Source organism: Nocardioides albertanoniae (assembly GCF_006716315.1).
GTDB lineage: Bacteria > Actinomycetota > Actinomycetes > Propionibacteriales > Nocardioidaceae > Nocardioides > Nocardioides albertanoniae.
Genome location: NZ_VFOV01000001.1, coordinates 4,638,681 through 4,694,793, shown reverse-complemented (window position 1 = coordinate 4,694,793; position 56,113 = coordinate 4,638,681). Strand labels below are relative to the sequence as shown.

At 70.4% G+C, this 56,113-nt stretch carries 53 protein-coding genes and 1 tRNA gene (2 of these 54 only partly in view); 40 read left to right on the top strand and 14 right to left on the bottom strand.

Annotated elements, in window-relative coordinates; genetic code table 11:
• The 7 genes from nuoN to FB381_RS22470 all read left to right on the top strand — a co-directional run.
• Window positions 1-1,437, top strand: the 3' portion of a protein-coding gene (gene nuoN, locus FB381_RS22500) for an NADH-quinone oxidoreductase subunit NuoN (protein ID WP_141782938.1). Its footprint begins 111 nt before the window's first position; 1,437 of the gene's 1,548 nt are visible here — the last part of the coding sequence; the start codon falls outside the window, past its left edge; it ends in the stop codon at window positions 1,435-1,437.
• Window positions 1,434-2,456 (top strand): polyprenyl synthetase family protein, encoded by a 1,023-nt coding sequence (locus FB381_RS22495; RefSeq protein ID WP_141782302.1) that lies wholly within the window; start codon window positions 1,434-1,436, stop codon window positions 2,454-2,456. The genes nuoN and FB381_RS22495 overlap by 4 nt, the downstream gene beginning before the upstream one ends.
• 333 nt (window positions 2,457-2,789) lie before the next feature.
• Window positions 2,790-3,710, top strand: coding sequence for an EamA family transporter RarD (gene rarD, locus FB381_RS22490; protein ID WP_211352513.1), 921 nt, complete (start codon window positions 2,790-2,792; stop codon window positions 3,708-3,710).
• 153 nt (window positions 3,711-3,863) lie between these two features.
• Window positions 3,864-4,937, top strand: a complete 1,074-nt coding sequence (locus FB381_RS22485) for an extracellular solute-binding protein (protein ID WP_141782301.1) — start codon at window positions 3,864-3,866, stop codon at window positions 4,935-4,937.
• 7 nt (window positions 4,938-4,944) lie between these two features.
• Window positions 4,945-5,787, top strand: a complete 843-nt coding sequence (gene cysT, locus FB381_RS22480; RefSeq protein ID WP_141782300.1) for a sulfate ABC transporter permease subunit CysT — start codon at window positions 4,945-4,947, stop codon at window positions 5,785-5,787.
• Entirely contained in the window at window positions 5,780-6,622 is an 843-nt protein-coding gene (locus tag FB381_RS22475; RefSeq protein ID WP_141782299.1) for a sulfate ABC transporter permease, read from the top strand. Before cysT ends, FB381_RS22475 begins: the two co-directional genes overlap by 8 nt.
• Before the next feature lie 13 nt (window positions 6,623-6,635).
• The gene (locus FB381_RS22470) at window positions 6,636-7,613 is read left to right on the top strand and encodes a sulfate/molybdate ABC transporter ATP-binding protein (RefSeq protein WP_141782298.1); all 978 of its coding nucleotides are present in this window, start codon (window positions 6,636-6,638) and stop codon (window positions 7,611-7,613) included.
• A gap of 112 nt (window positions 7,614-7,725) precedes the next feature.
• On the opposite strand, the gene FB381_RS22465 is transcribed toward FB381_RS22470, so the two are convergent.
• Together FB381_RS22465 and FB381_RS22460 are read right to left on the bottom strand one after the other, a co-directional pair.
• On the bottom strand, window positions 7,726-8,184 hold the full coding sequence (locus tag FB381_RS22465) for an RrF2 family transcriptional regulator (RefSeq protein ID WP_141782297.1): 459 nt from the start codon (window positions 8,182-8,184) through the stop codon (window positions 7,726-7,728).
• Window positions 8,185-8,223: 39 nt separating this feature from the next.
• A complete protein-coding gene (locus FB381_RS22460; RefSeq protein WP_141782296.1) occupies window positions 8,224-8,718 on the bottom strand; it encodes an SRPBCC domain-containing protein in 495 nt (164 codons plus the stop codon).
• Between the two features lie 93 nt (window positions 8,719-8,811).
• Between FB381_RS22460 and FB381_RS22455 the strand changes: the two genes are divergently transcribed.
• The 3 genes from FB381_RS22455 to FB381_RS22445 are packed head-to-tail and all read left to right on the top strand — an operon-like array spanning window position 8,812 to window position 11,510.
• A complete protein-coding gene (locus FB381_RS22455; protein ID WP_141782295.1) occupies window positions 8,812-9,597 on the top strand; it encodes a hypothetical protein in 786 nt (261 codons plus the stop codon).
• 27 nt (window positions 9,598-9,624) lie between these two features.
• Window positions 9,625-10,788 carry a sensor histidine kinase gene (locus tag FB381_RS22450; protein WP_141782294.1) on the top strand — a complete coding sequence of 388 codons (1,164 nt, stop codon included), beginning with the start codon at window positions 9,625-9,627 and terminating at the stop codon, window positions 10,786-10,788.
• Window positions 10,785-11,510, top strand: coding sequence for a response regulator (locus FB381_RS22445; protein WP_141782293.1), 726 nt, complete (start codon window positions 10,785-10,787; stop codon window positions 11,508-11,510). Before FB381_RS22450 ends, FB381_RS22445 begins: the two co-directional genes overlap by 4 nt.
• Here the strand turns inward: FB381_RS22445 and FB381_RS22440 are convergent.
• On the bottom strand, window positions 11,501-11,992 hold the full coding sequence (locus tag FB381_RS22440) for a YajQ family cyclic di-GMP-binding protein (protein WP_141782292.1): 492 nt from the start codon (window positions 11,990-11,992) through the stop codon (window positions 11,501-11,503). The genes FB381_RS22445 and FB381_RS22440 overlap by 10 nt on opposite strands.
• A 140-nt stretch (window positions 11,993-12,132) precedes the next feature.
• Here FB381_RS22440 and FB381_RS22435 point away from each other — a divergent pair.
• A tRNA-Tyr gene (locus FB381_RS22435) sits at window positions 12,133-12,214 on the top strand.
• A 66-nt stretch (window positions 12,215-12,280) separates the two neighbouring features.
• Here FB381_RS22435 and FB381_RS22430 read toward each other — a convergent pair.
• Together FB381_RS22430 and FB381_RS22425 are read right to left on the bottom strand one after the other, a co-directional pair.
• Window positions 12,281-13,303, bottom strand: a complete 1,023-nt coding sequence (locus tag FB381_RS22430) for an NADP-dependent oxidoreductase (protein WP_141782291.1) — start codon at window positions 13,301-13,303, stop codon at window positions 12,281-12,283.
• On the bottom strand, window positions 13,300-13,920 hold the full coding sequence (locus FB381_RS22425) for a TetR/AcrR family transcriptional regulator (RefSeq protein WP_141782290.1): 621 nt from the start codon (window positions 13,918-13,920) through the stop codon (window positions 13,300-13,302). Before FB381_RS22425 ends, FB381_RS22430 begins: the two co-directional genes overlap by 4 nt.
• Window positions 13,921-14,061: 141 nt before the next feature.
• Between FB381_RS22425 and FB381_RS22420 the strand changes: the two genes are divergently transcribed.
• The 11 genes from FB381_RS22420 to FB381_RS22370 all read left to right on the top strand — a co-directional run bounded on the left by FB381_RS22420 (window position 14,062) and on the right by FB381_RS22370 (window position 24,543).
• Window positions 14,062-14,709, top strand: a complete 648-nt coding sequence (locus FB381_RS22420; protein WP_281285066.1) for a PPOX class F420-dependent oxidoreductase — start codon at window positions 14,062-14,064, stop codon at window positions 14,707-14,709.
• Window positions 14,710-14,821: 112 nt separating this feature from the next.
• Window positions 14,822-16,081, top strand: a complete 1,260-nt coding sequence (locus tag FB381_RS22415; protein WP_170225277.1) for an ABC transporter substrate-binding protein — start codon at window positions 14,822-14,824, stop codon at window positions 16,079-16,081.
• 26 nt (window positions 16,082-16,107) lie between these two features.
• On the top strand, window positions 16,108-17,016 hold the full coding sequence (locus tag FB381_RS22410; protein WP_170225276.1) for a carbohydrate ABC transporter permease: 909 nt from the start codon (window positions 16,108-16,110) through the stop codon (window positions 17,014-17,016).
• Entirely contained in the window at window positions 17,013-17,843 is an 831-nt protein-coding gene (locus FB381_RS22405) for a carbohydrate ABC transporter permease (RefSeq protein WP_141782287.1), read from the top strand. Before FB381_RS22410 ends, FB381_RS22405 begins: the two co-directional genes overlap by 4 nt.
• The gene (locus FB381_RS22400) at window positions 17,840-18,760 is read left to right on the top strand and encodes a dihydrodipicolinate synthase family protein (RefSeq protein WP_170225275.1); all 921 of its coding nucleotides are present in this window, start codon (window positions 17,840-17,842) and stop codon (window positions 18,758-18,760) included. The genes FB381_RS22405 and FB381_RS22400 overlap by 4 nt, the downstream gene beginning before the upstream one ends.
• Window positions 18,757-19,443, top strand: a complete 687-nt coding sequence (locus FB381_RS22395; RefSeq protein WP_170225274.1) for a FadR/GntR family transcriptional regulator — start codon at window positions 18,757-18,759, stop codon at window positions 19,441-19,443. Before FB381_RS22400 ends, FB381_RS22395 begins: the two co-directional genes overlap by 4 nt.
• Before the next feature lie 84 nt (window positions 19,444-19,527).
• Window positions 19,528-20,739 (top strand): sialidase family protein, encoded by a 1,212-nt coding sequence (locus FB381_RS22390; RefSeq protein WP_141782284.1) that lies wholly within the window; start codon window positions 19,528-19,530, stop codon window positions 20,737-20,739.
• The gene (locus FB381_RS22385) at window positions 20,736-21,944 is read left to right on the top strand and encodes a galactose oxidase (RefSeq protein WP_141782283.1); all 1,209 of its coding nucleotides are present in this window, start codon (window positions 20,736-20,738) and stop codon (window positions 21,942-21,944) included. The genes FB381_RS22390 and FB381_RS22385 overlap by 4 nt, the downstream gene beginning before the upstream one ends.
• Window positions 21,945-21,973: 29 nt before the next feature.
• Entirely contained in the window at window positions 21,974-22,942 is a 969-nt protein-coding gene (locus FB381_RS22380; RefSeq protein ID WP_141782282.1) for a dihydrodipicolinate synthase family protein, read from the top strand.
• A gap of 2 nt (window positions 22,943-22,944) precedes the next feature.
• Complete coding sequence (locus FB381_RS22375; protein WP_141782935.1) at window positions 22,945-24,144, top strand: AGE family epimerase/isomerase; 1,200 nt, start codon at window positions 22,945-22,947, stop codon at window positions 24,142-24,144.
• 21 nt (window positions 24,145-24,165) lie between these two features.
• A complete protein-coding gene (locus tag FB381_RS22370) occupies window positions 24,166-24,543 on the top strand; it encodes a VOC family protein (protein ID WP_141782281.1) in 378 nt (125 codons plus the stop codon).
• Between the two features lie 9 nt (window positions 24,544-24,552).
• Here the strand turns inward: FB381_RS22370 and FB381_RS22365 are convergent, their stop codons facing one another.
• Window positions 24,553-25,320 (bottom strand): IclR family transcriptional regulator, encoded by a 768-nt coding sequence (locus FB381_RS22365; protein WP_141782280.1) that lies wholly within the window; start codon window positions 25,318-25,320, stop codon window positions 24,553-24,555.
• Between the two features lie 196 nt (window positions 25,321-25,516).
• Between FB381_RS22365 and FB381_RS22360 the strand changes: the two genes are divergently transcribed.
• From FB381_RS22360 to FB381_RS22335, 6 genes are all read left to right on the top strand, one after another.
• On the top strand, window positions 25,517-26,767 hold the full coding sequence (locus tag FB381_RS22360; RefSeq protein ID WP_141782279.1) for a DUF6986 family protein: 1,251 nt from the start codon (window positions 25,517-25,519) through the stop codon (window positions 26,765-26,767).
• 45 nt (window positions 26,768-26,812) lie between these two features.
• Entirely contained in the window at window positions 26,813-27,280 is a 468-nt protein-coding gene (locus FB381_RS22355) for a helix-turn-helix domain-containing protein (RefSeq protein WP_141782278.1), read from the top strand.
• A gap of 127 nt (window positions 27,281-27,407) precedes the next feature.
• The gene (uraD, locus tag FB381_RS22350; RefSeq protein WP_141782277.1) at window positions 27,408-27,917 is read left to right on the top strand and encodes a 2-oxo-4-hydroxy-4-carboxy-5-ureidoimidazoline decarboxylase; all 510 of its coding nucleotides are present in this window, start codon (window positions 27,408-27,410) and stop codon (window positions 27,915-27,917) included.
• A complete protein-coding gene (gene uraH / locus FB381_RS22345; protein WP_141782276.1) occupies window positions 27,914-28,261 on the top strand; it encodes a hydroxyisourate hydrolase in 348 nt (115 codons plus the stop codon). The genes uraD (FB381_RS22350) and uraH overlap by 4 nt, the downstream gene beginning before the upstream one ends.
• 1 nt (window position 28,262) lies before the next feature.
• A complete protein-coding gene (gene pucL / locus FB381_RS22340; RefSeq protein WP_141782275.1) occupies window positions 28,263-29,192 on the top strand; it encodes a factor-independent urate hydroxylase in 930 nt (309 codons plus the stop codon).
• Between the two features lie 9 nt (window positions 29,193-29,201).
• Window positions 29,202-30,617: a nucleobase:cation symporter-2 family protein gene (locus FB381_RS22335; RefSeq protein WP_141782274.1), complete on the top strand. Its 1,416-nt coding sequence runs from the start codon at window positions 29,202-29,204 to the stop codon at window positions 30,615-30,617.
• Window positions 30,618-30,781: 164 nt separating this feature from the next.
• Here the strand turns inward: FB381_RS22335 and FB381_RS22330 are convergent, their stop codons facing one another.
• The 6 genes from FB381_RS22330 to FB381_RS22305 form a co-directional block, all read right to left on the bottom strand.
• Window positions 30,782-32,083: a guanine deaminase gene (locus FB381_RS22330; protein WP_141782273.1), complete on the bottom strand. Its 1,302-nt coding sequence runs from the start codon at window positions 32,081-32,083 to the stop codon at window positions 30,782-30,784.
• 5 nt (window positions 32,084-32,088) lie between these two features.
• Window positions 32,089-32,949: a xanthine dehydrogenase accessory protein XdhC gene (gene xdhC / locus FB381_RS22325; RefSeq protein ID WP_141782272.1), complete on the bottom strand. Its 861-nt coding sequence runs from the start codon at window positions 32,947-32,949 to the stop codon at window positions 32,089-32,091.
• A gap of 5 nt (window positions 32,950-32,954) precedes the next feature.
• Window positions 32,955-35,342 carry a xanthine dehydrogenase molybdopterin binding subunit gene (xdhB, locus tag FB381_RS22320; RefSeq protein ID WP_141782271.1) on the bottom strand — a complete coding sequence of 796 codons (2,388 nt, stop codon included), beginning with the start codon at window positions 35,340-35,342 and terminating at the stop codon, window positions 32,955-32,957.
• Window positions 35,343-35,460: 118 nt separating this feature from the next.
• Window positions 35,461-36,963: a xanthine dehydrogenase small subunit gene (locus FB381_RS22315; protein WP_141782270.1), complete on the bottom strand. Its 1,503-nt coding sequence runs from the start codon at window positions 36,961-36,963 to the stop codon at window positions 35,461-35,463.
• Window positions 36,960-38,915 (bottom strand): 2-oxo-4-hydroxy-4-carboxy-5-ureidoimidazoline decarboxylase, encoded by a 1,956-nt coding sequence (uraD, locus tag FB381_RS22310; protein WP_141782269.1) that lies wholly within the window; start codon window positions 38,913-38,915, stop codon window positions 36,960-36,962. Before uraD (FB381_RS22310) ends, FB381_RS22315 begins: the two co-directional genes overlap by 4 nt.
• 260 nt (window positions 38,916-39,175) lie before the next feature.
• Window positions 39,176-40,702: a PucR family transcriptional regulator gene (locus tag FB381_RS22305; protein WP_170225272.1), complete on the bottom strand. Its 1,527-nt coding sequence runs from the start codon at window positions 40,700-40,702 to the stop codon at window positions 39,176-39,178.
• A gap of 199 nt (window positions 40,703-40,901) precedes the next feature.
• Here FB381_RS22305 and FB381_RS22300 point away from each other — a divergent pair, with 199 nt between their 5' ends.
• From FB381_RS22300 to FB381_RS22280, 5 genes are read left to right on the top strand one after another with little or no spacing between them, the layout of a single operon-like run.
• Window positions 40,902-41,723 carry a hydroxypyruvate isomerase family protein gene (locus FB381_RS22300; protein WP_141782267.1) on the top strand — a complete coding sequence of 274 codons (822 nt, stop codon included), beginning with the start codon at window positions 40,902-40,904 and terminating at the stop codon, window positions 41,721-41,723.
• A 33-nt stretch (window positions 41,724-41,756) separates the two neighbouring features.
• Complete coding sequence (locus tag FB381_RS22295; protein WP_141782266.1) at window positions 41,757-42,650, top strand: 2-hydroxy-3-oxopropionate reductase; 894 nt, start codon at window positions 41,757-41,759, stop codon at window positions 42,648-42,650.
• A gap of 1 nt (window position 42,651) precedes the next feature.
• Window positions 42,652-44,427 carry a glyoxylate carboligase gene (gcl, locus tag FB381_RS22290; protein ID WP_141782265.1) on the top strand — a complete coding sequence of 592 codons (1,776 nt, stop codon included), beginning with the start codon at window positions 42,652-42,654 and terminating at the stop codon, window positions 44,425-44,427.
• Between the two features lie 10 nt (window positions 44,428-44,437).
• On the top strand, window positions 44,438-45,664 hold the full coding sequence (locus FB381_RS22285) for a glycerate kinase (protein WP_141782264.1): 1,227 nt from the start codon (window positions 44,438-44,440) through the stop codon (window positions 45,662-45,664).
• Entirely contained in the window at window positions 45,661-46,527 is an 867-nt protein-coding gene (locus FB381_RS22280) for a fumarylacetoacetate hydrolase family protein (protein ID WP_141782263.1), read from the top strand. The genes FB381_RS22285 and FB381_RS22280 overlap by 4 nt, the downstream gene beginning before the upstream one ends.
• Window positions 46,528-46,553: 26 nt before the next feature.
• Here FB381_RS22280 and FB381_RS22275 read toward each other — a convergent pair whose 3' ends face one another.
• Window positions 46,554-47,264: a sulfite exporter TauE/SafE family protein gene (locus tag FB381_RS22275; protein ID WP_141782262.1), complete on the bottom strand. Its 711-nt coding sequence runs from the start codon at window positions 47,262-47,264 to the stop codon at window positions 46,554-46,556.
• Between the two features lie 179 nt (window positions 47,265-47,443).
• On the opposite strand from FB381_RS22275, the gene allB reads away from it, so the two are divergent.
• The 7 genes from allB to FB381_RS22240 all read left to right on the top strand — a co-directional run bounded on the left by allB (window position 47,444) and on the right by FB381_RS22240 (window position 55,968).
• Window positions 47,444-48,817, top strand: a complete 1,374-nt coding sequence (gene allB / locus FB381_RS22270; RefSeq protein ID WP_141782261.1) for an allantoinase AllB — start codon at window positions 47,444-47,446, stop codon at window positions 48,815-48,817.
• Window positions 48,814-49,662 (top strand): bifunctional allantoicase/(S)-ureidoglycine aminohydrolase, encoded by an 849-nt coding sequence (locus FB381_RS22265; protein ID WP_141782260.1) that lies wholly within the window; start codon window positions 48,814-48,816, stop codon window positions 49,660-49,662. The genes allB and FB381_RS22265 overlap by 4 nt, the downstream gene beginning before the upstream one ends.
• A complete protein-coding gene (locus FB381_RS22260) occupies window positions 49,662-50,396 on the top strand; it encodes an SDR family oxidoreductase (RefSeq protein WP_141782259.1) in 735 nt (244 codons plus the stop codon). The genes FB381_RS22265 and FB381_RS22260 overlap by 1 nt, the downstream gene beginning before the upstream one ends.
• Before the next feature lie 126 nt (window positions 50,397-50,522).
• Window positions 50,523-52,544, top strand: a complete 2,022-nt coding sequence (locus tag FB381_RS22255; protein WP_141782258.1) for an FAD-dependent oxidoreductase — start codon at window positions 50,523-50,525, stop codon at window positions 52,542-52,544.
• Window positions 52,541-53,776 carry an SAM-dependent methyltransferase gene (locus tag FB381_RS22250; protein ID WP_141782257.1) on the top strand — a complete coding sequence of 412 codons (1,236 nt, stop codon included), beginning with the start codon at window positions 52,541-52,543 and terminating at the stop codon, window positions 53,774-53,776. The genes FB381_RS22255 and FB381_RS22250 overlap by 4 nt, the downstream gene beginning before the upstream one ends.
• Complete coding sequence (locus FB381_RS22245) at window positions 53,773-54,570, top strand: DUF1295 domain-containing protein (RefSeq protein ID WP_246088268.1); 798 nt, start codon at window positions 53,773-53,775, stop codon at window positions 54,568-54,570. Before FB381_RS22250 ends, FB381_RS22245 begins: the two co-directional genes overlap by 4 nt.
• A 27-nt stretch (window positions 54,571-54,597) precedes the next feature.
• Window positions 54,598-55,968 (top strand): cryptochrome/photolyase family protein, encoded by a 1,371-nt coding sequence (locus FB381_RS22240; RefSeq protein ID WP_141782256.1) that lies wholly within the window; start codon window positions 54,598-54,600, stop codon window positions 55,966-55,968.
• Window positions 55,969-56,037: 69 nt separating this feature from the next.
• Here the strand turns inward: FB381_RS22240 and FB381_RS22235 are convergent, their stop codons facing one another.
• Window positions 56,038-56,113 carry the 3' portion of an ankyrin repeat domain-containing protein gene (locus tag FB381_RS22235; protein WP_246088267.1) on the bottom strand. It continues 1,241 nt past the right edge of the window, so 76 of the gene's 1,317 nt are visible here — the last part of the coding sequence; its start codon lies beyond the right edge, outside the window — the gene reads right to left on this strand; the stop codon is at window positions 56,038-56,040.

Below are 56,113 nucleotides of genomic sequence, written 5' to 3'. Positions count from 1 at the left end.
TTCAACGCCCAGGTCTCGCTCGCGTCCGCCGGGCTGGTCGCCGCGCTCGCCGGCACGGTTGCCGTCGGCGCGGGCTCCGGGCTCGGCTCCTCGACCGGCGAGGGCGCTCTCGTCATCGACGGCCCCGGCGTCTTCTCCCAGGGGCTGGTGCTGCTGGTCTCCCTGGGCGGTGTGGCCCTCTTCGCCGAGCGACGTCTCGACAACGGGGTCAGCGTCTTCGCAGGTCAGGCTGCTGCGCTGCCCGGCACGCCGGCTGAGCGCACCGCCTCGCAGCGCGGGCTGGAGCACACCGAGGTCTACCCGCTGATGATGTTCGCGGTCGGCGGGATGATGCTCTTCTGCATCTCCGGCGACCTGCTGATGCTCTTCGTGGCTCTCGAGGTGCTCTCGCTGCCGCTCTACCTGCTGACCGGGTTGGCGCGGCGTCGGCGGCTGCTCTCTCAGGAGGCGGCGCTGAAGTACTTCCTCCTCGGCGCGTTCTCGTCGGGCATCTTCCTCTACGGTCTCGCGCTGGTCTACGGCTTCGCCGGCACGATGTCGCTGGCCGAGATCGGTGCGGCGGCGGAGAACGACGGCTCCAGCCCGCTGCTGCTGCTCGGCATCGGTCTGATGGCGGTCGGGCTGCTGTTCAAGACCGGCGCGGTGCCGTTCCACTCCTGGACCCCCGACGTCTACCAGGGCGCTCCGACGCCGGTGACCGCGTGGATGTCGGCTGCCACGAAGATCGCCGCCTTCGCCGCGATGCTGCGGCTGTTCTACGTCGCCTTCGGCTCCGAGGGTGACATCTGGCGACCGGCCATCGGCGTCGTCGCCGTGCTGACGATGCTGCTGGGTGCTTCCTTCGCGATCGTGCAGACCGATGTGAAACGTATGCTCGGCTACTCCGCCGTCGCCCACACCGGCTTCCTGCTCACCGGACTCCTCGGCGCCGTGCGTGACGACGCCTTCGGCTCGACCCAGGCGGTGCTCTTCTACCTGACCGCCTACGGGTTCGCGACGCTCGGCGCCTTCGCGATCGTGTCTCTGCTGCGCGGGCCCAACGGCGAGGTCGGGTCTCTCGACCGCTGGGCCGGGCTGGGCCGCACCAACCCGTGGGTCGCGGGCGCCTTCGCCGTCTTCCTGCTCTCGATGGCGGGCCTTCCGCTCACCGCCGGGTTCATCGGCAAGTGGGGCGTCTTCGCCGCCGCGCTCTCAGCCGGGCAGTGGCCCGTCGTCGGGGTCGCGATCGTCTCGAGCATCATCGCGATCTTCTTCTACGTGCGGATGATCATGCTCATGTTCTTCAACGACCCGAGCGACGACGCGGCCACGGTCGTCGCACCGTCCTATGCGACCACCGCAGTGATCGCCGTGAGCGCTTTCGCGACCGTTCTGTTGGGCGTAATTCCGGGCCCTGTGCTCAACCTGTTGATGGATGCGGGAGGATTCATCGGGTGAGCACCAGCGCACCTACCGACCGAGTCCCTGACCTCGCCCTCCCGATCACCGATCCCGAGCTCGAGCAGCGGCTGCTTGCTCGGATGGCGGTCGTGGAGGAGAAGCTGGCGGGCTATGCCCGCAGCAGCAGCTCTCCGTTCGTCGCGGAGGCCGCCTCGCATCTGCTGGAGGCCGGCGGCAAACGGTTCCGCCCGCTGCTCGTGCTGCTGGCTGCCGAGTGCGGGCCCGACACGCTCGCCGACGAGGTCGTCACGGCCGCCTGCGTCGTCGAGCTCACCCACCAGGCCTCGCTCTACCATGACGACGTCATGGACGAGGCGCTGCTGCGCCGCGGCGAAGACACCGCCAACGCTCGCTTCGACAACCACGTCGCCATCCTGACCGGCGACTTCCTCTTCGCCCGCTCCTCCGAGCTCACCGCCGAGCTGGGCCCGGAGGCCGTACGCATCCAGGCGACCACCTTCGCCAAGCTCGTCGAGGGCCAGATCCTCGAGGGTGTCGAGCCGTCCGAAGGCGTCGACCCGGTGGGTCACCACCTCGAGGTGCTGGCCGGCAAGACCGGCGTGCTGATCGCCACCTCGGCTCTCTACGGTGCGCTCTTCGCCGGCGCCGACAAGAAGATCCAGGATGCTCTGGTCGCCTACGGCGACATCGTCGGCGTCGCCTTCCAGCTCTCCGACGACATCCTCGACATCGCTTCCGACTCCGACGAGTCCGGCAAGACCCCGGGCACCGACCTGCGCGAGGGTGTGCCGACGCTGCCCGTGCTGCTGGCCCGGCGCTCCACGGAGGCCGGCGACGTACGCCTCCTCGAGCTGCTCGACTCCGACCTCACCGACGACGAAGCTCTCGCCGAGTGCGTCGCCCTCCTCCGCGCCCACCCGGCCCTCGCCGAGGCCCGGTCCTACGTCAAGGCACGCGCCGAGGAGGCCAAGGCCGCCCTCGCCCCGCTCCCCGAAGGCCCCGTACGCGCCGCCCTCGAGTCCTTCGCCGACATCGTCGCCGTACGCTCCGCCTGACCTCTCCCCGCGCCGAGAAGTCACGTCTGCAGGCCGAGAGGTCACGTAGGCCGGCCGAGAAGTCACGTCTGCAGGCCGAGTGGTCACCCGCGCAGGGTGAGAAGTCAGTCCTGCAGGGTGAGAAGTCAGTCCTGCAGGTCGAGTGGGCATCGAGATGCCCACTCGACCTGCAGACGTGACGCTTCGACCTGCAGACGTGACGCTTCGACCTGCAGACGTGACGCTTCGACCTGCAGACGTGACGCTTCGACCTGCAGACGTGACGCTTCGACCTGCAGACGTGACGCTTCGACCTGCAGACGTGACTTCTCGGCGGGGCGGTAGCGTGAGGCCGTGAACGAGCAGCGGCGCGGGGTGATGTTCGGCGCCGCGGCGTACGTCATGTGGGGTGTGTTCCCGCTCTACTTCCCGCTGCTCGAGCCGGCCGGGGCGTGGGAGATCCTCGGACACCGGATCCTGTGGTCGCTCGTGGTGGCGGGTGCGCTGGTGCTCGTGCTCGGTCGGCGTACGCAGGTGATGGGCGTCCTGCGGGATCGACGCAAGCTGGTGCTGCTGGCCGGGGCGGCGGCGGTGATCTCGATCAACTGGGTGACCTACATCTGGGGCGTGAACAACGGGCGGATCGTGGAGACGAGCCTGGGCTACTTCACCAACCCGCTGGTCACGATGCTGATGGGTGTGCTCATCCTGCGGGAGCGGCTGCGGAGGCTGCAGTGGGTGGCGCTGGGGATCGCGTTCGTGGCGGTGATCGTCCTGACGGTCGACTACGGCAGGCTGCCCTGGGTCGCGCTGATCCTGGCCTTCTCGTTCGGCACCTACGGACTGTTGAAGAAGAGCGCCGGTGTGGGGCCGTTCGAGTCGCTGGCCGTGGAGACGGCGGTCACCGCGCCGTTCGCGCTGACGCTGATCGTCGCGCTCCAGGCCACCGGCAACGGCACGCTCGTGGGCCACGGGCCGGTCCACGTGATCCTCCTGATGAGCCTGGGGGTGGCCACCGTGGTGCCGCTGGCCTGCTTCGGCGCCGCCGCCATCAGGGTCCCGATGGTCACCATCGGGCTCCTGCAGTATCTGGCGCCGATCCTGCAGTTCGCCGTCGGTGTCTTCATCGCCCACGAGGCGATGCCGCCGGGTCGCTGGGTCGGCTTCGCGATCGTCTGGGTCGCGCTGATCATCTTCAGCGCCGAGGCGGTCCACCACCGGCGCGTGGTGCTGCGGGCAGCGCTCGCCCCGGTGAGCACCCGCGCCGAGGCATAACCCGGCAACGGCGGGTCGTCGCAGGTCCACCAGTCGGACCTATCGCGAGTTTTCCCATGTCTTCAACTAACTCCAGTATTGTCCTCGACATTCGTAATCCGATGGACCTTGGCTCGGCAGGGCACGCAGTTGGGGCAAGAAAAGAGGAATCAGATGAGGAAGTTCAAGGCTGCAGCGGCGCTCGCCGCCGTCGGGATGCTGGCGCTCACCGCCTGCGGTGGCTCCGGCTCCGGCGATGCCGAGTCGATCTCCATCGTCGGTTTCGCCGTCCCGGAGACGGCCAACAAGGCGATCGCCAAGGAGTTCAACAAGACCCCCGAGGGCGAGGGTGTCGGTTTCGAGACCTCCTACGGCGCCTCCGGTGACCAGAGCCGTGCGGTGGAGTCGGGGCTGAAGGCCGACTACGTCCACCTCTCCGTCGGCACCGACGTGCAGCGCCTGGAGAAGGCCGGCCTGGTCGACCCGAAGTGGGACGACGGTGACAACAAGGGCATCGTGTCGAGCTCGGTCGTCGTGCTCGGCGTACGCAAGGGCAACCCGAAGAACATCAAGGGCTGGGACGACCTCGCCAAGCCGGGCGTCGGCGTCGTGACGGCCAACCCGGCCTCGTCCGGCGCGGCCCGCTGGAACGCGCTGGCCGCCTGGGGCTCCGTGGTGAAGAACGGTGGCACCGAGGAGGAGGGCAAGGCCTACCTCGACAAGCTGTTCAAGAACGTCGTCACGCTGACCAACTCGGGCCGCGACGCCACCACCGCCTTCCTCGGCGGCACCGGTGACGTGCTGCTCGCCTACGAGAACGAGGCGATCCTCGCTGCTCAGCAGGGTGAGGGCTTCGACTACATCGTCCCCGACTCCACCGTGCTGATCGAGAACCCCGGCGCCATCACCAAGGACGCCTCCAAGCCCTCGCAGGACTGGCTCGACTTCGTGCTCGACCCGAAGGGTGGCCAGAAGCAGTTCGCGCTGACCGGCTTCCGCCCGATCAACACCGCCGAGCCCGGCGTGGTCGACTGGGACGCGATCGGTCTGAAGCCGGAGGACATCGAGGGAGCCAAGGATCCTGCCGACCCGTTCCCGGCTCCGAAGCAGCTGCTCACCCTGGAGAACGACTTCGGTGGCCGCGACTGGTCCGGCGTCAAGGAGAAGCTCTTCGGCACCGGTGAGGACGGCGAGGCCGTCGGCATCGTGACCGACGCCATCGCCAAGTCCGGCAAGGCCTCGCAGTAGCCCGGTCATGACGACAACCATCCCTGCTGCCCGGCCGGCTGCTTCTCGTGTCCGCCGGCCGGGCAACACTCTGACTCGCACCAGCGGCATCGGACTCGGCATCACGATGCTCTGGTTCAGCCTGCTCGTGCTCATCCCGCTGGTCGCGGTGATCATCACCGCCTCGACCGGCGGCTGGTCCGCCTTCGCGAACCAGCTCGGCAACGGCCAGACCGCGGCCGCGATCTGGCTGACGATCCGTGCCGCTCTGGTCGTCACCCTGATCAACGTCGTCATCGGCACCGTCATCGCCTGGGTGCTCGTGCGCGATCGTTTCTGGGGTAAGGGACTCCTAGAAGTCATCATCGACATCCCGTTCGCGCTACCGACGATCGTCGCGGGCCTCGTGCTGCTCTCCCTCTACGGCACGTCGTCACCGCTCGGGCTGCACTGGGCCAACACCTCGATGTCGGTCTACCTGGCGCTCGCGTTCGTGACCCTGCCCTTCGTCGTACGCATGGTGCAGCCGGTGCTCGAGGAGCTGGACGCCGACGTGGAGGAGGCCGCGGCCTCGCTGGGGGCCTCCCGGTTCACCACGTTCCGGCGGATCATCCTGCCCTCCCTGGCGCCCGCGATCGCAGCGGGCGCGGCGCTCTCCTTCGCGCGCGGGATGGGGGAGTACGGCTCGCTCGTGCTGCTCTCGGGCAACCTGCCGTTCAAGTCGGAGGTCGCCTCGGTGCGGATCCTGTCGGCGATCGAGAACGACAACCCGGAGGGCGCGGCGGCGATCGCGGCGATGCTGCTGCTCGTCTCGCTGCTCGTCATCGTCGTGCTCGACCTGATCCAGCGGAGGATGGTGCGCCGTGGCTGAGACCCGTCGTGCGCCCCGCACACCCCTGACGTACGTCCTCCGCGTCGTCGTCATCGCCTACCTCGGCCTCCTGGTCGCCTGGCCGGTCGTGCTGGTCGCCTGGAACGCCTTCCACGTGCCCGACGTCGGGTTCACGACCGAGGCCTTCGACGACATCTTCAGCGACCCGCAGATGGTGCATGCGATCCAGCTGACCTGCGTCGCCGCTGTGGTGGCGACGCTGATCAACCTGGTCTTCGGCGTCTCGATCTCGCTGCTGCTGGTGCGTACGGAGTTTCCCGGCAAGCGCATCCTCAGCGCACTGATCGACCTGCCGCTGTCGGTCTCGCCGATCGTGGTGGGCCTGGCGCTCGTGCTGGTCTACGGCGGCCGCGACGGGTGGTTCGGGCCGACGCTGGGGTCGGCCGGCTTCCAGGTCATCTTCGCGACGCCCGGCATCATCATGGCGACCGCGTTCGTGTCGCTGCCGCTGGTCATCCGCGAGGTCATCCCGGTGCTCGAGGAGATCGGCACCGAGCAGGAGCAGGCCGCCGCCTCGCTCGGTGCGAGCGCCTGGCAGACCTTCTGGCGGATCACCCTGCCGGGCATCAAGTGGGCCGTCATCTATGGCGTCGTGCTCACCCTGGCGCGGTCGCTGGGCGAGTTCGGCGCGGTCAAGGTCGTCTCCGGCAACGTGCTCGGCCAGACCCGCACCGCGACCCTCGCGGTCGAGGAGAAGTATCTCAACTTCGACCAGCAGGGCGCGTACGCCGTCGCCTTCCTCCTCGCCAGCGTCTCGGTCGTCTGCATCCTCGTCGTCTTCGTGCTGCGCGCCCGTGGTGCGCGCGTGCGGTGAAAGGGCATATCCCATGAGCATCGAAGTAATCGGTGTCAACAAGCGCTACGGCGATTTCGTCGCGCTGGAAGACATCAATCTGACCATCCCGACCGGGCAGCTGACGGCACTGCTGGGCCCCTCCGGCGGCGGCAAGACCACGCTGCTGCGGGTCATCGCCGGCCTGGAGACACCCGACACCGGGTCGGTCGTGATCGAGGGCAAGGACGCGACGTCGTTGCCGGTCCAGAAGCGCAACGTCGGCTTCGTCTTCCAGCACTACGCGGCGTTCAAGCACCTTTCGGTGGCGAAGAACGTCGCGTTCGGGCTGGAGATCCGCAAGCGCCCGCGCCCGGAGATCCAGGCGAAGGTGGAGGAGCTGCTCGAGCTCGTGCACCTCTCCCAGTTCGCCCACCGGCTGCCCTCGCGGCTCTCCGGCGGCCAACGCCAGCGGATGGCGCTGGCCAGGGCGCTGGCGATCCAGCCGTCGGTGCTGCTGCTCGACGAGCCGTTCGGCGCTCTGGACGCGAAGGTGCGCAAGGAGCTGCGCGACTGGCTGCGGCGGCTCCACGACGAGGTGCACGTGACCACCGTCTTCGTCACCCACGACCAGGAGGAGGCCCTCGAGGTCGCCGACGAGATCGTCGTCGTCAACCAGGGTGGCATCGAGCAGATCGGCACCCCCGAGCAGCTCTACGACGAGCCGGCCAACGACTTCGTGATGTCGTTCCTCGGTGACGTGACCACGCTGGGCGGCTCGCTGATCCGGCCCCACGACGTCGAGGTCACGCCCTCACCGATCTCCGAGCACTCGCTCGAGGGCACCATCTCGAGGGTGCTGCGGATCGGCTTCGAGGTGCGCCTCACGGTGCTCACCGACGACGGCGAGGTCGTGACCGCCGAGCTGACGCGTACGCATGCCCGAGCTCTGCAGCTCGACGAAGGGGCCAACGTGTTCGTCACGCCGACGCCGGGGGCTTACACGATGCCGGCGCCTGTGTCGGCGGCGTAGGGGCGTTGGGATACCCGGTCGACCGGGTATCCCTGGGCTGGACGGGCACTGAAACACCCGTCCAGCCCGGGAAGTGCCTGTCCAGTCATGGTCCGGATCTCACTCCGTGGGATCAGTGAGGCAGCCAGGCCTCGTCGCGCGCGGTGCGGGTGGTGACCTCTTCGGGCAGGTCGCGAGAGGCGAGCTCGGCGATGGAGACCTTCTCGAAGACATCGCGCAGGGAGTCGCGGGCGGCGATCCAGACATGCTGGAGCACGTCAGCGCGCTCGTTGTAGGTGACCGCTTCGGGGCGCAGGCCGTAGACCGAGACGAGCGGTCCGTCGACGGCGCGGATCACGTCGGCGACGGAGACGTCGGTGGCCTTGCGGGCCAGGCGCCAACCGCCGGACTGCCCGCGCTGGGAGATGACGACGCCGGCCTTGCGGAGGTCGGCGAGGATCGCCTGGAGGAACCCGTGGGGGATCTCCTGGGCGCGGCCGAGCTCCTCGGCGCTGACAGCTTTTCCGTCCTCCCGCGATGCCATCTCGATGAGGGCGCGGAGGGCGTAGTCGGACTTGGCAGATACTCGCACGGCCACATTCTTGCAGATGAATGCAGAATTTCGCTCAATCTAGTGGTTAAGTCGACATTCTCCCGTGTCGGCCTCGGCGCGCTTCTTGAGGCCGTGTGCATGCCGCCGGAAGCCGTCGGCGACCCGCTCGGGCCCCGCAAGCCTCACCAGCGGTCCGGAGAACTCCTCGACGGTCTCGTAGACCGTGGGCCCGTGCGGTCGCTGGCTCAGTCGCTGATGACGTACGCCGCGCACGAGGCCGAGCCTGGCCGGCCACCCCTCGTAGACATAGGCCATCCGGGCCGCCGCCACCCCGTCGTCGCCGACGACCGGCGGCTCGAGCGCCGTGATCCGTTCGGGCGAGCGCGACCGGCTGCCACCGGCCCACGCGACGTGCAGCACGATCGGGTTGCCCACCGCCGCCGGCTGCGCGGTCTCGACGCGCACGACGAACGGGTTCCACTCTGCGTACGCCTCGGTCTCGATCATCACCCGCCACACCGTCTCGATCGGGGCGTCGATCGAGATCGACGCGCTCGGATGCTCGTAGGTCACGGCTGGAGACTAGATGATCAGACCCAGGTCTGACGCCGGACTTCCGACCCCGCTCCGACGCGTCGCGCTGCCGGTTCGCGGCACTCTCGTGCCATGACGAAACAGACCGCACCCCGTGCATCGCAGGCCACGATCGGGGCCCGGGCCCGTAGCCTGTTCCCGGTCGAACCACTGGAACCCGTTGGTTTCCCGGGCCGCTGGGTCGGGGCAGCCGGAATGATGCTCGGCCCTGTGCTGATGCTGGTCGGCGCTCTGCTGCGGGTCGAGGTTCCGTTCTTCTTTCCCGAGCAACTGGCGGGCTATGCGCGCGAACCAGTGCTGATGGCCACGGCGTACGGTTTCTTCGCCACCGGCAGCGTGCTGCTGTGGCCGGCGGTCGCCCTGCTGGCCGCACGGATCAGCGACCGCAGCCCTGGCTGGGCGGTGTGGGGCGGGACCCTGGCGACCTTCGGCCTGTTCGCGCGGGCCTTTCACGCCGGGACGGACCACATGGCGTTCCGCCTCGTCGACGCTCACGGACCGGTAGCCGCCACGGAGACGGTCGCATCCGGCTACGCCGCCTTCCACATCTTCTCCGTACTGAACGTCGCGATCCTCGTCGGATGGATCGTCCTGGCCGTCGGAGCCTGGCTCACCGGAGTGCTCGGCCCTGTCCGGTCCCTGGCGCTCGGGTCGATGGCGGCGCTGCCGATCGGTGTCCTGAAGGGCACGACGCCGATGTCCCTGGTCGCTCTGACGGGCCTGTGCATCGCGCTGGTTCCCATGGGCGTCGGTCTGCTGCGCGACTTCCCCCGCCCAGCCACGGGCGCGGTCGTCCGCTGGTCCCTGGTGACGATGGTGACACTCGGCCTGCTGACCCTGTTGGGGCAGGCGGGCTAGATGCTCCGGCGCGGATACGATCACATCATGCAGCGCACAAGCAGCCGCCTCCTGCTCGTGCTCGACCTTGTCGCAGGGTTGGTCGTCGCCGTCGTCTATCTCGGCTTCGCCAACATGTCCTCGGACGATGGCCTCCCCGCCTTCGCCGGACCGTCGTGGCTGGGCTGGACGATCGCTGTCGCCGTCGGACTGCCCGTCGCCGTACGCCGCCGCTGGCCGATCTGGGTGCTGGCCGTGGTCACGGCCGCCCTGACGGCAGCCTCCCTGCTCGACATCACCCGAGAGCCTTATGTTGCAGCCGGCTTGGCCGCCTACCTCGTCGGACTCGCTGAACCCGTACGCCGCTCCGCATCCGCGCTCGCCGTCGCTCTCCCGGTTGCCGTCGGCGGTGTCATCGTCGGGGAGGCCGTGATCACCCCTGCTCAGGACTGGCGCGGGGCGGTAGGGGTGGCCGCGCTGGTGACGTTGGTGATCGCAGCATCGGGGGCGGCGGGTGCGGTGGTGCGAGGGCGTCGCGAAGAAGCCGAGCGGCAGCAACAGCGCCGAGCAGAGCGCGCGCTCGACGAGGAGCGGCTGCGCATCGCCCGGGAGCTGCACGACATCGTGTCCCACAGCCTCAGCCTGATCGCGGTCAAGGCGGGGATCGCGCGCCATGTTGCGCTCGACGGGCGAGAGGCTCAGCAGGCGCTCGACGCGCTCGAGGTCATCGAGGAGACCAGCCGGTCCTCTCTCGCTGCGATGCGACGGACGCTGGGGGTGCTGCGTACTTCCGGGGCTCCGCTGGGCCCCGCACCGGGTCTCGCGGGCCTGGAGTCGCTGGCCGACGAGGCCGGTCGGGCCGGGGTCGACGTCACCCTGAGCGTTGACGGCGCCGACGGGTTCTCGGACGACGTTGAGCTGACCGTCCACCGCATCGTGCAAGAAGCTCTCACCAACGTCGTGCGCCACGCAGCCCCGACCCGATGCCGCGCCACGGTCGAGGCAGACGCGTTCGAGATCCGCATCGATGTCGTCGACGACGGCCCCGCAGCAGGCCGGATGGCGACGACACCTGGCCTGCCGGGCGGTGGTAACGGTCTCCTCGGCATGCGGGAGCGGGCGACGATGTACGGCGGCAGCCTGACCGCCGGCCCGCGGCCCGAAGGCGGCTTCGGGGTGTCCGTGCGCCTCCTCCACGGGGAGCGGCGATGACCGGGGACGACATCAGGGTGTTGATCGCCGACGACCAGGCGATGTTGCGGGGCAGCTTCCGAGCGCTGATCGAGCACTCTCCCGGAATGACCGCGGTAGGCGAGGCAGCCGACGGCGACCAGGCGATCGCGCTGGCCCACCGCGAGCGGCCGGACGTCATCTTGATGGATGTGCGCATGCCCGGGCTGGACGGCATCGAGGCCACACGTCGCATCTGCGCTGATCCAGTGCTCAGCGGCGTACGAGTGCTGATCCTGACCACGTTCGATCTCGATGAGTACGTCTACGCATCACTGCGTGCCGGAGCCTCGGGTTTCCTCCTCAAGGACACTCCGCCGAGCGAGGTCCTGGCTGCGGTCTGCGTGGTCGCCGCCGGCGACTCGCTGTTGGCACCCTCGGTGACCCGGCGTCTGATCGCAGAGTTCGCCAGCCGCCCCGAACCGGGGCGGCAGCCCGCCCGCTCGCTCCAAGGCATCACCGAGCGGGAGCTCGAGGTGCTCACGCTGATCGCCCGTGGGCTGTCCAACACCGAGATCACCCAGCACCTGCACCTGAGCATGGCCACTACGAAGACCCACATCGGACGCCTGCTCGCCAAGTTGCGGGCGCGCGACCGGGCGCAGCTGGTGATGGTGGCGTACGAGACGGGGCTTGTCGAGGCGACCGGAGCCCCGACGTGGCCTGGGACTGGGCCGGGCCCGGAGCGTTGGTCTCAGCGGTAGTTGATGAACTGCACCGCGAAGTCGTAGTCCTGGCCCTTGACCAGCGTGATCACGGTCTGCAGGTCGTCGCGCTTCTTGGAGGAGACCCGGAGCTCGTCGCCCTGGATCTGCGCCTTGACGCCCTTCGGGCCCTCGTCGCGGATCAGCTTGGAGATCTTCTTGGCGTCCTCGGAGGAGATGCCCTCCTTGAGGGTGATCGAGATCTTGGAGACCTGGCCCGACTGGCGCGGCTCGCCCGCGTCGAGGATCTTCAGCGACTGCTTGCGCTTGATCAGCTTGTCCTGGAAGACCGAGAGCACAGCGCTGGCGCGGTCGTCGGCCGAGGCGGAGATCTCGATCGCCTGCTCACCGCTCCACTCGATCGTCGCGTTGGTGCCCTTGAAGTCGAACCGCGTCGCGACCTCCCGCGCGGTCTGGCTCAGCGCGTTGTCGACCTCCTGGCGGTCGATCTTGCTCACGATGTCGAACGACGAGTCAGCCATGACCATCTCCTCTTTGCTACCTGCCCGCGGGAACGTACCGACCTCACACTAGAACCTCGTGCCGTTTTCGTACGCCGCCGGGCCCTGCGCTATTGTTTCTTGCTGTCGCGATCCCTTCGCGGGAGCGTGCACACAACCCAGGCAGATTGCCCGAGCGGCCAATGGGAGCGGACTGTAAATCCGTCGGCTTTGCCTTCGAAGGTTCGAATCCTTCATCTGCCACGCCTGGGAGAACACCCCGGTGACCAGCGGAAACGTTGGCCACCGGGGTGTTTCGCTTTTCCGGGGTCAGGCGAGCGGCCTGTCGACCCGCACCAGGCGCTTTCCGAGGTTGTCGCCGTCGAAGATCCCTTGGAGCGCGGCGGGGGCGTGCTCGAGACCGGAGACGACGTCCTCGGCCCAGGTGAGCCGGCCGGCGCCGAACCAGCCGGCCAGATCACCGAGCGCGGCGGGGAAGTCGGCGACGTGGTCGAGGAAGATGAAGCCCTCCATCTTCGCCCGTTTGAAGGCGAGCTGCATGTAGTTGCGCGGGCCGGTGCCGTAGCCGTCGGCGGTGTAGCCGGAGGAGACCGATCCGCACAGCGCGATCCGGCCATGGAGCGCGAGGTGGTCGAGGGCGGTCTCGAGCTGGCTTCCGCCGACGTTGTCGAAGACCGCGGTGAAGCCGTCGGGTGCGAAGGTGCTGAACGCTTCGGCGAGGTCGTCGTGGTAGTCGACGCAGTCGAAGCCGGCCACGTCGCGCACCCAGTCGACCTTCGCTGCTGATCCGGCCGTCCCGATGACCCGGGCGCCGCGCAGCCTGGCGATCTGGCCCGCGAGGGATCCCACGCTCCCGGCCGCCGCGGTGACGAGCACGACGTCGCCCTCGCCCACCCCGAGCACACGGTCGATCCCGACGTACGCCGTCAGGCCGCTCACCCCGAAGACGGTGAGCATGTGCTTGGGGTCGATGCCGTCGGGCACCGGGTTGACCCCGAAGAGGCCTTCGCCGCGGGCGACGGCGTAGCGCTGCCATCCCAGCGTGCCGTAGACCCACTGGCCGACGGAGAGGTCCGGACTCTTCGTGGCCACGACCTTCCCGACGCCGCTGCCGCGCATGACCTCACCGATCCCGACCGGATCGACGTAGGTCGAGCCCTCGTTGAGCCACGTACGCTGCGTCGCGTCGATCCCGAGCCAGGCGACCTCGATCAGGGCCTCGCCGTCGGCGAGGGGAGCGATCGGTCGCTCCTCGAACCCGAAGGTGTCCGGTGTGATCCTGTCTGCCGGGCGGCGGCGCAGTACGAGTCGGTGGTTGCTGGCCGGGGTCATGATCCCTCCGTCGTTTCGGCGCCTGTGTCAGCACCCGTGGCGCGCACGAAGGTCGTGACGAGCTCGTCGGCGATCGGGGCCGCGGCTGCTCCGCCGGCGATCCTCGATGCCTCGCCGTCGAGGGTGCGGCGCAGCATCCTCGCCATCAGTGTCGGGTCGAACGTACGCATCTCGCCGGTCTTGCTTCCCTGCTCGAAGATCGTGACCAGGTCTGCGAGCGACTCGTCGACCATCGTGTCGTACGCGGCGCCGCCGGTCGTGGCTCGATGGGACACCACCGCGACGAGCGCACGGGTGCGAACAGGCTCGCGTGCGCAGTAGGCCACGAAGGTGCGGATGTAGGCCTCGAGCTGATCGAGCGCGCCGCGTGCCTCTGCGGTCCTCCGCCCGAGCTCCGGACCGAGATCGGTGACCACGGCGTCGACCACGGCGTCGAGCAGCTCGTCGCGGTTCTCGAAGTTGCTGTGATAGGCGCCGCGGCTGTAGCCGGCGGCCTCGGCGACCGACTCGACGGAGACCTTCGCGACCCCTTCCGTGGAGAAGAGCTGGGCCGCTGCGTCGACCAGGTCGGCGCGCGTCTGTTCTCGGCGCTCGGCGCGGGTGGGGCGTCGTTGCATGCCTTTAAGGTACCGCGCCGTATGCGAATACGCCTCCGTATTTCGGCGACGTGAGCGTCCTGTCCATGTCTTCGCCGGTTGCAACGTGACAGCGAGGGGCAGGCTACGGTGGCGAGCGTGCGTGATAGTCGAGCGGCAATCGTGAAAGACCTGCTAGGCGTGCTTCGTTCGGCCGAGCTCGACACGACGTGGACGTCGTTCGGCACGGGGGCCGACCTCATCGCCGAGGTCGAGCGGATCGAGGCATCGCTCGCCGAAGATGGTTCGGCCGAGAAGGAGCGCCTGGCGCTGCTCTTCGCGCCGACCGGCGCGCTCCAGGAGACTGCGACCAGCAGCGGATTCCAGGGTGAATACATGCGCCTGGCCGGCCGGCACGACAAGGTCGACGACGCTCCGACCGCTTCGGAGAACGACGAGTTCTGGCGGGAGCGGCGGGTCTGCTTCCTGACGACGAGCCGCCCCGACGGCAGCCCGCACCTGGTGCCGGTGGGGGTCACCTTCGACCCGGAGGCCGGCGTCGCTCGCGTCATCTGCAGCGGGGCGAGCAAGAAGGCCCGCAACGTACGCGCGGCCGGCTCCGACGCGCAGGTGGCGGTCAGTCAGGTCGACGGGCGGCGCTGGTGCACGTTGGAGGGCACTGCGGTCGTCAAGGAGGACCAGGAGTCGGTGGCCGAGGCCGAGCGGCGCTACGCCGAGCGCTACAAGCAGCCCCGGCCCAACCCCGAGCGTGTCGTCATCGAGATCACGGTGACCCGGGTGCTCGGCAACACGCGTCCGTCGGGCTGGTGATCGTCGACCGGGCATGAGGACATGTCTGGCGGGCTGCCAGAAGACCTCTTGCGAGTTATCAGATATCTGACTACTGTGACTGGCATCACACACCCCCATGTCGGAGGACGTCATGATCCGAACTCGCACACACGTCGTCGGCCGCACCGCCATCGGCGGTCTCGTCTCCGTGCTGGCCATCTCGCTCTCGGCCTGTGGTGCGCTGGGCGGCGAGTCCGGGTCGAGTTCCTCGGACGGAACCGTCACGGTCTGGCAGTACTACGGCGATGAGCAGATGCCGACCGGCAAGCCGCTCTACGACGCCCTCGAGGCGTACGACGCCGAGAACGACGATGTGAAGGTGAAGATCCGGTTCATCCCCTTCGAGGACTTCAACCGGACCCTGCAGCAGGGCGCGGCCGCGGGCGAGGGCCCCGACGTCGCGCTGATCAACGCCTTCGACACCCAGCAGATGGCCGACGCGGGCGTGATCGAGGACATCAGCGACCGCGTCGAGGAGTGGGGCGAGCAGGACGCCTACTACCCGACGAGCTGGGAGACCACGCAGGTCGGCGGCAAGACGTATGGCGTCCCGCACGTCGCGGACGACTACGCGCTCTACTACAACAAGGACGTCTTCGAGGCGGCCGGAGTGCAGCCGCCCACGACCTGGGACGAGATGGAGAGCACTGCCGCGGCCTTGGCCAAGAAGGTCAAGTACGGCCTGGCCGTCTCCGGGCGGGAGGGCGCCGAGGGCGCCACCGGGATCCTGCTCCGTCAGCTCGCGGCCGGTGGAGATCTCGAGACGTTCGGCGACGGCACCGGCGCCGCGGCGCTGGAGTCCTTCGAGCGGATGGTCGACAACGGCGGGCTCTCGAAGGGGTTCCTGACGTGGCTCGAGGACGACGCCAAGACCCACTTCGCGGGCGGCAATGCCGCGATGATGATCAACTCGGCGACGTACGTGAACATCCTGCGTGACGAAGCGCCGGACCTGAACTGGGGCGTGGCACCGCTGCCGAAGGACAAGGCAGCGAAGACCTTCCTCTCGGCGGAGAACCTCACCATCGGCGCCGGCAGCGGTGACCCGGACGCGGCCTGGGACCTCATCGCTCATCTGCAGGAGCAGTCGGTGCTGGAGGAGTACCTCCCGGCGCGCAACAAGCTGCCCGCCCGCGACGACGTTCCCAAGGCGGTCGAGGACCCGATCCGCAAGACCTTCGCCGACCAGCTCGAGAATGCCTGGGCTCCTGAGGGAGACGTCGCGACGCACTCCAACGAGTCGCTGACCGCGATCCAGGAGGCCCTGCAGGCCACCATCAGCAGCAGCAGCAGTCCGGCCGACGCCGCTCAGGCGGCGCAGGCCAAGATCGACAGCGCGCTCGGTTCGTGACCTCCCTCGCTGAAGTGGAGCCGGCAGTGCGGAGGACGACGGTCCGGCCGAGGCGCGGACGGCTGAACGTCGCGCCGTATCTCTTCCTCGCCCCGGCGGTCGCGTTCGTCGTCCTCACCGTCGTCTACCCGTTGATCTACAACATCCTGCAGAGCTTCTTCGACGTCGGCCTCCGTGAGGTCGTCCGGGGCGGCGCCGCCTGGGTAGGGCTCGACAACTACCGAGACCAGCTCGGCCGCTCCGAGTTCTGGCACGCCGTCGTCGTCTCGCTGGTCTACTCCGTCGGCACGGTGGCGATCGCGTTCGCGGTCGGTCTGGGCCTGGCGCTGCTGTTCCACCGTGAGTTCCGGGGCCGCAACGTCCTGCGCGCGCTGCTCCTGCTGGCCTGGATCCTGCCCACGGTCGTCAGCGCCAACGTCTGGCGCTGGCTGCTCGACGGCAGCTATGGCCTGCTCAACGCGGCGCTCAGCGGCCTAGGGCTGCTCGATCGCGACCTGTTCTGGCTCGGAGAGCCGAACCCCGCGCTGCTGGCGGTGACCGTGGCGACGGCCTGGAGCTTCGCGCCGTTCGCGATGATCCTGCTGGCGGCCGGGCTCCAGGGCATCTCGCCGACCTACTACGAGGCTGCCCGCATCGACGGTGCCTCCGCATGGCAGCAGTTCCGCTCGCTGACCTTCCCGCTGCTGCGGCCGGTCAGTCTGACGGTCACGTTGCTGATCTTCATCTTCACCTTCAAGACCTTCGACACGATCTTCCTGATGACCGGGGGAGGGCCGGGCAACGCCACCGAGACGCTGCCGGTCTACGCCTACAACGAGGCGTTCGAGTTCTCCCGGTTCGACACCGCGGCGGTGGCGACCACGGTGCTGATGGTCATCTCCATCGCGCTCGCGCTGGTCTACTTCCGTGCCCTGCGGAACGAGGAGGGCGCATGACCGCCGTCTCCCGGCGCCGGCTGCTGGTGTTCGCCGCCGTGTTCATCACCGCCGTCTACCTGATCCCCGTCTACTGGATGGTCAACACGTCCTTCAAGGGCGCGGAGGACATCTTCGCGACACCGCCGGACCTGCTTCCGTTGCCCCCGACCTTCGGGTCGTACGCGGATGCGGTCTTCTCGAACGGCGACATCGCCCGCGGGCTCATGAACAGCGGCATCATCGCGGTCGGCACGACCGTCGTCACGCTGCTGGTCGCGCTGCCGGCGGCGTACGCCCTGGCGCGGCTTAAGGTGCGCTTCGTCTCCGCGTTCCTGATGCTCTTCCTGGCCGTGCAGATGGTGCCATCGGTCAACCTGGCGCTGCCGATGTTCGTGCTCTTCAGCGGTGCCGGGCTCGTCAACAGCTACGCCGGCTTGATCATCGCCAACTGCTCGCTGGCCGTGCCGCTGGCGATCACCATCCTGCGGCCTTACTTCCTCGCGATCCCCGAGGAGATCGTCGAGGCGGCCAAGATCGACGGCTGCAACGAGCTCACCGCGTTCTGGCGAGTGGCCGTCCCGGTCAGCACCCCGGGCATCATCACGGTCGGCGCGGTGAGCTTCCTGCAGGCCTGGGGCGAGTTCGTCTTCGGTCTCGCCTTGGCACCCGACGAGAGATTCCAGCCGGTTACGGTCGTGCTCGCCGGCATCACCAACGCATTCGGAACCAAGTGGAACGACCTGATGGCGGTGTCCGCGATCATCGCGCTGCCCGTCATCGTCCTGTTCATCTTCCTCCAGCGCTACATCGTGGCTGGACTGACCGAAGGAGCGACGAAGAGTTGAGTCGATTGGAAATCTGGGCGGCGACACCGACGCCCTTCGACCAGGACGGACGTCTCGATCTCTCGGTCATCGAGGCGCAGGCCGAGCATCTGCACAGCGCCGGTGTGTTCGGCGCGTTCGTGGTCGGTACGACCGGTGAGTATCCGTCGCTGACGACCCAGGAGCGACGTGGCCTCCTCGAGGCCTGGGCAGCCGTGCGGCCCGACGGGTTCGGGTTGGCCGCACAGGTCGGTTCCAACGACCTCGCCCAGGCGGCCGAGCTGGCGGCGCACGCCACTGACCACGGTGTCGACCTCGTGGCCGCGACGGCGCCGTTCTACGGCGAGGCGCCGCGCGTCGAGCTGGTCGTCGATCACCTGGCCCGGATCGCGGAGGCGGCAGGGGAGACCCCGATGTGCTACTACCACATTCCGAGCATGACCGGCTCGACCCATCTGCCGGCCGATGTCGTCACCGCCGCCCGGGAGCGGATCCCCACTCTCGCCGGGGTGAAGTTCACCGACGAGGACCTCATCGAGTGCGACCGCACCCGTGCGACGGGGGTCCGGGTCTACTTCGGACGCGACGAGCTCCTCCCCGCCGGCCTGGCGATCGGCGTGGAGGCGGTGATCGGCAGTCTCTACAACGGGCTCGCGCCCGTCGCGCACCGGGTCGTCGAGGCGTACGACGCGGGCGATCCTGAACGCGCCTACGAGCTGCACCGGCCCTTCCGCGAGATCGCGGCCGTCGCCGGCCGTCACGGAGGGCTCGGGTTCGTCAAGGAGCTGATGAACCGGCTCGGCCCGGACGCCGGCTCACCGCGTACGCCATGGGGTCCGCTGGACGCGACGGCCATCGCCGAGGTGGAGGCTCTCGCCGCCAGACTGCGGGTCGCCGTCGAGCAGGCCGGGCAGGCCGGGCAGGCCGGGCAGTCATGAAGCGCGGATCCATCTACCGTGAGGCCCAGACCCGGTTGCGCGACTTCATCCGAGAGCACGGGTTGAGGCCCGGCGACCGGCTTCCGCCCGAGGCCGTGCTGGCCGCCGAGCTCGAGGTCAGTCGGCTCTCTCTGCGCGAGGCATCGCGGAGCCTGCAGACCCTCGGCGTGATCGAGGCGCGACCCGGCAACGGGCTCTACGTCGCCACGTTCTCCTTCCGGCCGGTGATCGAGCAACTGCCCTACGGACTGGCCGAACCGGGCGCCTCCCTGGAGGAGCTCCTCACCGCCCGTGAGGCGATGGAGGCCGGGCTGATGCCGGCCGTGTGCCGGCTGCGGGACGAGGAGGAGGAAGCGCTGGCCCGGTGTGCCGACCTGGCCACCGAGATGAGCGAGCGGGAGCAGCGCGGCGAGAGCTTCGCCGACGTCGATCGGGAGTTCCACCTCTCGCTCTACCAGACCCTCGGCAACCCACTGGTCGAGAACCTGATCGAGCTGTTCTGGGAGCTCTTCGTCCGGGTCGGCGACACCATCCCGGGAAGTCCCGAACGCAACCGCGGCGAGGCTCACCTCGCGATCGTGCGGGCCCTGCAGGCAGGGGACGCCGACCTCGCCACGGCCCGGATGTTCGAGCACTTCGACGACGTACGCGTCCGGGCGCGGCTGCTGCAGGAACGCGCCTGAGCGACGGAAGGACCATCAGGACCAGCGTCATCCAACGACAACGACACGACACGTTCATCGACGTCGAGAGAGAAGGAACGCACCATGAGGAACCTCCATCGCGCAGCCGCGGCCGCCGCGGCGACCATGGCCATCCCCGTGCTCATCAACGCGGAAACGGCCCGGGCAGGCACCCCCTCAGCCGACCCGGAGTCGTCCCGCTGCACCGGATCGGTCCCCTACGTCTCCGGTGAGAGCGGCTACGCCGTCTACCGCATCCCAGCGGTCGTCCGCGCCGATGACGGTGCGGTCATCGCCTTCGCCGAAGCGCGCGAGTCGAAGTCCGACGCCGGCTCGATCGACATCGTGCGGCGCCGGTCGGTCGACGGTGGCTGCACCTGGGGCCCGCAGGCGGTCGTCGCCGACCAGGCCGAGAACACCATCGGAAATCCCGCGCCAGTGGTCGACCCCCGCACCGGAGATCTGGTCCTGCTCAGCACCCGAAACGCCGGTACCGCCAGCGAGGCCGAGATCTTGCGTGGCGAGGTCTCGGCGGAGGACAGCCGCCGGGTGTTCGTGCAGCGCAGCACCGACGACGGGCGTACGTTCTCGCCGCTCGAGGAGATCACCGCCACCACCAAGCTCCCGGACTGGCGCTGGTACGCCACCGGCCCGGGCCACGCGGTGGCCGTGATCGGCGGCGCGCACGACGGGCGGCTGGTGGTCCCGGCCAACCATTCCAGCGCGCCGCCAGCGGGCTCGGCCGACACCGGTGCGGAGGCCAAGTACTACGGCGCCCACAGTCTTCTCAGCGACGACGGTGGTCGCACCTGGCGGATCGGCTTCGACGACAGCACCTTCGACGGCGAGCTCAACACCAACGAGTCGATCGCCACCCAGCTGCGCGACGGGAGCCTCTACTTCAACACCCGAGACCAGAACGGGAGCTCGCCGGCCACCCGTGCCGACGCCGTCTCCGTCGATGGCGGCGAGTCGCTGGTGACGCCGTTCGCCGCTGAGCCCGGCCTGGTGGGGCCCGTCGTCCAGGGCAGCGTGCTCCAGGTGCGCGGTGGCGACTGGCCGCTTGTGTACTCCGGTCCGAGCGACCCGACCCGGCGTGCGGCGATGGCGCTGCGGGTCAGTGAAGACGCTGGTGAGACCTGGGAGAACCGTCTCGCCGTGTCGGCCGACCCGGCTGCGTACTCCGACCTGGTGCAGCTCCCGGGCCGGCAGCTGGGGCTCCTCTACGAGACCGGCATCAACGGGGCCAACGAGACCATCACCTTCCGCCGCGTCCCGTTGAGCGAGCTGCGATGACCACCCGGCGCGCGCTGCTCGCCGGTGCTGCCGGTGCCGCCGGCGCGGGTCTCGGACTGACGTCGCTGACCCGTGCCGCGGCCGCACCCGGGGGAGACGCCGGCGTTCCCGGCGCTCGCGCCGCCGGCTGGGAGCGTCTGCCTGACCTACCGCCCAACCGGACGGACTGGGCGGAGGAGATACCGGTGGGGGAGGCGTACTGGCGCCAGGTCGGCCTCGCCGGTCCGGTCGCCGGCGCCCACGGCGATCACCTGATCGTCGCGGGTGGAGCCAACTTCCCCGAGCCGGGCCGCACCGCCGGGCGCAACCCGGTGCTGGGCAAGGTCTACTGGAACGACGCGTTCGTGCTGCGTCGGTCGGGCGGGGCGTACGCATGGCTCGATCTGCCGCTCACCCTGCCCGACGCGGTCGCGTACGCCGCGTGCCTGAGCACGCCGCGGGGCGTCCTGGTGATCGGTGGCGAGGGGTTTCGTGGCGGACCGAACGGCGCCGCACGAGCCACTGTGGAGAAGTTCGCCGATGTCTATCTCCTCCGCTTCGATCCGGCGGCCGAGGCGCTCGTACGCGAGGACCTGCCGTCGCTACCGCGACCGCTCTCCTACGGTGCCGCCGCGATGGTCGGTACGACTGCCTACGTCGCCGAGGGTGAGTCCTTCTACGCGCTGGATCTCGCCGACCCGGACTCCGGCTGGCGGACGTTGCCGACCTGGCCAGGTGGGCCGCGGACCGTCGCGGTCGCGGCCTCCGACGGTCGCCGGTTCCACCTGATCTCCGGGCGCTACCAGCAGCCGGACGGCTCGTGGAGGCTGCACACCGATGCCTACTCCTTCGATCCCGGCAACGGCAACTGGTCCCGTCTGGCCGATCTGCCTTGGTGCGTCATGGCCGGGGTCGGGATCGGTGACCGCCGCGGCATCACGGTCTACGCCGGTGACGGCGACGTCGAGCGGTGGGACCTCATCCAGGAGCACAGCGCGGCCGGGAACGCCGACGTGGTGGCCTGGCTCCAGGACCACCACGCCGGGTTCAACACCGACGTGCTCCGCTACGACCTGCGGACCGACCGATGGTCGGCGGTCGACCGGTTCCCCGGGCCGTCGCAGGTGACGACGCCCGCTGTGGAGTGGGACGGCGACCTCGTCATCGCGAGCGGAGAGGTCCGGCCAGGGGTACGCACCCCTGTGATCTGGCGGGTACGCCGATGAGCGAGCCTCAGCGAGCGAGCAGTGGCCCGATGAGCGCGCCCCTCTCGGCCGCGAGTCTGCAGGGAGTGTGGGGCTCGGTCCTGCTGCCGCTCCGAGCAGACGACGACATCGACTGGAATCGGCTCGAGGCCGAGATCCGTACGCTGGCGGCGTCGCCGCTGCACGGTGTCTACGCTCACGGGACGGCGGGCGAGCTGCACCTGTTGCTGGACGGCGAGGCCGAGCAGGTGAGCCGGATGCTCGCGGCTGCGTGCGCGGAGACAGGCAAGCCCTTCCAGCTGGGTGCCAGCCACCCCGTCCCGCAGGTCACGCTGGAGCGGATCGCTCGCACCCGCGACCTGGCGCCGTCGGCGTACCAGGTCGCACTGCCCGACTGGCTCCCGCTCACCGACGACGAGTGCGTCGCCTTCGTGACCAGGATCGCCGCAGCCGCCGCGCCGATCCCGCTCGTCCTCTACAACCCTGGCCGCGCCACCACGACGCTCACGCCGCAGCTCCTCGGTCGACTCCTCGACGAGACACCGTCACTGATCGGCGTCAAGGTGCCTGGCGGCGGCGACGCGTGGTGGGACGAGCTGCGTACGCTCGGCGTGCTCGAGCGCTGCGCGGTCTTCGTGCCCGGCCACCGGCTCGCGTCGGGCCTGGCCCGCGGTGCTCGGGGCAGCTACTCCAACATCGCCGGTCTCTCCCCGGCGGGCGCGGCGCGCTGGTATGACCTGATGACCGCCGATCCGGCCCTGGCCGGTGACCTCGAGCGCCGGATCGGTGAGTGGTTCACCCGGCACGTCGCCCCGCTCCAGAGCGCGGGTGTCTCCGACCCCGCGCTCGACAAGCTGCTCGCTGCCGTCGGCGGCTGGGCCGACATCGGTCTGCGGGTGCGCTGGCCTTACCAGTCGGCGCCTGACTCCGCGGTGGCCGCGGCCCGCGACGACGCCCGTTCCCTGCTGCCCGAGCTCTTCCCCGCACTCTCCGTCGACACCACCCCGATCGGAGCGTGACCATGCCCGTCCCCGGTTCCCGGCGCTGGCGCGAGCAGCAGCTCGACTCCGTGCTCAGGTTCGCGCGCCGCTCGGCACTGCCCGACGGCGGCTTCGGGCGGCTCGACGCCGCCGGCGAGGTTCAGACGGAGCGCGGGCTCGAGCTGTGGATCAATGCCCGGATGACGTACGTCTTCGCGATCGCCTCGATGCGCGAGGGCGCTGTCGACCCGCTGGCCCAGCACGGTGTTCGAGCGTTGCGTGACTTCTTCGTGGATCCCGAGCACGGCGGCTGGTTCGCCGCCGTGACCGCCGATCATCGGCGGGCCGAGACCCGCAAGGGTTGCTACGAGCACGCTTTCGTCGTGCTGGCCGCGTCGGCCGCGCGGCTCGCCGGAGTCCCGGGCGCCGCCGAGCTGCTCGACAAGGCGCTCGACGTTCACGACCGGTGGTTCTGGGACGAGCAGGCCGGCCGATGTCGCGAAGCGTGGGACGCGGGATGGACGACGGCCGAGGCGTACCGCGGCGTCAACAGCAACATGCACACCGTCGAGGCCTACCTGACCGCCTCCGACGCCACCGGTGATCCGCGCTGGCGCGATCGCGCGCTGCGCATCTGTGAGCAGGTCGTCGCCGGAGCGCGGGCCAACGGCTGGCGTCTGCCGGAGCACTTCGACGCCGAGTGGCGGGTCCTCCTCGACTACAACGCCGGAGCCCCAGCCGATCCGTTTCGGCCCTACGGCGCGACGCCAGGACACGGGCTCGAGTGGTCGCGCCTCCTGGTCGGGCTCGAAGGTGCGCTCGACGACCCGCCCAGATGGCTGGTCGAGGCCGCCACGGCGCTCTACGTCCGGGCGGTACGCGATGGTTCCGTGGGCGACACGATCGTCTACACCACGGACTGGGAGGGCGAGCCGGTCACTCGCGAGCGCTTCCACTGGGTGATGGCCGAGGCGGTCGCGGCCGCCGACACCCTGGCGCGGCGTACCGACGGTGCCGCCGGCGCAGCCGACCTCGACCGGTGGTGGCGCGCGATCGAGAACCACTTCGTCGACCACCGGCACGGAAGCTGGCACCATGAGCTCGACGACGCGATGCGGGTCTCGGGCCGCACGTGGCCGGACAAGCCGGACGCCTACCACGCCGTCAATGCGCTGCTGCTCCCCGACGCCCCGCTCGCTCCTACGCTCGCCCGGACCTTGGCGGCGCGCCTAGAGTCGTAGGGAGCGAGACAGGAGATTCCGATGAGCGTCGAGCTGAACCACACCATCGTGCACGCCTCCGACCGAGAGGCTATGGCAACCCATCTGACCGAGATCCTCGGTCTTCCCGAGGCTCAGGTCTTCGGGCCGTTCCGGGTCGTCGAGCTCTCCAACCAGGTCAGCCTCGACGTCGTGGAGGATCACGACTTCCGGCCGCAGCACTACGCGTTCAAGGTGTCCGAGGCCGAGTTCGACGAGATCTTCGGCCGGATCACCGAGCGGGGCATCACCTACTGGGCCGACCCCTTCCATCGCGAGGAGGGCCGGATCAACCACAACGACGACGGCCGCGGCGTCTACTGGGAGAGCCCCGACGGGCACAACCTCGAGATCATCACGGTCCCGTACGGCGCCGGCTGACCGCCCGCCTCAGGCGAGGTCAGCGGCGAGCTGCTTGCCGGCTTCGGTGAGCAGCGGCACGGCGCGCTCGATGAGCTCGTCGCTCATCCGTCCTGTGGGGCCGCTGATCGACATCGCCAGGCGAGGGGCGTAGTTGGCGACGGCGACGGCGACGCAGCGTACGCCTTCCTCCTGCTCACCCTCGTCGGTGGCGTAGCGGCGCTCGCGCACCTGCTCGAGCTGGCCGAGGTAGTCGTCGCGGGACGTGATCGTGGTGGGGGTGTAAGGCACCATGTCGGTGCGCCGGAGGATGTCGCGCACCTGGGCGGGGTCCATGTCGGCGAGGATCGCCTTGCCGACGGCGGTGCAGTGCGGGGACACGCGCCGGCCGACCTCGGTGAACATGCGCATCGACTGGCGCGACTCGGTGTGGGCGACGTAGACGATCTGGTCGCCGTCGAGCATCGCCAGGTTGGCCGACTCGCCGATCTCGTCGACGAGGCGGGTGAGGTGGGGGCGGGCCCAGGTGCTGAGCATGCGGGAGGAGCTCTCGCCGAGCCGGATCAGCTTGGGGCCGAGGACGTACTGCCGGTTGGCCTCCTGGCGTACGTAGCCCAGGTCGACGAGCGTGCGCACGAGCCGGTGGATCGTCGGGAGCGGGAGGCCGGATGCGGCGGCGAGCTGGGAGAGGCCCATGGTGCCGCCGGCGTCGGCCATCGTCTCCAGCAGCGCGAAGGCCCTCTCGATCGACTGCACCGCGCCACCGCGTGCCTTCGGGGACTTCTCGTTCTCGTTCACCTGTGCTCCGCGATCTACTGGGTACTGACTTCCGGATGACGGAAGTCTAACGTCGCGTAGAGGAAATCCTGCCCATTGCGCCTCGGGGCGTGACGACATAGCATCCGCAATGCGGAAAGAGATATCCATAATGAGGAAGAAGTCGCCTCGAGAGGATGGCACTCGTGAACAGTCAACCCCCCAGTGAGGTCGCGCGATGAACCGTCTCGAGGAGCTTGCCGGCCGGATCGATGGAGCGCTCGCCGATGCGGATGCCGCGCTGGCCGCGAGCTATCCGGGTGATCGCGGCGTCCGTCAGCCGGTGCACACCGTCTACGTGCCGGGTGACCGCTATGACGAGCAGACCGTTGCCGACTGGTCCGCCGAGGCCGAGGCGGCGCTCGCCCGGAACGCGGGCTCGGTGGCAGAGATCGCCGAGGTGTTCGGTCTGGCCCCTGACCTGGCCGAAGGGCTCGGCGACCGGGTGCAGGCGAAGCTGGCCGCGGAGCCCGTCGAGGACCTGCGGATCGACTTCGAGGACGGCTACGGGGACCGGCCGGACGCGGACGAGGACGCCGCAGTGGTGGCCGCCGCGGCCGCGCTCGCCGCCACCGTGCGTGACGGCACGGCGCCGCCCTTTCACGGCATCCGGATCAAGTCGTTCGAGGCTCCGACGCGCCACCGCGGGCTGCGTACGCTGGACCTGTTCCTCGGTGAGCTCGCACGCGCGGGAGGGCTGGGGGACGGCTTCGTGATCACGCTCCCGAAGGTGACCTCGGTCGAGCAGGTCGCCGCGATGGTCACCGCGCTGGACGCCCTCGAGACCGCCCACGGCGTCGCTGCGCCTCTGGAGTTCGAGATCCAGGTCGAGACGCCGCAGGCGATCCTCGGCGCGGACGGCACCGCGTTGATCGCGCGGATGATCGCCGCCGGTGCGGGCCGGGTCACCGGCCTTCACTACGGCACCTACGACTACTCCGCCTCGCTCGGGATCGCGGCGGCGTACCAGAGCATGGAGCACCCGGTCGCCGACCACGCCAAGGACGTGATGCAGGTGGCCGCGGCGGGCACCGGCGTCTTCGTCTCCGACGGCTCGACCAACGTGCTCCCGGTCGGAGACCCCGAGGCCGTACGCTCCGCCTGGCGCCTCCACTCGCGCCTGGTGACCCGGTCGCTGGCGCGCGGGATCTACCAGGGCTGGGATCTGCACCCCGCCCAGCTCCCCAGTCGCTACGTCGCCACCTATGCGTTCTTCCGGGACGGGCTCGAGACGGCCGGCGCTCGGTTGCGGGCCTACGTCCATGGCGGCGACTCCGGCTATCTCGACGAGCCCGCCACTGCTGCCGCGCTCGCCGCGTTCGTGCTGCGCGGGGTGGAGTGCGGGGCGGTCGCTGCCACCGAGGTCGAGAGCCTGGCCGGGGTCGGCGGGGCCGAGCTGGCCCGGCTCGCGCGCCGACGAATCGACTGAGGCCGAGGGCCGCCCTCGGCGGGTGCCAGTGGGTAGCCTGCCGACATGCGCGTCGAGGCTGAGTTCACCACCGAACCGTTCCGTGGCGAGGGCGAGCCCCCTGAGCATGCGACGGCGGCGCTCCAGGCTGCGCGGGAGGCCGGTCTGGAGTGCGACTTCGGGCCGCTGGGCACCTCGATCCGCGGCGAGCGTGAGGCTGTCCTGGGCGCGCTGTCCTCGGTGGCGGCAGCCGGGCTCGATCATGGCGCCGACCAGATCACCTTCCAGGTCAGGCTCGAGGGTCACGCCGCGCCGCGACGTACGGCGAACGGGTTGGAAGCGCTCCTCGCCGAGGTCGCCGAGGGGCTCGGTGCTGACTTGAAAACCTTGGACCGCCCGGGAAAGCAGCGCGCCGTGCGGCTCCTGGAGGAGCGCGGTGCCTTCGAGTTCCGCAAGAGCGCCGAGATCGTCGCCGAGGCGCTCGGGGTCACTCGCTTCACCGTCTACAACTACCTGAACCGCGAGCGCGGCTAGGTCACTCTCTCGGGCTTGAAGGGCCTTCTCGCCTCGCACTTCAACAAACTGTTGACTGTGATGCGCGACACATGCCATCGTTGTTGCTGAGCGGAAGTCAGTTTCCGCATAGCGAGAGAGATGGTTCATGGATCTCGATACCTTCAACACCTCACCGGAGGATGCGCTGCGGCCCGCGTTGCGGGCCTGCTGCGACGTGCCGAGCTGGGTCGATGCCGTCCTGGCCGGTCGGCCGTACGCAGACGACGCCGGTGTCCTACGCGTCGCCGATGCGGCCGCCCGCCGGTTCACGGCGGCCGACGTCGAGCGCGCCCTGGCCGCCCACCCCCGGATCGGAGAACGGGCCGAGGGCGAGCACGCCGAGGCCGCCTGGTCGCGGCGGGAGCAGGCGGCGGTCGGCACCGACCAGACCACCGCGCAGGCGCTCGCCGAGGGCAACCGGGCCTACGAAGAGCGCTTCGGCCGGGTCTTCCTGATCTGCGCCTCCGGGCTCGCCGCCGACCAGGTGCTCGCCGCGTTGCACCAACGGCTCGGCAACACGCCCGACGACGAGGCGGCCGTGGTCGCCGACGAGCTGCGGCGCATCGCGCTGCTGCGTCTCGAGCAGGTCCTGACGACCGAGGAGGTCTCCGCATGAGCGGATCGAACAGCACCAGCGCCATCACCACCCATGTGCTCGACACCGCGCTCGGCCGTCCGGCCGCAGGCGTCGCGGTGCGGCTCACCCGGATCGATCCCGACCACCCGCTCACCGTCGACGCCTTCACCGACGACGACGGCCGCGTGTCCGAGCTGGGGCCCGACCAGGTCCCGGCCGGCACCTATCAGCTCCGGTTCGACACCGCCGCCTACTTCGCGGCGACCGGTCAGGAGTGCTTCTACCCGGAGGTCTCCGTCACCTTCACGGTCACCGACGGGCGACACCACCACGTGCCGCTTCTGCTGAGCCCGTTCGCCTACTCCACCTATCGAGGGAGCTGACATGTCCAACGCCTCCATCCATCTCGGACCCAACCAGTACGGCAAGGCCGAGAACCGCGTCGTACGCATCGTCCGTGACACGGCTCGCCACCAGATCCGTGACCTCAACGTCTCCACGTCGCTGCGGGGCCGCTTCGACGACGCCCACATCAGCGGCGACCAGCAGGACGTGCTGCCGACCGACACCCAGAAGAACACCGTCTTCGCCTACGCGAAGAAGGTCGGGGTCGCCTCGATCGAGGAGTTCGCGCTCGTTCTGGCCGACCGCTATCTCGAGGCCTGCCCGGCCGCCGACGGCGCGCGGATCGAGGTCGACGAGTACGCCTGGGAGCGGATCGAAGTCGACGGCGGCGGTCACGACCACTCCTTCGTCCGCTCGGGCGGCGGCGTACGCACCACGGTGGTGAACGTCGACGGCCGCGGCGCCGACCGGGTCACCCAGGTGGTCTCCGGCATCAAGGACCTGGTCGTGCTCAAGTCGACCGGCTCGGAGTTCCACGGCTTCCTCAAGGACGAGTACACGACGCTGCAGGAGACCACCGACCGGATCCTGGCGACCTCGCTCGTCGCCCGCTGGCGCTATGACGCGCTGCCGATCTCGAAGGGCGAGGTCGACTGGGACAAGTCCTACGACTCCATCCGTGCCCTGCTGCTGCAGCGGTTCGCGGAGATCCACAGCCTCGCGCTGCAGCAGACGCTCAACGGGATGGGCACCTCGGTGATGGAGGAGCACGACGACGTCGCCGAGATCAAGTTCTCCGCGCCCAACAAGCACCACTTCCTCTCCGACCTCTCGCCCTTCGGGCTCGACAACCCCGGCGAGGTCTTCCACGCCGCCGACCGGCCCTACGGTCTGATCGAGGCCTCGGTCGTACGCGACGGAGCCACAGCCGCAGGCAACGCCTGGCACGCGATCCCCGGTTTCTGCTGAGGCCCGGCCATGCTCGGTCGCAGACGGCAACGTAATGAAACTTCCGCGACGAGCAGGCCTGAGGACCAACGGCATCCGCCGGGCCAGCTCCTCGCCTACGGCACGCAGCACATCCTGACGATGTACGGCGGCGTGATCGCGCCGCCGCTCATTGTCGGGGGTGCGGCGGGTCTGTCCGGCACAGACCTCGCGCTGCTGGTGACCGCAGGGCTCTTCGTCTCGGGCCTCGCCACCCTCCTGCAGACGCTCGGCGTCGGCCCCTTCGGCAGCCGGCTGCCGATCGTGCAGGGCATCTCGTTCGCCAGCGTGTCGACGATGGTCACCATCGCCAGCGACGACGGGCTGCGCCCGGTCTTCGGCGCGATCATCGTCGCCGGCGTGATCGGGCTGTTGCTGTCGTCGTTCTTCGCCCAGCTGGTGCGGCTGTTCCCCGCCGTCGTCACCGGCACCATCATCACGGTCATCGGCCTCTCGCTGATGCCGGTGGCGTTCCAGTGGGCGATGGGCAACGACGCGGAGGCGGCCGACTACGGCTCGATGACCAACATCGCGTACGCCGGGCTGACGCTGCTCATCATCTTGGTGATCAGCCGGGTGTTCCAGGGCGCGATCTCGCGGCTCTCGATCCTCATCGGGCTGGTCGTCGGCACGGTGATCGCCGTCATCGCAGGTGAGGCCGACTTCTCGTCGGTCGGCAAGGCCGACCCGGTCGCGCTGCCGCCGCTCCTGCACTTCGGCAGCCCGACCTTCGAGATCGGCGCGATCGTCTCGATGACCATCGTGATGCTGGTGATCATGACCGAGACGACCGCCGACATCCTGGCGATCGGCGAGATCGTGGAGACCGACGTCGACGCTCGACGTGTCGCTCGCGGTCTCCGTGCCGACATGGCCGCGACGACGGTTGCGCCGTTGTTCGGGACGTTCCCCTGCAGCGCGTTCGCGCAGAACGTCGGCCTGGTCGCCCTGACCGGCATCCGGAGCCGCTACGTCGTGGCGACCGGTGGCCTCGTGCTGCTGCTCCTCGGGCTGCTGCCGGTGGTCGGCGCGGTCGTCGCCTCGATCCCGTACCCCGTGCTCGGTGGCGCCGGGATCGTGCTGTTCGGCTCCGTCGCGGCGTCCGGGATCCGTACGCTCTCCCGGGTCGACTACGAGGACAACCTCAACATGGTGATCGTCTCCGTGGCCATCGCCGTCGGCATCCTGCCCATCGCCGCGCCGACCTTCTGGGACGCGTTCCCGCAGTGGCTCGGCGTCATCATGCACAGCGGTATCAGCGCCACGGCCCTGGTCGCCGTCGTGCTCAACCTGCTGTTCAACGAGATTACTCTCGGCAACCGCGCCGGCGCCTCCGTCTTCGCCGCCTCCCAGGACCGTCGCGCAGGCTTCGGCGACCGGCTCGACGACGACATCGAGCGGTCTTGACCGGCTGAGAGTGCTGTGCGGACGCCGAGTCGGCTCGTTGTGACCGAGAGACGCGTCGAGTCGGCTCGTTCTAACGAGCCGACTCGACGCGATTTCATGTCAGGATGAGCCGACTCGACGTGAGATTGCGTCAGGACGAGCCGGCTCGGCGATCGGGGTGAGGGTCAGGCGACCAGGTGGGGGTCGGGGGCGGTGACGAGCTCGCCCTCGATCCACACGCTGCGTACGTCGGAGGGGGTGCCGAGGGCGAACATCTTCGCCAGGGCGTCGTCGGCGTCGTCGGCGTGGGCGAGACCGACGTCGAGAGGGGTGCCGGGGGCCGGCTTGATCCACTGGGCGTCGAAGCGGCGGCCGACAGAGAAGTCGCCCACCTCCTCGGACATGCCGAGGGCCTCGGCGCCGGCGGCGGTGGCCAGCTGCAGAAGGTGAGCGGGCACCAGCGGGTAGCCCTGGTCGCCGAGGAGCTGCTGGGCGACGTACGCTCCCAGGCCCTCCTTGAGCAGGGAGAACCCGGTGCCGGCGCCGACGTCGGAGCCCATCGCGACGCGTACGCCGTGGGCTCGGTGGCGGGCGAGCGGGAAGAGCCCGCTGCCGAGAGCGGCGTTGCTGGAGGGGCAGTGCGCGACGGCGGCCCCGCGCTCGGCGAGGAGGCCGAGCTCGGTGTCGGTGGCGTGCACGTTGTGGGCCAGCACCGTGCCGGAGCCGACCAGGCCGTGCCGGTCGTAGGAGGTGACGTAGTCGCAGCCGCAGAGCTCTTCGACGGTCTCGACCTCGCGGGTGTTCTCGTTGACGTGGGAGGTCAGCATCGCGCCGGGCACGGAGGTGAGCACGTCGCCGCAGGCCGCGAGCAGCGGCTCGGTGCACGACAGCGAGAACCGCGGGGAGACGGCGTAGCGGGCGCGACCGACCCCGTGCCATCGGGCCGCAAGAGCCAGCGACTCCTCGCGCGCCCGGTCGGGATCGGTGAACAGGTCGTCACGGATCAGCCGGTCGCTGACCACCAGGCCGCTGGTGATCCGCAGCCCGACGCGGGCGGCCTCGGCGAACACCGTGTCGACGGCTGGGGCGAAGTGGCTGCCGAAGACGAGTGCCGTGGTGGTGCCGGCGCCGACCAGCCCGCTGACGAAGTCGGTGGCGACGCCCCGGGCGTAGGCCGGATCGGCCAGGCGCGCCTCCTCGGGGAGAGCGCACTGCTCGAGCCAGTCGAGCAGCGGCATGCCGAGACCGCCGATGACGCGCACCTGCGGAAAGTGCACGTGGGTGTCGACGAACCCGGGCAGCACGAACCCGCCGGTGAGGTCGACGACCTCGTCGTCGGGGTGCTGGCGGCGGAGGTCGGTGTAGGTGCCGCGGGCGCGGATCACGCCGTCGCTCACCAGCAGGGCCCCGTCCTGCTCCGTGCGGAGCAGGCCACCTGCGAAGGTGTCGTCGGGGGTGTCGAGGAAGGTTCCTCGGAAGAGCGTCATGGTGGTCACCTTGATGGTTGTTCGGTCTGTGCGGGATCGCCGGCGAAGAGCTGCAGCAACCGAGCCGCAACGCTGACCGCGATGGTGGCGGGCTCCTTGCCCCCGAGGTCGGGGAGCCCGATGGGTGTGGTGATGCGGGCGATCGCCTCGGGCGTGTGGCCCTCGTCGGCGAGCTTGGCGCGGAACCGGCTCCACTTGGCGCTGGAGCCGATCAGCCCGATCGATGCCAGGTGGGAGGCGTCGGCCGTGAACGTACGCAGCGCGGCATCGCAGAGTGCGGCGTCCTCGGCGTGGTCGTGGGTCATCACCAGCACATGGGTGCCCTGGGGGAGCTCGCTGATGACGAGCTCGGGCAGCACCGGCACCTGGTGCACGTGGATGCCGGCGACGGCGTCGTCCAGGCCGTGCAGGTGCTCAGCGGAGAGCTGGGCGGCGCGGGAGTCGACGAGGTGCAGCTCGAGGTCGTGGCGGGCCAGGATGCGGGCCAGCTCGAGCCCGACGTGGCCCATCCCGAAGATGGCCACCGACGGCACGACCGGCAGCGGCTCGAGCAGCAGCTCGACCTCGCCACCGCAGCACTGGACCCCGTGCTGGTAGGGCGCCTTGTCGGAGAGCGACAGCTGCATCATCTCGGGCACCGCCTCCTCCTCGAGCCGGTCGGGATGGTCGGTCAGCATGGCGCGAGCGCGCTCGATCGCGACCGCCTCGAGATTGCCGCCGCCGACGGTAGCCCAGGTGTGCTCGGCGGACACCACCATTTTCGCGCCGGCCTCACGCGGCGAGTGGCCGCGCACGGACGTCAGGGTCACGAGTACGCCGGGGATCCGCTGCTCACGCAGCCGCTGGACGGCCTTCAACCACTCCACGGTCGTCACCTCCCGCTCGCCATGGCCGCGACGGCGTGCGGCTCGGCCGGGGCGTCGGGCACCTGGGGCGTACGCGCCTTCTCGAGCGCCCAGTAGACGGCCTCGGGCGTCGCCGGGGAGGCCAGCTCGACGCTGATGCCGCCCGGGCCGAACGCGGCAGCCGCCTCGCGCAGCGCCTCGCGCACGGAGAAGGCGAGCATCAGCGGCGGCTCGCCGACGGCCTTCGAGCCGTAGACGACGCCCTCCTCGTGGGCCTTCTCGAGCAGCCTCACCCGGAAGTCGCCGGGCATCTCGGAGAAGCTCGGCAGCTTGTAGGTGCTCGCCGCCTGGGTCGCGAGCCGTCCCCGATGGGGCCCGTCGGAGGTGTCCCAGCGCAGGTCTTCCAGGGTCAGCCAGCCGGCGCCCTGCACGAAACCGCCCTCGATCTGGCCGATGTCGATCAGCGGGCTCAGGCTGTCGCCGACGTCTTGGACGATGTCGACGCGTCGCAGCGTGTAGGCGCCGGTGAAGCCGTCGACCTCGACCTCGGAGGCGGCCACGCCGTTGGCGAAATACTTGAACGGCTCGCCCTGCATGGCGCCGGCGTCCCAGTGCAGCCCCTCGGTGCGGTAGAAGCCGGCCGCCCACAGCTGCACCCGCTGGTCATAGGCGGCGTTGACCAGCTCGTTCCACCCGACCTCGCCGGATGCCGGCGAGAGGCCGCGGACGACGCCGTCCGCGAAACGTACGTCGCTCGGGCTGATCCCGAGCCGGCCGCCTGCGACCTGCGCGAGCCGCTCGCGGATCTGCTCGCAGGCGTTCTTGATCGCGGCTCCGTTGAGGTCGGCGCCGGAGCTGGCCGCGGTCGCCGAGGTGTTGGGCACCTTGTCGGTGCGCGTGGGTGCGAGGCGTACGCGGGAGAGCGGGAGGCCGAGCGCGGTCGCCGCCACCTGGAGCATCTTGGTGTGCAGACCCTGGCCCATCTCGGTGCCGCCGTGGTTGATCAGCACCGAGCCGTCCTTGTAGACGTGGACGAGGGCGCCGGCTTGGTTGAAGGCCGTGAGGTTGAACGAGATCCCGAACTTCACCGGCGTCATCGCCAGCGCTCGCTTGGTGTGGGGGTGGCGGGCGTTGAAGTCGGCGATCTCGGCACGGCGGCGGGCCACCTCGCCCGAGTCGGCGATCTGGTCCCAGCATGCGGCGAGGCGGTCGGCCTGGCGTACGGGCTGACCGTAGGGCGTGGTCTGATCCTGCTGGTAGAGGTTGCGGCGCCGTAGCTCGACCGGGTCGATGCCGAGCACGTGCGCGCACCGGCCGAGGAGATCTTCCATGACGAGCATGCCCTGGGGTCCGCCGAAGCCTCGGAAGGCGGTCTGCGAGGTCTTGTTCGTACGCGCGATCCGGCCGTCGACGCGGATGTTGGGCACCCAGTAGGCGTTGTCGATGTGGCACAGCGCGCGGGCGAGCACCGGCTCGGAGAGGTCGAGGCTCCAGCCGCCGTCGGCGGTGAGGGTGGCGTCGAGGCCGAGGATGTGGCCCTCGTCGTCGAACCCGACCCGCCAGGTGCTGTGGAAGCCGTGGCGCTTGCCCGACATGGTGATGTCCTGGGTGCGGTTGAGGCGCAGCCGCACCGGTCGCCCGGTGAGGGTGGCACCGAGCGCGGCGACGGCCGCGTAGCCGTGCGGCTGCATCTCCTTGCCGCCGAACGCGCCGCCCATCCGCAGGCACTGCACGGTGACCTCGTGGCTCGGCACGCCGAGCACGTGGGCGACGATCTCCTGTGTCTCGGAGGGGTGCTGGGTGCTGCTGTGCACCAGCACCTGGCCGCCCTCGTCGACGAGAGCGAGCGAGGCATGTGTCTCGAGGTAGAAGTGCTCCTGACCTGCGAACTCGAACTCGCCCTCGAAGACGTGCGCGGCATCTGCCAGGGCAGCGGAGACGTCGCCGCGGGCGAGGTTGCGCGGGGTGCCCTGGAAGCTCTGCGCCGCGATCGCCTCCTGCACGGTGATGAGGGAGGGCAGCGGCTCGTAGTCGACCTCGACCGCGGCGGCGCCCAGCCGGGCGGCCTCGAGCGTCTCGCCGAGCACCCAGCACACCGCGTGTCCGTGGAACATCACCTCGGTCGGGAAGAGAGGCTCGTCGTGCTTGACGCCGGCGTCGTTGACCCCGGGAACGTCGTCGGCGGTGAGCACCCGGACGACCCCGGGGATCGCGACGGCCGCCTCGGTGCGCAGCGAGGTGACCCGAGCATGCGTGTGCGGCGCCTGGACAGGCCAGGCGTGGAGCACGTCCTGGAGCCGACCGATCAGGTCGTCGGTGTAGAGCGCCTCACCGGTGACGTGCAGCGCGGCGCTCTCGTGGGGGAGCGGGATCCCGACGGTCGGGTTGTCGGGGCGTTGGGACAGTGCGCTCATGCCGGGGCCTCCTCGGATGCTGACCGAGGTGACTCGGTCCGGGTGCAGTTCCTTCGTGGACCTCCACGAAGGCAGTGGGCGCTCACCGAGCCACCTCGGTGACCATTCCGCGGGTCGCTCATGCCGGCACCACCTGGGTCTCCGGATGCGTGTGGAACAGCCGCAGCAGCGACTGGCCGAGCATCGCGGTCCGGTACGCCGCGCTGGCCCGGTGGTCGTCCATCGGGGTGCCTTCGCCGGCGAGGACGGCGGCGGCGCTGCGTACGGTCTCCTCGGTCCAGGGCCGTCCGAGGAGCTCCTGCTCGGTGGCGACGGCACGCAGCGGGGTGGCGGCTACCCCGCCCAGGCCGATCCGGGCGCGGACCACGTGGCCGTCGGCGACCTCGAGCGCGAACGCGACGGCCACGCTGGAGATGTCGTCGAAGCGGCGCTTGGCGATCTTGTGGAAGCCGACGATCGGAGCCAACGGCACCGGGATCCGTACGCCGCGGATCAGCTCGTCGGCGGCCCGGACCGTCTGCCGGTAGCCGGTGAAGTAGTCGGCCAGCGGTACGACCCGCTCGCCGCGCGGTGAGGCGAGCACGACGTCGGCGTCGAGCGCCAGCAGGGCCGGCGGGGCGTCGCCGATCGGCGAGCCGGTGCCGATGTTGCCCCCGAGGGTCGCGCCGTTGCGGATCAGGCGGGAGGCGAACTGTGGGAACAGCTCGGCCAGGAGCGGCACCCGGCCGGCGAGCCTGCGCTCGATCTCGGTCAGGGTCAGGGCGGCGCCGATCTCGATCACGTCGTCGCCGATCGTGAGCGAGCGGAGCTCGGGCAGCCGGTCGACCGCCACGACGAGCGGTGCGCGGCGGCCGCGGATGTTGACCTCCACGCCCCAGTCGGTCGAGCCGGCGACCACCTGTGCCTCGGGGCGCTCGCTCAGCAGCGTGAGGGCCTCGGGGAGAGTGGCCGGGCGGACGTACTCGGCGCCGTCGACGGCCAGCCGGGTCGCGCGCGGCTGCGGCGGCGGCGCCTGTCGACGGGCCGCGAGGGCGTCGTCGTCGGCGGGAGCGCCCAGCGCGTAGGCCGCGTCGCGGATCGGGCGATAGCCGGTGCAGCGGCACAGGTTGCCGCTCAGCGCGTGCAGGTCGACGCCGTTGGGGCCGTGCTCGTGGTCGCACCGCTTGGCCTCCGCATCAGCCGCATCAGCCGCATCAGCCACGTCAGCCGTACGTCCCGGGCGATAGAACTCCGCGGCCAGGCTGCAGACGAAGCCGGGCGTGCAGTAGCCGCACTGCGACCCGCCGCGTACGGCCAGCTCGCGCTGCACCGGATGGAGGTCGCCGCTGGAGCCGAGCCCCTCACCGGTGACGACCTCCTGGCCGTCGAGTGCTGCGACCGGGATCAGGCAGGCGTTGACGGCGGTCCACTCGGTCTCGGCGTCGACGCCGGGCCGGGCCACGAGGATCGAGCAGGCGCCGCACTCGCCTTCCGCGCAGCCTTCCTTCGCGCCGGTCAGGCCGCGTCCGCGCAGCCAGTCGAGCGCGGTGGTGTGGGCGGACGCGTCGGTCAGGGGAGCCTGCTCGCCGTTGACTGTGACACAAGGGATGGTCGGGGCCTCGGTGGTGCTGGGTGTGCTCATCGTTGACTCCGGATCGGCTTGCGGGTGCGGGCGCTGTGGATCGGGTTGGCGTCGTGCAGGAAGTCGTCGAAGCGGTGGCCGGCGATCTTGGCGATCTCGATCAGCGCGGCGGCGTGCTCCTGCCGTGCGCAGTTGCCGAGCCGGTCGCGACCCTCGGCGAGGATCCGGTCGAGCGAGTCGACGTCGCGCACGGAGATGACGAGGGGGAAGTCGAACCGTTCGTGATAGGCGTCGGTGAGCTCGTTGAGCGCCTCCTGGTCGGGCTCGGTCAGGTGAGTCAGGCCGCGGAAGGACTGGTCGCGCAGCGACTCCTCGCCGAGGTTGCCCTCGGAGACCAGGCGCGATCCGAGCTCGGGGTAGGCCTCGATCAGCTCGCGCTGCTCCTCGACGGAGCCGCCGAAGAGCGCGTCCTGGAAGGCACGACGCAGCGCGTGGGTGTCGTCGAACGGACGCTGCGACCAGGCCCGCTCCACCATCCACCTCGGCCCCTGGAAGAGACCGTCGAAGGTCTCCACGAACTCGGCGCGGTCCATCTCGTTGACCTGGTCGAGGCGTACGCCGTCGCCCGGCTGGCCGGCGACGACCGGTCCCCAGTCGGGGCCGACGTGGTGGAAGACGATGTTGAGCACGATCGCGGTGAGGCTGCCGAGGGTGATACCGCTGCCGAAGATGATCTCGGCCCATCCCGGCACGGCCTGGGAGACCTCGGGCTGCGCGGTGACGTACATCGCCAGGCCGACGCTCGTCGCCACGATCACCACGTTGCGGTGGTCGTGGAAGTCGACCTTGGTGAGCGTCTGGAAGCCGACGACGGCGACCGTCGCGAACATCGCCAGGGCGGCGCCGCCGAGGACCGGGTGAGGTATGCCGGCGACGATCGCGCCGACCTTCGGGAGCAGCCCGATCAGCAGCATGAACACGCCGGCGGCCGCGACGACCCAGCGGCTCTTGACCCGGGTCAGTCGCACCAGGCCGACGTTCTCGGCGAAGCAGGTGTAGGGGAAGGAGTTGAAGACGCCGCCGAGCGTGGTGGCCAGGCCGTCGGCGCGCAGGGCCCGGGCGATGTCGGTGCGGCCGACGCGCTTCTCGACGATCTCGCCGGTGGCGAAGACGTCGCCGGTGGTCTCGACCGCGGTGATCATCATGACGACCACCATCGAGACGATCGCGGCGGCGGAGAACTGTGGCCAGCCGAAGTGGAACGGGGTGGTGACGCCGACCCAGCTGGAGCTGGCGACCGCGTCGAAGTGGGCGTCGCCGAGCGCCCAGGCGACCAGGGTGCCGACGACGAGGCCGACGAGCACGGCGACGGTGGCCATGAAGCCCTTGAACATGCGCTGGATGACCACGATCAGGGCCAGCGTGCCGAGGGCGTAGGCGAGGTTGCGGCCGCTGGTGGGGTCGGAGGTCGGGCCGGAGCCGCCGGTCGCGTCGGCGGCGGCCACCGGCAGCAGGGCGATGCCGATGATGGTGATCACCGAGCCGGTCACGACCGGCGGGAAGAACCGGATCAGCTTGCTGAAGAAGGGCGCGATGAAGAAGGTCGCCAGCCCGGCCACGATGACCGCTCCGTAGATGACGAGCAGACCGTCGGTGCCGCCGCCGGCAGCCATCCCGATCGCGATCATCGGCGAGACGGCGGTGAAGGTGACGCCCTGGAGCAGCGGCAGACGTACGCCGACCTTCCAGAAGCCGACCGACTGGATGATCGAGGCGATGCCGCAGGTGAACAGGTCAGCGTTGATCAGGTGGATCAGCTCGGCCTGGCTCAGCCCGATCGCGTTGGCGAGCAGGATCGGCACGATCACCGCACCGGCGTAGAACGCGAGCACGTGCTGCAGGCCGTAGACGGCGAGCTTGCCCGCCGGAAGGACCTCGTCGACGGGATGGACGGCGTGGCTGGCGCTCTTCTTCTGCGGTCTGATCGACCTCAGGGCTGCTCTGGCGTTCATCGCCTCACACCTTTCTCGGGGGCGCTTTCGCGGTTGGTGAGCGTGACGTACACCACACCTTTCCTCGTTCGTGGCCCGCAGGGCATCCGCTGATCATCCGAAGATGCCGACGAGGTGAATCGAGTCGTTTGTGTGATCCGCCAAATGTCGGGCGTCGAGGTCGGCTGTAACACGCTGTTCGTAGGACTATCCGGTCGTTCCAATAGGGCGAGTAGTCCTACGAACGACGTGTTACAGCGAGTTGCGGGAGTCGAAGCGAGCTAGAGCGAGCGGAGCGCGAGGAAGACGTCGACCCGGTCCTCCATCGTGGTCAGGTCGCGCCCGGTCAGCTCCTCGACGCGGGAGATCCGGTAGCGCACGCTGTTGACGTGGAGATGGAGCGTCTCGGCCGTACGCGTCCATGAGCCCGCGCTGCTGAGGAACTGGTCGAGGGTGGAGACCAGGTCGCTGCCGGTGCGCTGGTCGTGATCGATCACGGGGCCGAGCACTCGCTGGGCATAGGTGCGGCGGATGTCGTCGGGCACGGTGGCGAGCAGCAGCACGTGGGAGGTGACCTCCTCGGAGCTGGAGAGCGTCACCGCGCCGCCGCCGGAGCGCGCGACCCGGTGGGCGAACCGCGCCTCCTCCAGTGCGCCGGCGAGTGCGCCGAGGCCGCTCTCGCCGCTCAGGCCCACCGACAGCGAGCCGCGGACCAGCGCGGGGGACAGCCGGGAGAGCGAGCGGCGCAGCTGGTCGGTGAGGTCGGGGAGGGAGGGGAGGAAGGCGACCGCGCGGCCGTCGCGGGCGTTGGCGACCACGGAGGGACCCAGGCCGAGGGCGACATCCTCGAGCACCGCGGCAGCGGCATCGGGCGGGCCGCCCGGGCCGAGCTCGGCGACGGCGAGCACGAGCGGTCGGTCGGGGTCGAGCCCGGACTGGCGTAGCCCGGTCGCGATCTCGGCGGGCGACGCACCGGCCTCGAGGTGGGCGAGGGTCTCGGCCGCCAGGGGGCGCCGCACGCGTTGGCCCTCGTCGCGGCGCGAACGGTCGAGGGCGGTGATCGCGCCGAACTCGTGGACCATGTCGAGGTCTTCACGGGGCCAGCCGGTGTGGTCGCCCTCGACCGCGACGGTCCATCCGGTGAGTCGATCGGCGAGCCCCGACCCGACCGGGAAGAGCGAGTAGCCGCGGCCGTCGGCCTCGGAGACCGCGGGCAGCATGTCGGCGGTCAGGAAGCGGTGGGTGAGGGTGTCGACGGTCTCGGCGTCGAGCTCTCCGGGACCGGGCACGACATGTCGGCCGTTGGCGGTGATCACCCGGCAGGCGTGGCCGATCTCGGAGGCCACCCGCGCGGCGATCTCGTCGAGGCTGCGACCCGAGGCGATGGCGGAGAGGAGCTGACGCTGACGGGCCAGGCTGGCTGACATCCGGGCGCTCTCGCCGGCGGCTCCCGCGGCCGCGACATGCTCGCTCACGTCGGCGAACGCGACATCTCCGGGCACCTCGACCAGGGCGACCCGATGGTGACGACAGGCCGCGACGAGGTCGTCGGGCACCGCGCCGAGGAGGGCCGCGCCCGCCAGCAGGCAGGTCGCACCACCCGCCGCGATCGAGGACACGAAGGTCTCGCTGTCGGCCGGGTCACGGCGCCAGACCAGGCCGGTGAGCACGAGCTCGCCACCGGTCAGATAGCGCCCCGGCTCCAGCAGGTCGATCGTGACGGATCGCCCCACGGGGCGGTCCAACGCCCCCTCGGGCGCGTGCAGCAGCCGCAGCCCCAGGCTGGCCGTCTCCAACAGCTCTGCCAACAGCACGGTGCCTCCACGGTTGCTCGTCCGTACGCCGCGTCTTGGAGGAACGTACAACGCCTGCGCCCGCGCGGGGGAGGCCGTTGTCGGTTCTTCCTCAGTTTTCGACCGGAGACCCGATCGAGGTTGACGCGACTCGCGGGTCATCCTTATATTTCGAATAGTAGAAATCAAATTCCGCAATACGGAAGGACGCGAGATGTCTCACCAGCTCCGCTACGAGGTGAACTGCTCGATCCTGTTCACAGAGCTCCCGCTGCTCGAGCGCCCCGCGGCGGTCAAGGCCGCAGGCTTCGACGCGGTGGAGTTCTGGTGGCCCTTCGCCGGGGCGGTGCCCTCCGACAAGGAGACGGACGCCTTCGTCGCCGCCGTTCAGGACGCCGGCGTGAGCCTGGTCGGCCTCAACTTCTTCGCCGGAGACATGCCCGGCGGCGACCGGGGCCTGGTCTCGTGGCCGGCCCGGTCGAGCGAGTTCCGCGACAACATCGAGGCCACGATCGGCATCGGTGAGCGCCTCGGCTGCACCGCGTTCAACGCGCTCTACGGCAACCGCGTCGACGGTGTCTCCGCCGAGGAGCAGGACGAGCTCGGCGCCGAGAACCTCGCGCTGGCCGCCCGTGCCGCGGCCCGCATCGGCGGCACCGTGCTGGTCGAGCCGGTCAGCGGCGCCGAGCGTTACCCGTTGCTCACCGCCGCCGACGCCGTGGCCGTGATCGACCGGGCCAGCGAGGCCAACATCGGCCTGCTCGCCGACCTCTACCACCTCGCCGTGAACGGCGACGACGTCGACGCGGTCATCGCTGCGTACGCCGCACGCACCACCCACGTGCAGATCGCCGACGCCCCGGGCCGCAACGAGCCCGGCACCGGCGATCTCCCGCTCGGTCGGCAGCTCGCCGCCCTCGAGGCGGCCGGCTACTCCGGCTGGGTCGGGCTGGAGTACAAGCCCGCCACGACCTCCGCCGCCAGCTTCGACTGGCTCCCGCGCGAGCGCCGCGGCGCCGCCACCGCCACCCGCTGACCAACGCCTGACCACTCCGTAGGAGAGATCATCATGACCAACATCGCCTTCATCGGCCTCGGCATCATGGGCAACCCGATGGCCGTCCACCTGGCCGCCGCCGGCCACACCGTCGCCGGCTACGACCACTCGCTCGACCGGGCGAAGCCGCTCGTCGAGGCCGGCGGCCGCGCCGCCACAACGACCGCCGACGCCTGCCGTGACGCCGACGTCGTCTGCGTCATGGTCCCGGACTCGCCCCACGTCGAGGAGGTCCTCACCGCCGAGGGCGGCGTCTTCGAGTCCGCCCCCGCCGGTGCGCTGATCATCGACTTCTCCAGCATCCGGCCCGACGTGAGCGCGGGGCTCGCCGAGCAGGCCACCGAGCGTGGCTTCCGCATCCTCGACGCCCCGGTCTCCGGTGGCGAGGCCGGCGCGAAGAACGCCGCGCTCTCCATCATGGTCGGCGGCTCCGGAGACGACTTCGCCACCGCCAAGCCCCTCTTCGACGCCGTCGGCAAGACCGTCGTCCACGTCGGCCCGAGCGGCGCCGGCCAGACGGTCAAGGCGGCCAACCAGCTCATCGTCGCCGCCAACATCCAGGCGCTCTCGGAGGCGGTCGTCTTCCTCGAGGCGTACGGCGTAGACACGAAGGCCGCCCTCGAGGTGCTCGGCGGCGGGCTCGCGGGCTCGAGCGTGCTCAACCAGAAGAAGGAGAACATGCTGACCCGCTCCTTCCAGCCCGGCTTCCGGATCGACCTGCACCACAAGGACATGGGGATCGTCACCTCCGCCGCCCGTGAGGCCGGCGTCGTCGTCCCGCTCGGCTCGCTGGTCGCCCAGCTGATGGCGAGCGCCCGTGCCAACGGCGACGGCGGCCTGGACCACTCCGGGCTGCTCCGGGGCGTCGAGCGCCTCAGCGGCTCGACCACCGAGAAGGAGAACTGACATGGCACGCATGCGCGCGGTCGACGCCGCCGTCCTGATCCTGGAGAAGGAGGGCGCGACCCAGCTGTTCGGCCTCCCCGGCGCCGCGATCAACCCGTTCTACAGCGCGATGCGCCAGCACGGTGGTCTCGACCATGTGCTGGCCCGCCACGTCGAGGCCGCCTCCCACATGGCCGAGGGCTACACCCGCGCCGCGCCCGGCAACATCGGCGTCTGCATCGGCACCTCCGGCCCGGCCGGCACCGACATGATCACCGGCCTCTACTCGGCCTCCGCCGACTCGATCCCGATCCTGTGCATCACCGGCCAGGCCCCGGTCGCGAAGCTCCACAAGGAAGACTTCCAGGCCGTCGACATCGCCTCGATCGCCGGTCCGCTCACCAAGATGGCGGTCACCGTGATGGAGGCCGCCCAGGTGCCGGGCACCTTCCAGAAGGCCTTCCGGCTGATGCGCGAGGGACGTCCCGGCCCGGTCCTGGTCGACCTCCCGCTCGACGTACAGCTCGCCGAGATCGACTTCGACATCGAGACGTACGAACCGCTGCCGGTCGCGAAGCCGGCGGCCAGCCGGGCGCAGGCGGAGAAGGCCCTGACGATGATGCTCGAGGCGGAGCGTCCGCTGATCGTCGCCGGCGGTGGCGTGATCAACGCCGACGCCGCCGACCTGCTGGTCGAGCTCGCCGAGGTCACCGGTGTGCCGGTCGTCCCGACGCTGATGGGCTGGGGCGCGCTCCCCGACGACCACCTGCTCAACGCGGGCATGGCCGGCCTCCAGACCGCCCACCGCTACGGCAACGCGACGATGCTCGCCAGCGACTTCGTGCTCGGCATCGGCAACCGGTGGGCCAACCGTCACACCGGCTCGATCGAGACCTACACCGCCGGACGTACGTTCGTGCACATCGACATCGAGCCGACCCAGATCGGCCGGGTCTTCGCCCCCGACTACTCGATCGTCTCCGACGCCCGCGCGGCGCTCGAGGTGCTCGTCGAGGTCGCCCGCGAACGGTCCGCCGCCGGCACGCTGGTCGACCGCACGGCCTGGGCGCAGGAGTGCGCCGAGCGCAAGCGCACGCTGCAGCGCAAGACGCACTTCGACGACATCCCGATCAAGCCGCAGCGGGTCTACGAGGAGATGAACCGTGCCTTCGGGGCCGACACGCGCTACGTCACCACGATCGGTCTCTCCCAGATCCAGGCGGCGCAGATGCTGCACGTCTACAAGCCGCGGCACTGGATCAACGCAGGTCAGGCGGGTCCGCTCGGCTGGACCCTCCCGGCCGCGCTGGGGGTCGCGACCGCCGTGCCCGACGGGCAGGTCGTCGCGCTCTCGGGCGACTACGACTTCCAGTTCCTGATCGAGGAGCTGGCCGTCGGCGCCCAGTTCAACATCCCCTACATCCACGTGGTCGTGAACAACTCCTACCTCGGCCTCATCCGCCAGGCGCAGCGCGGCTTCGAGATGGATTACTTCGTGCAGCTCGCCTTCGACAACGTCAACAGCCCCGAGGTCGACGGCTACGGCGTCGATCACCTGAAGGTCGCCGAGGGGCTGGGCTGCAAGTCCGTACGCGTCACCGACCCGGCCGATCTCGGCGATGCCTTCGAGAAGGCCAAGGCGCTGATGGCCGAATACCGCGTGCCGGTGCTCGTCGAGGTCATCCTCGAGCGGGTCACCAACGTGTCGATGGGTGTCGAGATCGACGGTGTCGTGGAGTTCGAGGAGCTGGCCGAGCGTGCTGAGCACGCCCCGACCGCACTCGTGCCGATGAGCTGATCGGCGAGCGATGGTCCGCGTGCTGATCGCCTCCGACAAGTTCAAGGGGTCGCTCACCGCTGCCGAGGTCGCGGCAGCGGTGGGCACCGGGATGCGCCGTGGGCGCACCGATGTGGTCGTCGACGCGATCCCGGTCGCCGACGGCGGTGACGGCACCCTGGCCGCGGCGGAGTCCGCCGGGTATGTCGTCGTTCCGGTCACGGTGACCGGGCCGACCGGAGACCTGGTCCTGAGTGCGTACGCCCGCCACGGCGATGTCGCCGTCGTCGAGCTGGCCGACGCGGCCGGGCTTGCCCGGTTGCCGGGGCCGCCGGATCCGATGGGTGCCTCCAGCATCGGTGCCGGACAGGTCATGGCCGCCGCGATCGACGCCGGCTGCCGCCGGATCGTGCTCGGCATCGGGGGCAGCGCCAGCACCGACGGCGGGGCCGGCCTGGTCCGCGGTCTCGGGGCCCGGCTGTCCACCGCCGTCGATGGTCCGGTCGCCGACGGCGGCGCCGGCCTGGCAGAGGTGGCCAGCCTCGACCTGGGTGACCTGCGCCGACGGATCGACGGGGTCGAGATCACCGTCGCCTGCGACGTCGACAACCCGCTGACCGGACCCCACGGCGCGGCCGCGGTCTACGGCCCGCAGAAAGGCGCCGACGCCGACCAGGTGAGACGCCTCGACGCCGCGCTCGGTCACTGGGCAGACGTCGTCGCCGCCTCGACCGGCCGCGACCTTCGAGACAGCCCCGGCGCCGGGGCTGCGGGCGGCGTCGGGTTCGCCGCACTCGCGCTGCTGGGCGCCGAGCTTCGCTCGGGGATCGACCTCGTGCTCGAGCTCGTCGGTTTCGACGCAGCCCTGGACGGCGCTGCGCTCGTCGTGACCGGCGAGGGCGCCCTCGACGAGCAGACGCTGCGCGGAAAGGCGCCGGCCGGCGTCTCCGCCGTGGCCACCCGCGCGGGCGTGCCGGTGGTGGCGGTCTGCGGGGTCAACCACCTCGACGACGACCGGCTGCGGGCGGCCGGGATCGAGGCTGCGTACGCCTTGGCGGACATCGAACCCGACCTGCGCCGATGCCTGAGCGACGGTGCTGCTCTGCTCGAGCGGGTCGGCGAACGGATCGTGGCCGACCAGCTGAGCGATGTTCACCGAGGTAGCTCGGTGAACACCCACCTCCCTCGTGGAGCTCCACGAGGGAACCGCGACCTGACCGAGACACCTCGGTCAGCATCCGAGGAGCCGGTGACATGAGACTGCTGAGTGTGGGACCGACGGGGCACGAGCGCCCCGCTGCTCTCGACGACCACGACGTCCTGCGCGACCTGTCGGCGACGGTGGCGGCGATCGACGGGGAGCTCCTCGGCGATCCGGAGCGGCTCGACCAGATGCGGCACGCGATCGCCTCGGGAGACCTTCCGGCCGTGCCCGCGGGCACCCGCACCGGGCCACCCGTGCCGCGGCCGGGAAAGATCGTCGGGATCGGGCTCAACTACGAGGACCACGCCGAAGAGGCCGGCCTCACCATCCCCGACGAGCCGGTCGTCTTCCTCAAACCATCGACGTCGATCGTGGGTCCGTACGACACCATCGAGCTGCCGCCGGGCTCGACGACGACCGACTACGAGGTCGAGCTCGGCGTGGTGGTCGGGCGCCGGCTGACGCGATGCGGCTCACGCGAGGAGGCGCTGTCGGCCGTCGGTGGTTACCTGGTCGGCAACGACGTCAGCGAGCGCTCACGCATCGCCGCCGGCCCGACCTGGGCCAAGGGCAAGTGCGCCGACACCTTCACGCCGATCGGCCCCTGGCTGGTGACCCCCGACGACGTCGTCGACCCGCAGTCGCTCGGTCTCGAGCTCTGGGTCGGTGGTGAGCGACGCCAGCGCGGCACGACCGCGCGGATGGCCCGTGGTGTCGGTGAGCTGCTCGCCTACGTGAGCTCGCTGATGACGCTCGAACCGGGCGACCTGCTGCTCACCGGCACACCCGGCGGGGTGGCGGCCGGCCGACCCGAACCGAAGCCGTTCCTGAGCCACGGTGACATCGTGGAGGCCGCGGTCGCCGGCCTCGGCCGCCAGCGCACCCCCGTCGATGCGTACGCCGGGGCCGCATCATGACCCGAGCAAGCTCGCAGTCCGAACACTCACAGTCCGACCATGAGGGCGGTGCCGGAGACGAGCGCGAAGACGAGCACCACGATCCGCATCCGGGCAGCGTCCAGGCGGCGATGGGTGATCACGCTGAGCGCCGCCCCCAGCGCCACCGCGGGGAGCATCGGGAGGAGCGGCAGGAGCTGGTCGAGGTGTGCCTGGCGGGTCCCGAAGAGCAGCCCGAGCGAGACGATCTCGCCGCCGAGGAAGCAGGCCGCGACCGTCGCCCGAAGCTCGGCCGGCGGCCGGTGCTGGTAGACCAGGGCCAGCGGTGGGCCGCCGACCCCGGTGGCCGTCTCGGTGATCCCGGTGATCGCGCCGGCGGCGAGGTAGGCACCCACACCCGGGGTGAAGGAGGGGCTCAGGAGGCTTGCCACGACCGCAGCGACGGTCGCGGCGCCGACGAGCACCCCGAGAAAGCTCTCCGGGACCAGCGCGAGCACCAGCACTCCGCCGGGGGTGGCCACGATCCTGGCCGCGGTGATCCAGCCGGTGCCGGAGAGGTCGAGCGCGTGCCGCTCGCGCCAGAGGACGTACGCATTGAGCGGGATCATCGCCGCGAGGAGGAAGACCGGGAGCAGGTCGGGCGCGAGCAGACCGACCACCGGCGCCACGATCAGTGCGAACCCCAGACCGCTGGTGCCCTGGACGAAAGCGCCCGTCGCGACGGTCAGCGCGATGACGACCAGGGCGGTATCAGGCACCGTCGTCCTCCTGTCCTGGTCGTCCACGTTCGTCGACGAGACGGTATCGATGATTTCCGTGAGCTGGAAATGTGCTTCCGGATCACGGGAGATATCGCCGCAAGGTCGTTGACTGTCCGACGCGGCGCAGGCGACCATCGGATCGCCGTGGATCGGCAGCACGCGAGCGGAAGGTCGAGATGAACGACGAACTGGATCTGGTGATCCGTGCCCGCCGGATGGTCTCCACCCGCGGTGAGGTCGAGGGGTCTGTCGGGGTGAAGGGCGGCAGGATCGTCGCGGTCGAGCCCGCCGCGTCCGGGCTGAGCGCGGCCCGAGTGGTCGAGCTCGCCGACGACGAGGTGCTGATGCCCGGCGTCGTCGACGCCCACGTGCACGTCAACGACCCGGGCCGCACCGAGTGGGAGGGATTCGCCTCCGCGACCCGCGCCGCGGCCGCAGGCGGCGTCACGACCATCGTCGACATGCCGCTCAACAGCATCCCGCCGACCTGCGACCTCTCGGCGCTGGATCTCAAGCGACGGGTCGCTTTTGGAGGGCCAGCGGAGAGCCAGGCCTTCGTCGACGTCGGGTTCTGGGGCGGCGCCATCCCCGGCAACGTCCCCGAGCTGCGTACGTTGCACCAGGCGGGGGTCTCCGGGTTCAAGTGCTTCCTGCTGCACTCCGGTGTCGACGAGTTCCCGCCGCTCGACCCGGAGCAGCTCGAGCTGGCGATGCGTGAGATCGGCTCGTTCGGGGGCCTGCTGATCGTGCACGCCGAAGACGCCCACACGATCGAGCACGCGCCCGCGGCAGGCGGCGGGACGTACGACCGGTTCCTGCGCAGCCGGCCGCGCGACGCGGAGAGCCTGGCCGTCGCCCTGGTGATCGAGGTGGCCCGGCGCACCGGCTGCCGGGTCCACATCCTGCACGTCTCCAGCTCCGACGTGCTCGAGGCGCTGGCCGCCGCACGCCGCGACGGGGTCGCGATCACGGCCGAGACGTGCCCCCACTACCTGACCTTCGCCGCCGAGGAGATCCCCGACGGCGCCACCGCCTACAAGTGCTGCCCGCCGATCCGTGAGGCGACCAACCGTGAGCAGCTCTGGGAGGGCCTGCGCGAGGGTGTGCTCGACATGGTCGTCACCGACCACTCGCCCTCGACCGCCGACCTCAAGGCCCTCGACACCGGTGACTTCGGGGTCGCCTGGGGTGGCATCTCCTCGCTCCAGCTCGGCCTCTCGGCGGTCTGGACCGAGGCCCGCGCCCGTGGCTTCGCCCTCACCGACGTCGCCCGCTGGATGTCGCAGGCACCCGCCCGTCACGCGGGGCTGGCCGGCAAGGGACAGATCGCGGTCGGCCACGACGCCGACTTCGCGGTCTTCGCGCCCGACGACTCCTTCGTCGTCGACGTCGCCACGCTCCATCACAAGAACGCCGTCACGCCCTACCACGGCCGCACCCTCGCAGGCGTCGTCCGCGAGACCTGGCTGCGTGGCGAGAAGATCGACATCGAGGCCGCGCCCCAGGGCCGGCTGCTCACCCGAGTCACCCGAGAAGGAGCCCGACCATGAGCGCAGCACACAACCCTTCTGGCCGCTACTACGCCCCGACCGGCGGCCACCCGTCGCAGCGTGAGCTGACCACCGACCGGGCGGTCTTCACCGAGGCGTACGCCGTGCTCCCGCGTGGCACGATGCGCGACATCACCACCAGCAGGCTGCCGTTCTGGGAGGGCACCCGGCTGTGGGTGATCGCCCGGCCCCTCTCCGGCTTCGCCGAGACCTTCTCGCAGTACATCGTCGAGGTCTCGCCCGGCGGCGGCAGCGACAGGCCCGAGCTCGACCCGGGCGCCGAGGGCGTGCTGTTCGTGGTCGACGGCCGGCTCGACCTCTCGCTCGAGGGCACGAGCCACGCCCTCGCCCCCGGCGGCTACGCCTTCATCCCGCCCGGCGCCACCTGGACGCTGCACAACACCAGCGACCGGGCCGCAAGCTTCCACTGGATCCGCAAGGCCTACCAGCGGATCGAGGGCATCGACGTGCCGGAGCCGTTCGTCACCAACGAGGTCGACGTGCCCGGCGGCGAGATGCCCGGCACCGACGGCGCCTGGAAGACCCAGCGCTTCACCGACCCCGACGACGTACGCCACGACATGCACGTCAACATCGTGAGCTTCGAGCCGGGCGGTGCGATCCCGTTCCCGGAGACGCACGTGATGGAGCACGGGCTCTACGTGCTCGAGGGCAAGGCCGTCTACCTGCTCAACAAGGACTGGGTCGAGGTGCAGGAGGGCGACTTCATGTGGCTGCGCGCGTTCTGCCCGCAGGCCTGCTACGCCGGCGGGCCCGACCGGTTCCGCTACCTGCTCTACAAGGACGTCAACCGCCACGCCGTCCTGTCGCGGCAGTTCGGCTGATGCCGGTCGCCGTCGTCACCGGTGCCGGCTCAGGCCTGGGGCGAGTGATCGCGCAGGCCCTGGACGGTGCCGGCTTCCAGGTCGCGCTGCTCGGGCGTACGCAGGCCTCGCTCGAGGAGACCGCGTCGACGATGGCGCGGTCGCTCGTGCTGCTCACCGACGTCGCCTCCGCCGACGAGGTGGCGGCCGCGTTCGCCGCCGTCGACGAGATGTGGGGGCGGGTCGACCTGCTGGTCAACAACGCCGGCACCTTCGGGCCGAGCGGCGAGGCCGACGAGATCCCGGTCGAGGAGTTCGCCGCGACGCTCGCGGTCAACGTCACCGGCTCGTTCCTGTGCGCCCGCGAGGCGTTCGCGCAGATGAAGCGGCAGGACCCGTCCGGCGGACGGATCATCAACAACGGCTCGATCTCCGCGCAGGTGCCCCGCCCCGGCAGCGCTGCCTACACCACCTCCAAGCACGCGATCACCGGCCTCACCCGCGCCCTCGCCCTCGACGGCCGCGCCCACGGCATCGCCGTCGGCCAGATCGACATCGGCAACGCGGCCACCGAGATGACCGCCGGCATCGCGGTCGGCGCCCGCCAGGCCGACGGCACCGTACGCCCCGAGCCGACGTTCGACCCGCAGCACGTCGCCGACGCCGTGGTCGCCATGGCTCAGCTCCCGCTCGGCGTCAGCGTGCCTGCGATGACCGTCCTCGCGACCGGGATGCCGTACGCCGGACGCGGCTGATCCGACCTCGCCGCCCGGGGTGAGCCAGGACACAGGCAATCGGTTCCAATCCGAATCGCCGTGGTGGCCGAAGACAGGGTGACAGCGCCGCTGTCCCGGCCACCCATGTCGACCTCGAGGAGCCCGATGCCCCGTTCTGATCAGGAGCGCCGCCGAATCGCGGTGGTGGGCGGCGGTGTCGCCGGCCTGACGGCGGCGTACGTCGCGTCCCACCATGGCGTGGTGACCCTCTTCGAGGCCGACGACCGGCTCGGCGGGCATGCCGACACCCACCGCGTCACGGGGCCGGACGGGAGAGAGCTGGCGATCGACACCGGCTTCATCGTGCACAACCGGCGCACCTATCCGACGCTGCTCCGTCTCTTCGCCGAGCTCGACGTGCCGACCCAGGTCTCGGAGATGTCGATGTCGGTGCGGTCGGAGGCGGCGGACGTCGAGTACGCGGGCGCGCGCGGGCCGCGCGGTGTGCTGCCCGACCGGCGGGCGCTGCGGCCGGCGCACCTGCGGATGCTCACCGAGATCCCGCGGTTCCACCGCGCCGCCCGGGCGCTGCTCGAGAGCGGCGAGCCGGATGACCGCACCCTGGCCGAGTTCCTGGACGAGCACGGCTTCTCCGAGCACTTCCGCCGTCACTTCACCGCACCGCTGGTCGCCGCGGTGTGGTCGTGCGACCCGGCCACGGCGCTGAGCTATCCGGCTCGCTATCTCTTCGAGTTCCTCAGCCACCACGGGATGCTGCAGATCTTCGGTTCGCCCCGCTGGCGCACCGTCACCGGTGGCTCCGCGACCTACGTCGGGAGGGTCGCCGACGCGCTCCGCGACCGCGGTGGCCGGGTGCTGACCTCGACCAAGGTCACCAACGTGGTCGAGACCGGCGCCGGTGTCGAGATCACCGACGGCAACGGGCACACCGAGGTCTTCGACGCGGCCGTGCTGGCCACCCACCCCGGCCAGTCGCTGGCGATGCTCGGCGATCCGACCGACGCGCAGCGGGAGATCCTGGGGGCGTTCCCCTACTCCGCCAACCAGGCCCAGCTGCACACCGACACCAGCCTGCTGCCGCGCAACGAGCGCACCAGGGCTTCCTGGAACCATCTCGAGCGCCCGGGCCGCGGCCAGGTCACGGTCACCTACGACCTGACCAGGCTGATGCGGCTGCCCGCGCCCGACGGCGTACGTCACCTGGTCACTCTCGGTGGCGCCGATCTGATCGACCCCGCGAAGGTCATCGACACCATGGAGTACGAGCACCCGCTCTACACCCCTGAGTCGGTGGCGGCCCAGCAGCGTGCCGACGAGCTCGACTCGGACGCGCTCGTCTTCGCCGGAGCCTGGCGCGGATGGGGCTTCCACGAGGACGGCGCCCGCTCCGGTGCCAAGGCGGCCGAGCGGCTGGGCCTGCCCTGGACGACTCCCACCGAGTCTTCCGGCGTCTCCGCGAACGAGCCCGCGACCGGCGTCTACCGCACAACGATCAGCCACTCCCGCCGGAGCCCGCGGAAGAACCGGTTCGTGCACCGGTCGCACTGGTGGGTGGTCGACCTGGATCAGCTGCCCGACCGGGGCATCCTCGGCCGCTTCGAGGCGCGGGACCACCTGGGCGAGCCCGACCGCTCGATCCGGGACAACCTCGCCGACTTCCTGCGGCGCCACGACATCGACCTCGCCGACGGCCGGGTGCTGATGGCGGCCCAGCCGCGGGCCCTCGGCTTCTGCTTCAACCCGATCAGCGTCTACTGGTGCACCGATGCCTCCGGGGCGCCGCTGGCCACCGTCGTCGAGGTGCACAACACCTACGGCGACCGGCACGCCTATCTGGTGGATCCCGACGAGCAGGGCCGCGCCCGGGTGGTCAAGGCGATGTACGTCTCGCCCTTCAACGGCGTCGAGGGCCACTACGACCTGACCGTGCCCCGTCCCGACGGGCGCCTCGCCGTCACGGTGCGGCTGACCACCGACGACGGCGTCGTCCTCGACGCCGCGGTGCGCGGTGCCCGGGTCGAGAGCCCGACGTACGCCGCGTCGCTGCGCGCCGCTCCGGCTGCGCTGCTCGGCGCGATCTGGATCCGCATCCACGGGATCACCCTGTGGCTGCGGCGACTGCCGGTCCAGCACCGGCCTCCCCACCATCAGGAAGGTGTCCGATGAACACCGTCGAAGCACTCCCCGCCCCGGTCGTCGAGGGCGACCGTTGGCCGATGCTCGAGCCGACGCCCACCGGTCCGGCCAGCCGGATCGCCGCGGCCGCCACCGCGAAGGTCGTCCGCGCCGCCACCCGGCGGCTCGGGATCAGCGTGAGCGAGGACGGCCGGCCGGCCGACATCGTGCTGAACCGGCCCGAGGAGTTCTACGCCCGGCTCGGCCGGCACGGGCTGATCGGCCTCGGCGAGGCGTACATGACCGGTGCCTGGGACGCGCCGGAGCTGGGGGAGACCCTGACTGTGCTGTGCCGCGACCTCGAGGGTCTCCTCCCGGCCTGGGCGCGACGGCTGCACGGCGTCTACGAGCGGCGCCGCGGCCACTCCGACGTGAACACCCCCGAGAACGCCCGCGAGCACATCGGGCACCACTACGACCTCTCCAACGAGTTCTTCGCCCTGTTCCTGGACCCGACGATGTCCTACTCGGCCGGCCTCTTCTCCTCGCTGCCCTCGGCGGAGGACTTCGCCGATGCGCAGCACCGCAAGATCGACCGGATCCTCGACGAGGCGGGGGTCGGCGAGGGCAGCCGGGTGCTGGAGATCGGCACCGGTTGGGGAGAGCTGGCGCTGCGGGCAGCCGCTCGTGGGGCCCGGGTCACCTCGGTGACCCTCTCCGTCGAGCAGGCCGCGCTGGCCCGCCGGCGGATCGCCGCCGCCGGGCTCGAAGACCTGGTGAACGTCGACCTGCGCGACTACCGGGCCGTGGACGGCACCTACGACGCGGTGGTCTCGGTGGAGATGATCGAGGCGGTGGGCGAGCGGTTCTGGCCGGTCTACTTCGAGAAGATCGACGAGGTGCTGGCGCCGGGCGGCACCGCGGTGATCCAAGCGATCACGATGCCGCACGACCAGCTGATGACCACCCGCACCACCGAGACCTGGATCACCAAGTACATCTTCCCCGGCGGGATCCTGCCCTCGACGGAGGCGATCACGGCGGTCACCGAGGAGCACACCGGTCTCCGGATGCGCAGCCGGCTCTCCTTCGGCCCGCACTACGCCGAGACCCTGCGTCGCTGGGACACCGCGCTGCGCGATCGCGCCGAGGAGGTCCGCGGACTCGGCTTCGACGAGACGTTCCTGCGGATGTGGCACTTCTACCTGGAGTACTCCCGGGCAGGTTTCGCCGCCGGCTACATCGACGTCCAACAGCTCACGTTCACCCGGGACGCCTCGTGATCTCAGACCTGCTCCTGGTCAGCGGCGTCGCGGCCGTGGCGGTCGCGGCGCTGATGGTCATCACCACGATCGCCGCGCGCCGGGCCGGGCGCTTCTCCGTGGTCGACACGACCTGGGGTCTCGCGTTCGTGGCCGTCGCGATCAGCAGCGCGGTGCTCTCCGTGCGGGTCGGCACCTCCGGCCCGCTGCCGTGGCTGGTGCTGGCGCTGGTCGCGGTGTGGGGGCTGCGCCTGGCGATCCACATGCACCGCCGCAACCACGGCGCGGGCGAGGATCCGCGTTACGCCGAGATGCTGGGCGACACCCCGTTCGGGAAGGCCGCGCTACGGGTCTTCGGCATCCAGGGCCTGGCCGCCTGGCTGGTCTCCTGGCCGGTCCAGGCGGTCGCGGTCACGGGCTCCGAGCCGATGTGGTGGCTGGTCGCCGTCGGTGTCCTGGTCTGGGTGGTCGGCGTCGGCTTCGAGGCGATCGGGGACGCCCAGCTGGCGGCGTACAAGCGCTCGGAGGACCGCCCGCCGGTGATGGAGACCGGCCTGTGGCGCTACACCCGGCATCCCAACTACTTCGGTGACGCCTGCGTGTGGTGGGGCCTGTGGCTGGTCGGCGCGGCCACCGTCTGGTGGGTGGGGCCGGTCACGGTGATCGCGCCCGTCGCGATGACCTACTTCCTGGTCCATGCGACCGGCGCGCGGCTGCTGGAGGAGACCATGATGAAGCGGCCCGGCTACCCCGAGTACGCCGCGCGCACCTCGATGTTCGTGCCGTTGCCGCCGCGTGGTGGACTCGTCGGGTAAGCGGGATCGACGAGAAGGGGTGGCCCGATGACCGACGAGAGACGGGTGCTCTGGTTCCGTCGGGACCTGAGGCTGCTCGACCATGCTGCCCTGCTCACCGCGGCCGCCGACGGGGCGGAGGTGGTGCCGCTCTACGTGCTCGACGAGCGGCTGCTGGCGCCGGCCGGCCGCACCCGGGTCGCCTGGGTGCTGGCCTCCGTGCGGGCCTTGGCCGACGAGCTCGCGGAGCACGGGGCGAGCCTCGTGGTCCGGCGCGGGGATCCCGCCGAGGTGCTGCCCGCGGTGGTCGCCGAGACCGGCGCGCGCGAGGTGCACATCAGCTCCGACCACGGGCCCTACGGCCGGGCTCGGGACGCTCGGGTCCGGGCAGCGCTGGGCGAAGCGCAGCCGGGCGAGGTGCCGCTGGTGGAGACCGGGTCGCCCTATGCCGTCACGCCGGGCCGGGTGCTGACCGGTTCGGGCACCGGCTACCAGGTCTTCACGCCCTACTACCGGGCCTGGCTCGCGCACGGCTGGCGGGCGCCGGCGGCGAGCGACCCTGCCCGGGTGGCCTGGGCATCGGCCCCGACCGAGGAGCTGCCCAGCGTGGAGCTGCCCTCGGGCGTACGTCTCGAGGCCGGTGAGTCCGCGGCCCGGCGTCACTGGGCCGAGGCGCTCGAGCGGGTCGGTGACTACGCCACCGCGCGCGACCGCCCCGACCTCGACGCCACCTCCCGGATCTCCCCGTATCTCAAGGTCGGCGCCCTGCACCCGCGCACGCTCCTGGCCGACCTGGCCGACCATCCGGAGCCGGAGGCGTTCCGGCGCGAGCTCGCCTTCCGCGAGTTCTACGCCGACGTGCTCCACCACCGCCCCGAGACCGCGCGCGAGTATGCCCGCCCGGAGCTCCGCGGTCTGCCGTACCTCACCGGGGCCGCCCTGTGTGAGCACCTCGACGTGTGGCGCGCCGGCCGCACCGGCTATCCGCTGGTCGACGCCGGCATGCGGCAGCTGCTCGCGGAGGGCTGGATGCACAACCGGGTGCGGATGCTGGTCGCGTCCTTCCTGGTCAAGGACCTCGGCGTCGAGTGGACCCACGGCGCCCGGCACTTCCTGCGCCACCTGATCGACGGCGACCTGGCCAGCAACCAGCACGGCTGGCAGTGGGCCGCCGGCAGCGGCACCGACGCGGCGCCCTACTTCCGGATCTTCAACCCGACCACCCAGGCCCGTCGCTTCGACCCGGACGGCACCTACATCCGCCGCTGGATCCCCGAGCTCCGCTCGGTCACCGGCAAGGCGATCCACGAGCCGTGGACGGCTCCGGGTGGACCACCGGAGGGCTATCCGGCGCCGATCGTCGACCACGCCGAGCAGCGGGCCGCCGCGCTGGAGGCTTATCACGCGCTTCGTCGGTGAGCCGGCTCTTCACGACGGAAGAGGCCCTGACCAGCGGGGGTACCGGTCAGGGCCTCGGCTCGGGGCGGATCAGCCGCGATCCCGCTCGATGTGGTGCCGTTCCAAGATGTGCGCGATCTCGGTGAAGCCGCGGTCGCGTGCGTGC

What these genes read in the sequence shown, in the direction of transcription:
- FB381_RS22375 (WP_141782935.1), top strand. Translation starts at nt 22,945, where the DNA reads ATGCCCGTCCCCGGTTCCCGGCGCTGGCGCGAGCAGCAGCTCGACTCC.
- FB381_RS22455 (WP_141782295.1), top strand. Translation starts at nt 8,812, where the DNA reads ATGACGAAACAGACCGCACCCCGTGCATCGCAGGCCACGATCGGGGCC.
- FB381_RS22395 (WP_170225274.1), top strand. Translation starts at nt 18,757, where the DNA reads ATGAAGCGCGGATCCATCTACCGTGAGGCCCAGACCCGGTTGCGCGAC.
- FB381_RS22265 (WP_141782260.1), top strand. Translation starts at nt 48,814, where the DNA reads ATGAGCGCAGCACACAACCCTTCTGGCCGCTACTACGCCCCGACCGGC.
- FB381_RS22440 (WP_141782292.1), bottom strand. Translation starts at nt 11,992, where the DNA reads ATGGCTGACTCGTCGTTCGACATCGTGAGCAAGATCGACCGCCAGGAG.
- FB381_RS22380 (WP_141782282.1), top strand. Translation starts at nt 21,974, where the DNA reads ATGAGCGCGCCCCTCTCGGCCGCGAGTCTGCAGGGAGTGTGGGGCTCG.
- FB381_RS22260 (WP_141782259.1), top strand. Translation starts at nt 49,662, where the DNA reads ATGCCGGTCGCCGTCGTCACCGGTGCCGGCTCAGGCCTGGGGCGAGTG.
- FB381_RS22360 (WP_141782279.1), top strand. Translation starts at nt 25,517, where the DNA reads ATGAACCGTCTCGAGGAGCTTGCCGGCCGGATCGATGGAGCGCTCGCC.
- FB381_RS22280 (WP_141782263.1), top strand. Translation starts at nt 45,661, where the DNA reads ATGAGACTGCTGAGTGTGGGACCGACGGGGCACGAGCGCCCCGCTGCT.
- FB381_RS22390 (WP_141782284.1), top strand. Translation starts at nt 19,528, where the DNA reads ATGAGGAACCTCCATCGCGCAGCCGCGGCCGCCGCGGCGACCATGGCC.
- FB381_RS22415 (WP_170225277.1), top strand. Translation starts at nt 14,822, where the DNA reads ATGATCCGAACTCGCACACACGTCGTCGGCCGCACCGCCATCGGCGGT.
- FB381_RS22385 (WP_141782283.1), top strand. Translation starts at nt 20,736, where the DNA reads ATGACCACCCGGCGCGCGCTGCTCGCCGGTGCTGCCGGTGCCGCCGGC.
- FB381_RS22330 (WP_141782273.1), bottom strand. Translation starts at nt 32,083, where the DNA reads ATGACGCTCTTCCGAGGAACCTTCCTCGACACCCCCGACGACACCTTC.
- FB381_RS22285 (WP_141782264.1), top strand. Translation starts at nt 44,438, where the DNA reads ATGGTCCGCGTGCTGATCGCCTCCGACAAGTTCAAGGGGTCGCTCACC.
- FB381_RS22405 (WP_141782287.1), top strand. Translation starts at nt 17,013, where the DNA reads ATGACCGCCGTCTCCCGGCGCCGGCTGCTGGTGTTCGCCGCCGTGTTC.
- FB381_RS22425 (WP_141782290.1), bottom strand. Translation starts at nt 13,920, where the DNA reads ATGCAACGACGCCCCACCCGCGCCGAGCGCCGAGAACAGACGCGCGCC.
- FB381_RS22445 (WP_141782293.1), top strand. Translation starts at nt 10,785, where the DNA reads ATGACCGGGGACGACATCAGGGTGTTGATCGCCGACGACCAGGCGATG.
- pucL (WP_141782275.1), top strand. Translation starts at nt 28,263, where the DNA reads ATGTCCAACGCCTCCATCCATCTCGGACCCAACCAGTACGGCAAGGCC.
- FB381_RS22300 (WP_141782267.1), top strand. Translation starts at nt 40,902, where the DNA reads ATGTCTCACCAGCTCCGCTACGAGGTGAACTGCTCGATCCTGTTCACA.
- FB381_RS22470 (WP_141782298.1), top strand. Translation starts at nt 6,636, where the DNA reads ATGAGCATCGAAGTAATCGGTGTCAACAAGCGCTACGGCGATTTCGTC.
- FB381_RS22450 (WP_141782294.1), top strand. Translation starts at nt 9,625, where the DNA reads ATGCAGCGCACAAGCAGCCGCCTCCTGCTCGTGCTCGACCTTGTCGCA.
- FB381_RS22240 (WP_141782256.1), top strand. Translation starts at nt 54,598, where the DNA reads ATGACCGACGAGAGACGGGTGCTCTGGTTCCGTCGGGACCTGAGGCTG.
- allB (WP_141782261.1), top strand. Translation starts at nt 47,444, where the DNA reads ATGAACGACGAACTGGATCTGGTGATCCGTGCCCGCCGGATGGTCTCC.
- FB381_RS22315 (WP_141782270.1), bottom strand. Translation starts at nt 36,963, where the DNA reads ATGAGCACACCCAGCACCACCGAGGCCCCGACCATCCCTTGTGTCACA.
- cysT (WP_141782300.1), top strand. Translation starts at nt 4,945, where the DNA reads ATGACGACAACCATCCCTGCTGCCCGGCCGGCTGCTTCTCGTGTCCGC.
- gcl (WP_141782265.1), top strand. Translation starts at nt 42,652, where the DNA reads ATGGCACGCATGCGCGCGGTCGACGCCGCCGTCCTGATCCTGGAGAAG.
- xdhB (WP_141782271.1), bottom strand. Translation starts at nt 35,342, where the DNA reads ATGAGCGCACTGTCCCAACGCCCCGACAACCCGACCGTCGGGATCCCG.
- uraH (WP_141782276.1), top strand. Translation starts at nt 27,914, where the DNA reads ATGAGCGGATCGAACAGCACCAGCGCCATCACCACCCATGTGCTCGAC.
- uraD (WP_141782277.1), top strand. Translation starts at nt 27,408, where the DNA reads ATGGATCTCGATACCTTCAACACCTCACCGGAGGATGCGCTGCGGCCC.
- FB381_RS22250 (WP_141782257.1), top strand. Translation starts at nt 52,541, where the DNA reads ATGAACACCGTCGAAGCACTCCCCGCCCCGGTCGTCGAGGGCGACCGT.
- FB381_RS22355 (WP_141782278.1), top strand. Translation starts at nt 26,813, where the DNA reads ATGCGCGTCGAGGCTGAGTTCACCACCGAACCGTTCCGTGGCGAGGGC.
- FB381_RS22295 (WP_141782266.1), top strand. Translation starts at nt 41,757, where the DNA reads ATGACCAACATCGCCTTCATCGGCCTCGGCATCATGGGCAACCCGATG.
- FB381_RS22430 (WP_141782291.1), bottom strand. Translation starts at nt 13,303, where the DNA reads ATGACCCCGGCCAGCAACCACCGACTCGTACTGCGCCGCCGCCCGGCA.
- FB381_RS22485 (WP_141782301.1), top strand. Translation starts at nt 3,864, where the DNA reads ATGAGGAAGTTCAAGGCTGCAGCGGCGCTCGCCGCCGTCGGGATGCTG.
- FB381_RS22255 (WP_141782258.1), top strand. Translation starts at nt 50,523, where the DNA reads ATGCCCCGTTCTGATCAGGAGCGCCGCCGAATCGCGGTGGTGGGCGGC.
- uraD (WP_141782269.1), bottom strand. Translation starts at nt 38,915, where the DNA reads ATGAACGCCAGAGCAGCCCTGAGGTCGATCAGACCGCAGAAGAAGAGC.
- FB381_RS22370 (WP_141782281.1), top strand. Translation starts at nt 24,166, where the DNA reads ATGAGCGTCGAGCTGAACCACACCATCGTGCACGCCTCCGACCGAGAG.
- FB381_RS22335 (WP_141782274.1), top strand. Translation starts at nt 29,202, where the DNA reads ATGCTCGGTCGCAGACGGCAACGTAATGAAACTTCCGCGACGAGCAGG.